Annotated in this window: 63 protein-coding genes and 1 other RNA gene (1 of these 64 only partly in view); 34 read left to right on the forward strand and 30 right to left on the reverse strand. The window is 61.4% G+C overall.

What is annotated here, in order from left to right:
* Positions 1-345 precede the first annotated feature (345 nt).
* Positions 346-981 carry a Vat family streptogramin A O-acetyltransferase gene (locus tag AB5Y50_RS14390; protein WP_049637278.1) on the reverse strand — a complete coding sequence of 212 codons (636 nt, stop codon included), beginning with the start codon at positions 979-981 and terminating at the stop codon, positions 346-348.
* 223 nt (positions 982-1,204) lie between these two features.
* Here AB5Y50_RS14390 and AB5Y50_RS14395 point away from each other — a divergent pair, with 223 nt between their 5' ends.
* Together AB5Y50_RS14395 and AB5Y50_RS14400 are read left to right on the forward strand one after the other, a co-directional pair.
* Positions 1,205-1,789 (forward strand): hypothetical protein, encoded by a 585-nt coding sequence (locus tag AB5Y50_RS14395; RefSeq protein WP_010672673.1) that lies wholly within the window; start codon positions 1,205-1,207, stop codon positions 1,787-1,789.
* Positions 1,790-2,117: 328 nt separating this feature from the next.
* Positions 2,118-3,008, forward strand: a complete 891-nt coding sequence (locus AB5Y50_RS14400) for a sensor domain-containing diguanylate cyclase (RefSeq protein ID WP_049637277.1) — start codon at positions 2,118-2,120, stop codon at positions 3,006-3,008.
* Between the two features lie 63 nt (positions 3,009-3,071).
* Here AB5Y50_RS14400 and AB5Y50_RS14405 read toward each other — a convergent pair whose 3' ends face one another.
* Positions 3,072-3,710 (reverse strand): exopolysaccharide biosynthesis protein, encoded by a 639-nt coding sequence (locus tag AB5Y50_RS14405; protein WP_010672675.1) that lies wholly within the window; start codon positions 3,708-3,710, stop codon positions 3,072-3,074.
* Between the two features lie 201 nt (positions 3,711-3,911).
* Between AB5Y50_RS14405 and AB5Y50_RS14410 the strand changes: the two genes are divergently transcribed.
* A complete protein-coding gene (locus tag AB5Y50_RS14410; protein ID WP_049637276.1) occupies positions 3,912-4,526 on the forward strand; it encodes an outer membrane beta-barrel protein in 615 nt (204 codons plus the stop codon).
* A gap of 45 nt (positions 4,527-4,571) precedes the next feature.
* The gene (locus AB5Y50_RS14415; protein WP_043154613.1) at positions 4,572-5,102 is read left to right on the forward strand and encodes a GNAT family N-acetyltransferase; all 531 of its coding nucleotides are present in this window, start codon (positions 4,572-4,574) and stop codon (positions 5,100-5,102) included.
* Here the strand turns inward: AB5Y50_RS14415 and AB5Y50_RS14420 are convergent.
* A complete protein-coding gene (locus AB5Y50_RS14420) occupies positions 5,083-5,388 on the reverse strand; it encodes a monooxygenase (RefSeq protein WP_049637326.1) in 306 nt (101 codons plus the stop codon). The genes AB5Y50_RS14415 and AB5Y50_RS14420 overlap by 20 nt on opposite strands.
* A gap of 121 nt (positions 5,389-5,509) precedes the next feature.
* Between AB5Y50_RS14420 and AB5Y50_RS14425 the strand changes: the two genes are divergently transcribed.
* The gene (locus AB5Y50_RS14425) at positions 5,510-5,866 is read left to right on the forward strand and encodes a helix-turn-helix domain-containing protein (protein ID WP_042015355.1); all 357 of its coding nucleotides are present in this window, start codon (positions 5,510-5,512) and stop codon (positions 5,864-5,866) included.
* On the opposite strand, the gene AB5Y50_RS14430 is transcribed toward AB5Y50_RS14425, so the two are convergent.
* From AB5Y50_RS14430 to AB5Y50_RS14440, 3 genes are all read right to left on the reverse strand, one after another.
* Entirely contained in the window at positions 5,838-6,875 is a 1,038-nt protein-coding gene (locus AB5Y50_RS14430; protein ID WP_049637275.1) for an acyltransferase, read from the reverse strand. The genes AB5Y50_RS14425 and AB5Y50_RS14430 overlap by 29 nt on opposite strands.
* A 176-nt stretch (positions 6,876-7,051) precedes the next feature.
* Positions 7,052-7,672, reverse strand: coding sequence for a PepSY-associated TM helix domain-containing protein (locus tag AB5Y50_RS14435; protein WP_042015357.1), 621 nt, complete (start codon positions 7,670-7,672; stop codon positions 7,052-7,054).
* A 65-nt stretch (positions 7,673-7,737) separates the two neighbouring features.
* Positions 7,738-9,780, reverse strand: coding sequence for a TonB-dependent siderophore receptor (locus AB5Y50_RS14440; RefSeq protein WP_049637274.1), 2,043 nt, complete (start codon positions 9,778-9,780; stop codon positions 7,738-7,740).
* A 272-nt stretch (positions 9,781-10,052) separates the two neighbouring features.
* Between AB5Y50_RS14440 and AB5Y50_RS14445 the strand changes: the two genes are divergently transcribed.
* The gene (locus tag AB5Y50_RS14445; protein WP_049637272.1) at positions 10,053-10,532 is read left to right on the forward strand and encodes a GNAT family N-acetyltransferase; all 480 of its coding nucleotides are present in this window, start codon (positions 10,053-10,055) and stop codon (positions 10,530-10,532) included.
* 82 nt (positions 10,533-10,614) lie between these two features.
* Here the strand turns inward: AB5Y50_RS14445 and AB5Y50_RS14450 are convergent, their stop codons facing one another.
* A complete protein-coding gene (locus AB5Y50_RS14450; RefSeq protein ID WP_029313567.1) occupies positions 10,615-11,673 on the reverse strand; it encodes a porin in 1,059 nt (352 codons plus the stop codon).
* A gap of 218 nt (positions 11,674-11,891) precedes the next feature.
* On the opposite strand from AB5Y50_RS14450, the gene glpX reads away from it, so the two are divergent.
* Entirely contained in the window at positions 11,892-12,902 is a 1,011-nt protein-coding gene (gene glpX, locus AB5Y50_RS14455) for a class II fructose-bisphosphatase (RefSeq protein WP_039040467.1), read from the forward strand.
* Positions 12,903-13,043: 141 nt separating this feature from the next.
* Entirely contained in the window at positions 13,044-13,295 is a 252-nt protein-coding gene (locus AB5Y50_RS14460; RefSeq protein WP_049637177.1) for a YkgJ family cysteine cluster protein, read from the forward strand.
* A 163-nt stretch (positions 13,296-13,458) separates the two neighbouring features.
* Here AB5Y50_RS14460 and murA read toward each other — a convergent pair whose 3' ends face one another.
* From murA to mlaF, 7 genes are read right to left on the reverse strand one after another with little or no spacing between them, the layout of a single operon-like run.
* Positions 13,459-14,715, reverse strand: coding sequence for a UDP-N-acetylglucosamine 1-carboxyvinyltransferase (gene murA, locus AB5Y50_RS14465; protein WP_041211853.1), 1,257 nt, complete (start codon positions 14,713-14,715; stop codon positions 13,459-13,461).
* A gap of 19 nt (positions 14,716-14,734) precedes the next feature.
* Entirely contained in the window at positions 14,735-14,992 is a 258-nt protein-coding gene (gene ibaG, locus AB5Y50_RS14470) for a BolA family iron metabolism protein IbaG (protein ID WP_010675882.1), read from the reverse strand.
* Positions 14,992-15,264, reverse strand: coding sequence for a lipid asymmetry maintenance protein MlaB (locus tag AB5Y50_RS14475; protein WP_010675881.1), 273 nt, complete (start codon positions 15,262-15,264; stop codon positions 14,992-14,994). The genes ibaG and AB5Y50_RS14475 overlap by 1 nt, the downstream gene beginning before the upstream one ends.
* A complete protein-coding gene (mlaC, locus tag AB5Y50_RS14480) occupies positions 15,261-15,893 on the reverse strand; it encodes a phospholipid-binding protein MlaC (RefSeq protein WP_039040470.1) in 633 nt (210 codons plus the stop codon). Before mlaC ends, AB5Y50_RS14475 begins: the two co-directional genes overlap by 4 nt.
* 2 nt (positions 15,894-15,895) lie before the next feature.
* Positions 15,896-16,393, reverse strand: a complete 498-nt coding sequence (mlaD, locus tag AB5Y50_RS14485) for an outer membrane lipid asymmetry maintenance protein MlaD (RefSeq protein ID WP_010675879.1) — start codon at positions 16,391-16,393, stop codon at positions 15,896-15,898.
* A 7-nt stretch (positions 16,394-16,400) separates the two neighbouring features.
* On the reverse strand, positions 16,401-17,180 hold the full coding sequence (gene mlaE / locus AB5Y50_RS14490) for a lipid asymmetry maintenance ABC transporter permease subunit MlaE (protein WP_010675878.1): 780 nt from the start codon (positions 17,178-17,180) through the stop codon (positions 16,401-16,403).
* Entirely contained in the window at positions 17,180-17,980 is an 801-nt protein-coding gene (gene mlaF / locus AB5Y50_RS14495; RefSeq protein ID WP_029314846.1) for a phospholipid ABC transporter ATP-binding protein MlaF, read from the reverse strand. Before mlaF ends, mlaE begins: the two co-directional genes overlap by 1 nt.
* Positions 17,981-18,186: 206 nt before the next feature.
* Between mlaF and AB5Y50_RS14500 the strand changes: the two genes are divergently transcribed.
* The 10 genes from AB5Y50_RS14500 (at position 18,187) to npr (ending at position 24,998) form a co-directional block, all read left to right on the forward strand.
* Positions 18,187-19,182, forward strand: coding sequence for a KpsF/GutQ family sugar-phosphate isomerase (locus AB5Y50_RS14500; RefSeq protein WP_029314845.1), 996 nt, complete (start codon positions 18,187-18,189; stop codon positions 19,180-19,182).
* Positions 19,182-19,736 carry a 3-deoxy-manno-octulosonate-8-phosphatase KdsC gene (kdsC, locus tag AB5Y50_RS14505; RefSeq protein WP_049637178.1) on the forward strand — a complete coding sequence of 185 codons (555 nt, stop codon included), beginning with the start codon at positions 19,182-19,184 and terminating at the stop codon, positions 19,734-19,736. Before AB5Y50_RS14500 ends, kdsC begins: the two co-directional genes overlap by 1 nt.
* The gene (gene lptC, locus AB5Y50_RS14510; protein WP_039040473.1) at positions 19,733-20,293 is read left to right on the forward strand and encodes an LPS export ABC transporter periplasmic protein LptC; all 561 of its coding nucleotides are present in this window, start codon (positions 19,733-19,735) and stop codon (positions 20,291-20,293) included. Before kdsC ends, lptC begins: the two co-directional genes overlap by 4 nt.
* Positions 20,280-20,798, forward strand: a complete 519-nt coding sequence (gene lptA, locus AB5Y50_RS14515; RefSeq protein WP_010675873.1) for a lipopolysaccharide transport periplasmic protein LptA — start codon at positions 20,280-20,282, stop codon at positions 20,796-20,798. The genes lptC and lptA overlap by 14 nt, the downstream gene beginning before the upstream one ends.
* Positions 20,799-20,810: 12 nt before the next feature.
* A complete protein-coding gene (gene lptB / locus AB5Y50_RS14520; protein WP_010675872.1) occupies positions 20,811-21,536 on the forward strand; it encodes an LPS export ABC transporter ATP-binding protein in 726 nt (241 codons plus the stop codon).
* A 65-nt stretch (positions 21,537-21,601) separates the two neighbouring features.
* Complete coding sequence (locus tag AB5Y50_RS14525) at positions 21,602-23,041, forward strand: RNA polymerase factor sigma-54 (protein WP_041211850.1); 1,440 nt, start codon at positions 21,602-21,604, stop codon at positions 23,039-23,041.
* Positions 23,042-23,061: 20 nt separating this feature from the next.
* Positions 23,062-23,349: a ribosome hibernation promoting factor gene (gene hpf, locus AB5Y50_RS14530; protein WP_005305957.1), complete on the forward strand. Its 288-nt coding sequence runs from the start codon at positions 23,062-23,064 to the stop codon at positions 23,347-23,349.
* Between the two features lie 2 nt (positions 23,350-23,351).
* Positions 23,352-23,798: a PTS IIA-like nitrogen regulatory protein PtsN gene (ptsN, locus tag AB5Y50_RS14535; protein ID WP_010675870.1), complete on the forward strand. Its 447-nt coding sequence runs from the start codon at positions 23,352-23,354 to the stop codon at positions 23,796-23,798.
* A 40-nt stretch (positions 23,799-23,838) separates the two neighbouring features.
* A complete protein-coding gene (gene rapZ / locus AB5Y50_RS14540; RefSeq protein WP_010675869.1) occupies positions 23,839-24,705 on the forward strand; it encodes an RNase adapter RapZ in 867 nt (288 codons plus the stop codon).
* 20 nt (positions 24,706-24,725) lie between these two features.
* A complete protein-coding gene (gene npr, locus AB5Y50_RS14545) occupies positions 24,726-24,998 on the forward strand; it encodes a PTS phosphocarrier protein NPr (RefSeq protein ID WP_010675868.1) in 273 nt (90 codons plus the stop codon).
* A gap of 15 nt (positions 24,999-25,013) precedes the next feature.
* Here npr and AB5Y50_RS14550 read toward each other — a convergent pair whose 3' ends face one another.
* The 12 genes from AB5Y50_RS14550 to AB5Y50_RS14605 all read right to left on the reverse strand — a co-directional run bounded on the left by AB5Y50_RS14550 (position 25,014) and on the right by AB5Y50_RS14605 (position 36,035).
* Positions 25,014-26,918 (reverse strand): transcription antiterminator, encoded by a 1,905-nt coding sequence (locus AB5Y50_RS14550; RefSeq protein WP_049637179.1) that lies wholly within the window; start codon positions 26,916-26,918, stop codon positions 25,014-25,016.
* A gap of 102 nt (positions 26,919-27,020) precedes the next feature.
* Positions 27,021-27,761 carry a KDGP aldolase family protein gene (locus tag AB5Y50_RS14555; protein WP_049637180.1) on the reverse strand — a complete coding sequence of 247 codons (741 nt, stop codon included), beginning with the start codon at positions 27,759-27,761 and terminating at the stop codon, positions 27,021-27,023.
* Positions 27,761-28,876: a DgaE family pyridoxal phosphate-dependent ammonia lyase gene (locus AB5Y50_RS14560; RefSeq protein ID WP_049637181.1), complete on the reverse strand. Its 1,116-nt coding sequence runs from the start codon at positions 28,874-28,876 to the stop codon at positions 27,761-27,763. The genes AB5Y50_RS14555 and AB5Y50_RS14560 overlap by 1 nt, the downstream gene beginning before the upstream one ends.
* Positions 28,860-29,999, reverse strand: coding sequence for an amidohydrolase/deacetylase family metallohydrolase (locus AB5Y50_RS14565; protein WP_049637182.1), 1,140 nt, complete (start codon positions 29,997-29,999; stop codon positions 28,860-28,862). The genes AB5Y50_RS14560 and AB5Y50_RS14565 overlap by 17 nt, the downstream gene beginning before the upstream one ends.
* Positions 30,000-30,200: 201 nt before the next feature.
* Positions 30,201-30,851, reverse strand: coding sequence for a DUF4310 family protein (locus AB5Y50_RS14570; RefSeq protein ID WP_041211843.1), 651 nt, complete (start codon positions 30,849-30,851; stop codon positions 30,201-30,203).
* 11 nt (positions 30,852-30,862) lie between these two features.
* Positions 30,863-31,639 carry a DUF4311 domain-containing protein gene (locus tag AB5Y50_RS14575; RefSeq protein WP_049637183.1) on the reverse strand — a complete coding sequence of 259 codons (777 nt, stop codon included), beginning with the start codon at positions 31,637-31,639 and terminating at the stop codon, positions 30,863-30,865.
* A gap of 25 nt (positions 31,640-31,664) precedes the next feature.
* Entirely contained in the window at positions 31,665-31,961 is a 297-nt protein-coding gene (locus AB5Y50_RS14580; RefSeq protein ID WP_049637184.1) for a DUF4312 family protein, read from the reverse strand.
* Positions 31,961-32,326, reverse strand: coding sequence for an SFCGS family glycine-rich protein (locus AB5Y50_RS14585; protein WP_049637185.1), 366 nt, complete (start codon positions 32,324-32,326; stop codon positions 31,961-31,963). The genes AB5Y50_RS14580 and AB5Y50_RS14585 overlap by 1 nt, the downstream gene beginning before the upstream one ends.
* The gene (locus tag AB5Y50_RS14590) at positions 32,327-32,689 is read right to left on the reverse strand and encodes a transcriptional regulator (RefSeq protein ID WP_010675859.1); all 363 of its coding nucleotides are present in this window, start codon (positions 32,687-32,689) and stop codon (positions 32,327-32,329) included.
* A 308-nt stretch (positions 32,690-32,997) separates the two neighbouring features.
* The gene (gene degS, locus AB5Y50_RS14595) at positions 32,998-34,125 is read right to left on the reverse strand and encodes an outer membrane-stress sensor serine endopeptidase DegS (protein WP_010675858.1); all 1,128 of its coding nucleotides are present in this window, start codon (positions 34,123-34,125) and stop codon (positions 32,998-33,000) included.
* 89 nt (positions 34,126-34,214) lie between these two features.
* Complete coding sequence (locus tag AB5Y50_RS14600; RefSeq protein WP_042015057.1) at positions 34,215-35,573, reverse strand: Do family serine endopeptidase; 1,359 nt, start codon at positions 35,571-35,573, stop codon at positions 34,215-34,217.
* A gap of 81 nt (positions 35,574-35,654) precedes the next feature.
* On the reverse strand, positions 35,655-36,035 hold the full coding sequence (locus tag AB5Y50_RS14605; protein WP_010675856.1) for a YhcB family protein: 381 nt from the start codon (positions 36,033-36,035) through the stop codon (positions 35,655-35,657).
* A gap of 139 nt (positions 36,036-36,174) precedes the next feature.
* Here AB5Y50_RS14605 and zapE point away from each other — a divergent pair, with 139 nt between their 5' ends.
* The 8 genes from zapE to AB5Y50_RS14645 all read left to right on the forward strand — a co-directional run bounded on the left by zapE (position 36,175) and on the right by AB5Y50_RS14645 (position 42,357).
* On the forward strand, positions 36,175-37,269 hold the full coding sequence (gene zapE, locus AB5Y50_RS14610) for a cell division protein ZapE (protein WP_049637186.1): 1,095 nt from the start codon (positions 36,175-36,177) through the stop codon (positions 37,267-37,269).
* Positions 37,270-37,535: 266 nt separating this feature from the next.
* Entirely contained in the window at positions 37,536-37,964 is a 429-nt protein-coding gene (rplM, locus tag AB5Y50_RS14615; protein ID WP_005336289.1) for a 50S ribosomal protein L13, read from the forward strand.
* A gap of 14 nt (positions 37,965-37,978) precedes the next feature.
* Positions 37,979-38,371 carry a 30S ribosomal protein S9 gene (gene rpsI / locus AB5Y50_RS14620; protein WP_005336286.1) on the forward strand — a complete coding sequence of 131 codons (393 nt, stop codon included), beginning with the start codon at positions 37,979-37,981 and terminating at the stop codon, positions 38,369-38,371.
* 299 nt (positions 38,372-38,670) lie between these two features.
* Positions 38,671-39,261 carry a ubiquinol-cytochrome c reductase iron-sulfur subunit gene (petA, locus tag AB5Y50_RS14625; protein WP_010675854.1) on the forward strand — a complete coding sequence of 197 codons (591 nt, stop codon included), beginning with the start codon at positions 38,671-38,673 and terminating at the stop codon, positions 39,259-39,261.
* 2 nt (positions 39,262-39,263) lie between these two features.
* Positions 39,264-40,481, forward strand: coding sequence for a cytochrome bc complex cytochrome b subunit (locus AB5Y50_RS14630; protein ID WP_010675853.1), 1,218 nt, complete (start codon positions 39,264-39,266; stop codon positions 40,479-40,481).
* A complete protein-coding gene (locus AB5Y50_RS14635) occupies positions 40,478-41,212 on the forward strand; it encodes a cytochrome c1 (protein ID WP_039040484.1) in 735 nt (244 codons plus the stop codon). Before AB5Y50_RS14630 ends, AB5Y50_RS14635 begins: the two co-directional genes overlap by 4 nt.
* Before the next feature lie 87 nt (positions 41,213-41,299).
* The gene (sspA, locus tag AB5Y50_RS14640; RefSeq protein WP_039040485.1) at positions 41,300-41,929 is read left to right on the forward strand and encodes a stringent starvation protein SspA; all 630 of its coding nucleotides are present in this window, start codon (positions 41,300-41,302) and stop codon (positions 41,927-41,929) included.
* Entirely contained in the window at positions 41,926-42,357 is a 432-nt protein-coding gene (locus AB5Y50_RS14645; protein ID WP_029314842.1) for a ClpXP protease specificity-enhancing factor, read from the forward strand. The genes sspA and AB5Y50_RS14645 overlap by 4 nt, the downstream gene beginning before the upstream one ends.
* Before the next feature lie 43 nt (positions 42,358-42,400).
* Here the strand turns inward: AB5Y50_RS14645 and dolP are convergent, their stop codons facing one another.
* From dolP to AB5Y50_RS14665, 4 genes are read right to left on the reverse strand one after another with little or no spacing between them, the layout of a single operon-like run.
* Positions 42,401-42,979: a division/outer membrane stress-associated lipid-binding lipoprotein gene (dolP, locus tag AB5Y50_RS14650; protein ID WP_109421763.1), complete on the reverse strand. Its 579-nt coding sequence runs from the start codon at positions 42,977-42,979 to the stop codon at positions 42,401-42,403.
* A gap of 4 nt (positions 42,980-42,983) precedes the next feature.
* Positions 42,984-43,574 carry an SIS domain-containing protein gene (locus AB5Y50_RS14655; protein WP_010675848.1) on the reverse strand — a complete coding sequence of 197 codons (591 nt, stop codon included), beginning with the start codon at positions 43,572-43,574 and terminating at the stop codon, positions 42,984-42,986.
* A gap of 9 nt (positions 43,575-43,583) precedes the next feature.
* Positions 43,584-43,979 carry a YraN family protein gene (locus AB5Y50_RS14660; RefSeq protein WP_080770042.1) on the reverse strand — a complete coding sequence of 132 codons (396 nt, stop codon included), beginning with the start codon at positions 43,977-43,979 and terminating at the stop codon, positions 43,584-43,586.
* A complete protein-coding gene (locus AB5Y50_RS14665; protein ID WP_368163073.1) occupies positions 43,897-45,687 on the reverse strand; it encodes a penicillin-binding protein activator in 1,791 nt (596 codons plus the stop codon). The genes AB5Y50_RS14660 and AB5Y50_RS14665 overlap by 83 nt, the downstream gene beginning before the upstream one ends.
* A 199-nt stretch (positions 45,688-45,886) precedes the next feature.
* Between AB5Y50_RS14665 and rsmI the strand changes: the two genes are divergently transcribed.
* From rsmI to murF, 8 genes are all read left to right on the forward strand, one after another.
* A complete protein-coding gene (gene rsmI, locus AB5Y50_RS14670; protein WP_368163074.1) occupies positions 45,887-46,720 on the forward strand; it encodes a 16S rRNA (cytidine(1402)-2'-O)-methyltransferase in 834 nt (277 codons plus the stop codon).
* Between the two features lie 62 nt (positions 46,721-46,782).
* Positions 46,783-47,169, forward strand: an RNA gene (rnpB, locus tag AB5Y50_RS14675) — RNase P RNA component class A.
* A 446-nt stretch (positions 47,170-47,615) separates the two neighbouring features.
* Complete coding sequence (mraZ, locus tag AB5Y50_RS14680; RefSeq protein WP_039040489.1) at positions 47,616-48,074, forward strand: division/cell wall cluster transcriptional repressor MraZ; 459 nt, start codon at positions 47,616-47,618, stop codon at positions 48,072-48,074.
* Complete coding sequence (rsmH, locus tag AB5Y50_RS14685) at positions 48,075-49,013, forward strand: 16S rRNA (cytosine(1402)-N(4))-methyltransferase RsmH (protein ID WP_109421765.1); 939 nt, start codon at positions 48,075-48,077, stop codon at positions 49,011-49,013.
* Positions 49,014-49,016: 3 nt separating this feature from the next.
* A complete protein-coding gene (ftsL, locus tag AB5Y50_RS14690; RefSeq protein WP_010675842.1) occupies positions 49,017-49,331 on the forward strand; it encodes a cell division protein FtsL in 315 nt (104 codons plus the stop codon).
* Positions 49,328-51,094, forward strand: coding sequence for a peptidoglycan glycosyltransferase FtsI (locus AB5Y50_RS14695; protein WP_010675841.1), 1,767 nt, complete (start codon positions 49,328-49,330; stop codon positions 51,092-51,094). The genes ftsL and AB5Y50_RS14695 overlap by 4 nt, the downstream gene beginning before the upstream one ends.
* Before the next feature lie 95 nt (positions 51,095-51,189).
* On the forward strand, positions 51,190-52,674 hold the full coding sequence (gene murE, locus AB5Y50_RS14700; RefSeq protein ID WP_069785543.1) for a UDP-N-acetylmuramoyl-L-alanyl-D-glutamate--2,6-diaminopimelate ligase: 1,485 nt from the start codon (positions 51,190-51,192) through the stop codon (positions 52,672-52,674).
* On the forward strand, positions 52,671-53,523 hold the 5' portion of the coding sequence (gene murF, locus AB5Y50_RS14705) for a UDP-N-acetylmuramoyl-tripeptide--D-alanyl-D-alanine ligase (RefSeq protein ID WP_257710025.1). Its footprint extends 503 nt past the window's final position; 853 of the gene's 1,356 nt are visible here — the first part of the coding sequence; the start codon lies at positions 52,671-52,673; its stop codon lies beyond the right edge, outside the window. Before murE ends, murF begins: the two co-directional genes overlap by 4 nt.

Consider the following 53,523-nt stretch of genomic DNA (forward strand, 5'->3'; position numbering starts at 1 on the left):
GGGCATGATGAGCGACCTGCAAAAAGCAGTAATAGATCAAAACAGCCGATCGCTGTCAAGCCGCGAAAAAGGGAAAATCAGGTGCGGAATGACGGCTTTATGAAATAGTCAGAAAACGCTGTCAGTTTATCAATCATTGTTTCGCTTTCTCCTGAAAACTATCAAAATTACTATCATGACATGTAGACCAGTGTACTTCCGATGGAATTATGAATGAAGCATTGGAGTCTTTTGATGTGATATACCCAGTGTTGTTATGAGCTGCACCCACTTGGTGACGACGTTTTACCACTACAGCCGCACATTTTTTGATGCGAGTCTTACCCTATTCGCCCTGATTACTCCCTATAACCCCACCGTCTCCAACTCACTAATCTCCCCGCCGCCGATCAAGTTCAAATTCCGGCTGATCCGCTCCACCGGCCAGTCCCACCAGGCGAGGGCGCCCAAACGGGCGATGGTGTCGTCGTCAAAGCGATAGCGGATCACCTTGGCGGGGTTGCCGCCGACCACGGCGTAGTCGGGCACATCGCCGGTGACCACGGAGCGGGCGGCGATGATGGCGCCGTTGCCGACTTTGACCCCTGGCATGATGAGGGCGTCATAGCCAATCCAGACATCGTTGCCGATCACGGTATCCCCCTTGTAGGGGAGGCTGCCAGGGGCCGGGGCGGCACTCTCCCAGCCGTTGCCGAAGATAAAGAAGGGGTAGGTGGAGAAGCCGGAGGTCTGGTGGTTGGCGCCGTTCATGATGAACTTCACCCCGCGGGCGATGGCGCAGAACTTGCCGATGATGAGCTTGTCGCCGATGAAGGGGAAGTGGTAGAGGACGTTGCGCTCGAAGCCCGCCGCATCCTCCGGGTCGTCGTAATAGGTGTAGTCACCCACCTCGATATTGGGCCCCTTGATGGTGTTCTTGATAAAGCACACCTGGGGGAAGCCGTTCATGGGGTGGGGATTGGCGGGATCGGGTCCGTGCATGGGGGGCTCCTCTGGGGTCTGGGCTCTGGCTACCCTAACGGAATCGGGTGGAGCCTTGCCACCCTTTTGTGCCCTCCGCTTCGCCAGTCTCTGTCGCCCCCTGCCCATGTGCGCATCGACCCGGGGCGGGTTTGTCTCTAGCATGAAGGGGCGGCGGAGTCTGGCTCCGTCAAAATGGATGATGGACGAAGTGCGCCTTGCACACTTCTGGCGGAGAGAAAAGATGAAGCTGCGTTCCTTGTTGATGGTGGGTGCCCTGCTGCTGGGCGGATGTGCGGTCAATCCCTATGGGGGGACGCCTGCGCCGGTCGGCGAGCCGGACAAGCCGGTGACCAAACCAGAGAAACCCGTGGCCGAGCCTGACAAGGCCGAGCCGGTGCCTGCTCCCAAACCCGTGGCACCGACGGGGCTGGCGGTTGCCCTGGCCGATGACTTCCTGAAGGCCGCCGATGTGCAGGCACTGGCGGGCAGCAGCCCGGTACTGCTGCTGATGGCGCCCCAGAATGGTACAGGTGAGCCCTTCAGCACCCAGCCCCTGGCGGTGGCCATGATCCAGCGCATTCAGGCCAATAGCGGTTTTCGTTTCGCAGATCCGGGCCAGGTGGCGGCCATCACGGGTCAGCTTGAATACCAGCAGGGGGGCATGAACCCCGCCTCCCTGGTGCGTCTGGGTCGCCAGACCGGGGCGGGTTACATGCTCTACGGGGATCTCCTCTCTGAAGGGGGCCGCTACCGGCTCGCCATGAGCCTGATGGATCTCAAGAGCGGCGAACTGCTCTGGAATGCCAGCCGATCCGCTGCCCGCTGATGCCGGTTTGCCGGATCCCGCTTGACCGGGATCCGGCCCTGCCCCCCTTGTCCGGGGGCGGGAATACCCCTGTGGCGCCCCTGACGTCACAGGGGTTGGCATGTCGCACTGCCTGAGGGCAAAAAAACCTTCCTGACTGTCTGACAATTCTGGTTCTGACAGCATCCCCGATTGCTACCATTCACTTTGCCGGAGGCTTGTCCGGTGAGCACGTCACCGACCGCATCCTTCCCGCCCGGCAGGCAGCTTTCTGCCCCTATGCGATACTCCATGAGTCTTGTATAACAGGAGTACAGGGACCCACTCCCACGGATAGCAAGGAGCTCGGATGGCGCTCTCAGTGGCACAACTCTACGAAGTGATGGCCCAGTTGCCGGATCCCGTTTTCATCCTCAGCGAAGATGGCTACTACATCGAGTACATCGGCGGGATGGAGCAGCAGTCCTACCAGAACGGCAACCCGCTGATCGGCAGACAACTGCTGGACGCGCTGCCCGAGGACAAGGCGCAGTGGGTGATGGCGCAGGTGGCTCAGGCCCTCGCCAGCGGCCAGGTGCAGGTGGTGGAGTATGACCTCTCCCCCGCCGAGGTGGACGGCATCGACGCCGACGCCGGGCCCCAGGGAATGCAGCGTTTCGAGGGCAAGATAGCGCCCTTGCCCTCTTTATATGAGGGGAAGCGGGCGGTGGCCTGGATGACACGCAGCATCACCCGCCAGCACGAGCTGCAACAGCGGCTCAAGCGGCTCGGGGAGACGGATCAGCTCACCGGCCTCTACAACCGCCACTTCTTCTTCGACCAGTATCACCACAGGGTGCAGGGGCAGCATCTCACCGGCCTCATCATGCTGGATCTCGATCACTTCAAGCAGATCAACGATCGCTTCGGCCACCAGACCGGTGACAAGGTCTTGTGCCGGGTCTGCGAGTGCGTCTCTGCCCAGTTGCGGGGGGAGGATCTCTTCGTGCGCAGCGGTGGCGAGGAGTTTCTGATCCTGCTGCCGCAGATAGACGAGGGGATATTGCTGAAGGTGGCGGAGCGGATCCGCGCCGCAGTGGCGGCCATGGCGCCGGATCCCGCCCCCGTGACCGTGAGTCTGGGCACCACCCTGATCCGGCCGGGAGAGGATCTTGGCACAGTGCTGGCCCGGGCGGACGAGTGGCTCTATCGGGCCAAGCGGGGCGGGCGCAACCGGGTGGCCCATGATGGGGCGCCCTGAGGGGCGCAGTGAACAGGAAAGAGGGCGACCCGGGGTCGCCCTCTTTCATTTGGCCGGGCCAGATCAGCCGAACAGGGTCGAGATATTCTGCCCCGCCATCAGCAGGCCGATGGCCAGGGCGCTGAACCAGACCAGGGTAGCGGCGACCAGGGCATAGCCGAGGGCGACGAAGAGACCGTCCCGCTGCAACATGCCGATGGCCAGCAGCAGGATGGCCCAGGCGGGCATGGCGTTGGTGAAGGGAATGGCGCCCAGCGGCAGCATCAGCAGCAGGGCGGCCAGCATGATGAGCAGGCCGTTGCAGCGGTTGATGGTCACGCTGCCGGTCAGGATGAGCAGGCGCGGGCGGATGAAGCGGTCGATGCGGGCCAGCAGATCCGCCCCCTTGTGCAGGGTCGGCTTGAGGTGCTCGGCGGCGAAGCGGCGCTCCATCAGGAAGGCGGGTAGCCAGGGCACCCGGTTGAGGGTGATGCCGATGCCGATGAAGAGGATCAGCAGGCCAAAGGGGGTGCTGACGCCGGGAATGGAGACCGGCAGCAGGAAGGGAACCGTGAGCAGCACGCAAAACAGCAGCATGCCCTGTTCGCCCACTAGGGCCAGCATCTGGCGCAGGCTGATGTGGCTCTCCTCGATGGCGTGGGCGGTGGCCCTCAGGGTATCGGAGAGCGTGCTTTGGGGGTCGTTGAGTTGCGCGGCAACCATTCCTGAGATCCTCGTCTGTTGATGCCACCGCTGTGGCGCCGCCAGCTTACGGGGGCGAGGTTAATCCCGGATGAATAACCCCGGGGAGCACAGATTTTTCCATCGGGAGCGGGGCAATGAGGCTGGTACAGCGCCTGTCCAGTGTGGGAGACGGGCGCTCTGATATGCTTTGCGCAGGTCTTTTCACCAAAGGATGAGCACATGAGAGGAGCGATGGGGATGGTGCCTGGGCTGCTGCTGCCCCTGGCGGGCTGGGCAGCCGAGCCCCCGGCGACGGGCTGGCAGCTGACTCCCTTTGCGGGATACAGCTCGGCCATCGACTTTCGGGCCATGGACGAGCCGGCCCCCACGCCGCACGGGAACGACATCGACACCCTGCAAGGGGAGCGCTCCGGCAGCTGGGGGCTCTTCATCAGCAGGGAGGTGGATGACCCCGGCATGGTGGAGCTGCTCTACAGCCACCAGTCGACCCGGGTGTCCCCCGAACTGCCCGACAGGCTGACGGTGGACACCCTGCAGTTTGCCGGGGCCCTGACCCTTTCTGACCACCTGATGGCCCCCTATATCGGTGCCGGGATAGGGGTCACCCGCTTCGATGCCTACGACAGCGAGACGGCCCCTTCCATGTCCCTGGCCCTCGGGGTGCAGCCGCGCCTGACCGAACATCTGGCTGTGCGGGCCGAGGTGCGCGGTTATGGTGCCCTGGTCAACGACGACAGCCAGTTTCTCTGCAACCCCGAGATCTGCGCCTTTCGGGTGAGGGGGGAGCTGATCACCCAGTGGCAGGCCAATATCGGCTTGACCCTGAGGTTCTGAGCCTCATGATGGGACTCCTTTGACCAGACAAGGCGATACGACTCCGTGCCATCCCTGCCCCGTGAACTGCCCGTACTGCTGACGCCAAGGGGGCGACTGCGCCCCTTCGATGGGCGGGATGCTGCCGATCTCTTCGCCATCTACGGGGATCCCCTGGTGATGCGCTTCGTCGGGGAGCCGCCGTTTCCCTCCCTTGCCACCGTGTCGCAGATGCTGGCTAGCGTCGAGCGGTTGCTGGCTGGCGGCGAGTCGCTGGAGTGGGGGCTGGTGTTACGCGGCAGCGGCCGCCTGGTGGGCACCTGCGGCTTGCACAGCTTTGCGGCCGGCGCCAGCCTGCGCCAGGCGGAGGTGGGCTGCATGCTGGCCCGCAGCCACTGGGGACAAGGTCTGATGGGGGAGGCGCTGAGCGCCCTGATCGCCTATGCCCGCCAGCTTGGCATCATCACCCTGCTTGCGGATATCGAACCGAACAATCTGCCCAGCCAGCGGCTATTTGAGCGGCTGGGCTTCATCTGGCAGCAGGATACCAGCTACCGGTTACTGCTGGGCGAGGGGATCACACCAGACCGCGCGTGACGCGGCTGAGGGGCTCGTTGACGTCGAACACCTTGTACTGCACCGCGCTGGCGCCTATGGCGAGCACCCGCTGCTCGTGCATGGTGGCGTAGGCGAGGGCGCTCCCCTCATCCTCGAACAGATAGATACCGCCCGCCTCGCCGGTGCGCGGGTTCTCGGTCCAGATCTTGGAGATGAAGCCCGGCTCCCGGGTGATGGAGTCGGCCAGCGGCATGGCCGCAGCAGTGAGGGTCGGTCCCATCATCTCGGCGGGGAAGTTGAAATGGATCTGCAGCAGGCTGGGCATGATAAACCTCTCGTGGGCGTTGATTGACGGAATCCGCATCATAGGAAGCCGGCATCTTGGCTGCAAGAAGGCACATTTTCGTGGCATAGTTACCGCAAAGTAACCACTCGCGAGCCATACCGTGCCCTCACTGCCCTGTCCCGCCTATCAGGTATTGCGCCTGCTGACCGGCAAATGGAAGCCGGCCATTCTGTTTCATCTGCGCGAACAGACCCTGCGCTTTGGCGACTTGCGCCGCTGCCTGCCCGAGGTGAGCCAGAAGGTGCTCACCGCCCAGCTCAAAGAGCTGGAGAGCGACGGTGTCATCATTCGCACCCTCTACCCCGACGTACCGCCCAGGGTGGAGTACAGCCTGAGCCCGCTTGGCGTCGCCCTGATCCCCCTGCTCCAGCAGATGCACGATTTTGCGCTGAACCACGTTGATCTGCTGGCTGGTCAGGGTCCTGTTTCTAGCGAGCCCGCAGCAACCAGCGGCTGAGGGCGGTGGCCGCCAGCAGTCGGTAGCCGAGCAGAGTGAGCGCCAGCAGCGCGGGTACCTTGAGGAGTTCCCACCACACCTGTTTGCCCTGGGGGCCGAAGATCATCAGCCACACCACCAGCATCATGTGCAGACAGTAGAGGCCGAGCACCTTGGGGGCCTGGCGCTCCAGCCAGCTGCCTTTGCCCCATGCGGGGTTGGCCAGCAGCAGGCCGAACAGCCCCAGCGCCCAGGGGAGCGAACCCAGCAGGAAATCATGACGAGCGAGGGGGACGGCGGCAACGCGCAGCAGACCTGCGGCCTCCAGGGCGTAGAGCCCCATCCCCGCCATCATCATCAGGGCGCAGCGCCTGGCGTCCGGCTGCCAGGCACGCAGGCGCAGCTCGGCGCCGAGAGCTACGAACAGCAAGGAGAAGAAGGGGCCGTTGCGGGTCAGCAGGGCCCACTCGCCCCCCGGCAGCAGCGGGCCATAGGAGCCACCGATCAGGGCCAGGGCGTAGAGCAGGGCCCCCAGCAGCAGGGCCAGCCTCGGCAGGCGGGCCTGCTGGCAGAGCCCCAGGATCAGCACCGCCACCATCAGGGCGGGCAGGAACCAGAGGTGGATCATGCCGCCCACCCACCAGACGTTGAGATGATCCCCGAGCTGCATCTGCCACTGGCCTGCCATGGCGGGCAGGTAGCCCTCGCTCACCGCCGCGAGCGGGTTGAAGGGTATCAGCACGTAGAGCAGGCTCCACGCCAGCCAGAGTCCCAGCAGGGGTCGGCAGTAGCGCAGTGCGACGGTCAGCGGGTGGCCCGCGGCGAGGGCGGGTTGCAAGAAGTAACCGGCGCACAGGAAGAACAGCGGTACCGCGAAGCGGCAGAGCTGGTTGATGACGGCCCCGACCAGAGGGTAGGGCGTGCCGTCCCACAGGGCGGGGTCGAAGGGGTTGCTGAAAGGGGAGAGATGGATGGTCATCACGGCCAGGATGGCCACCACTCGCCCGCATTCGATGCTGGAGATGCGCATGATTCCTCGTGGCGTTCGGGAGCTGGGCGCACCCTATCAGCCGCAGGTGCTCCCTATCCAGCCGCCTGGTCGCCAACTGTGACCCCCATCGGAGGCCGGTTACCCTTTGTTACCCGAGGTGCGGGCAAGGTTACCGCCGCCGGGAGCAGGATCCCGTTTTGGTGTCGGTAAAAGGGCTAGAGCAGGGCCACCAGCACGGTGACCAGGGCGCCCAGCAGCAGCAGGGCGATGCCGCGACCGGCGGGGCCGTGCAGCTTGTTCCACATCAGCAGGCTGGTGAGGGCCAGCAGCAGCATGGCCAGGGCCGCCAGATCGCCCACCAGTTGCCAGGGCAGGCCGGTGCCCATGCCACGGTGCAGCCGGTTGAGGCTGGCAGCGAAGTTGGCCTGCTGCAGCTCGGTGCGCACCAGCAGAGTGCCTTCCACATAGCTGGCGGCCACGCTCTGGCTGAGGGTGACGCCGCGCAGCTCCCAGCGGGCCGGCAGGGTGAGGGAGCCGGATGGTGTGGGCAGGGTCTGGGGCGGGGTGATCTGGGGTCGCCCCTCCTCGAACATGTCTGCATAACGCTGTTGCAGCAGGGCTTTCAATTCATCCGGGCTGGCCAGCGGCGTGCTCAGTACTATCTCTTCGCTCGATTTGGCGGTGTGGGGACCGGGCAGGGGCAGCACGGCCCTGTGTTGCAGCCAGAGGCCGGTGAGGCCGTAGAGCAGCATCAGGGTGAGGGTGGCAAAGCCTGCCCAGGCGTGGATGCGGCGCACCCACTTGTTGTTGTGCAGGGGGAGTTTTCTGCGTGTCATCGTTCGGTGCTTCATAACAATCTGGCCAGCGAACGCTGGCCAGAGGGGTCGGTAAACAGGGAGGATCAGAAGCGGTAGGCGGCGGTCAGGTGCAGCTGACGGGGCGTGCCCGGCATGATCTGGGCCGCGCTGGTGGCGCTGACGAAGTAGTCGTGATCGGTCAGGTTCTCCACGCTCAGCTGGGCTTCCCACTGGGGCCAGCGGTAGCCGGCACGGGCGTCGAAGCGGGCGTAACCGGGCAAGGTGGTGGTGTTGGCGTTGTCGGCGAAGCGATCCCCCACCGCCGTCATCCCGGTCTCGCCGAACCAGCCCTGCTTGCCGTTCTGGTAGCCGGCGAACAGCTGACCGTTCTGGCGGGAGACGTTCATCGGTCGCTTGCCTTGCAGGTCCGCGTCTGCCTTGACTTGCTCGGCATCCTGGATGGCGACGCCGCCGCGCAGATAGATCTCGTCGGTCAGCTGGGCACGGGCGCTCAGCTCGATGCCGTCGGTGCGCTGCAGACCGGTGAGGATCACCCGGGTGGGATCCAGCGGATCCTTGCTGCGCTTGTTGTACATTTCCAGCCGGTAGAGGGAGAGGGTGGTCGCCAGGCGGCCATCCAGCCAGTCGCTCTTCACGCCCCCTTCATAGAGCCGGGTGTGCTGGGGATCCAGGTTGTTGTTCTTGTCCCCCGGGGTGATGCCGATAAGCTCACCGCCCACCGGGGTGAAGGTCTTGCTGTAGGAGGTGTAGAAGGCATGCTCCTCGATGGGGTTCCACACCAGGCCCAGGCGCGGACTCAGGCTGGTGACCGAGAGGGTCTCTTCCTTGTCGAGGTCGTTGCGGCGGCTGGTGACGGTGAAGTCGTCGCGGCGCAGACCTGCCAGCAGGTGCCAGTCGCCCAGGCTGAGCTGATCCTGCACATAGAGGCCGACACCGCGCACCCTGTGATGGGCGTCGCTGGAGAGTTTCATGGCGCCGTCGTAGGTGGGTAGGGAGCCCGGATCATAGAGGTTGCCTGCCGGGATCGGGCTGGCGTTCTGGTAGAGCTTGGGGGTGCGATCCTGCCAGCCCTGCTCCAGGCCCACCAGCAGACGATGGGCGATGGGACCGGTTTGCAGCTGGCCTTCCGCCTCGGTGTTGCTGGTGAGGCTGCTGGCCTTGAGATCCTGCTGCCAGCGGGCGCGGGTCACCTTGTCACCCTTGACGCTGGTGACATAGGTATTGTCGAACTGGCTGTCGAGGGTGGTGTAGCCGAGCTGCTGGCGCAGTTGCCACTGATCGTTGATGTCCCAGGTGAAGCGGGAGCGGGTGGACTGGGCCACATCGTCGATGAAGTCGCGGCGGGTGTCGCTGTAGACGCTCTCGATGGGGACATCCGCCGGGCGACCATCGACGCCGGGAATGCCGCGATCCGGGGTGCGATCGTGCTCGTTGCGCTCGTATTGCACCAGCCAGTTCAGGGTGTCGGTGATCTCCCAGTTGACGGAGGGGGCCAGCAGGGTGCGCTTGCTGGTCACGTCGTCGCGAAAGCTGTCTTTGTCTTCCTGGGCCAGGTTCAGGCGCACCTGTACCCGCTCTCCTGCCTCGCCGTTGAGATCGGCGGCGAAGCGTCGGCTGTCGAAGCTGCCGACCTGGGCGCTGACGCTGGAGGCCTGCCCCTTCTGGGGAACCTTGCTGACCCGGTTGACGATGCCGCCCGTGCTGCCACGGCCGTAGAGCACGGCGGCGGGGCCCTTGAGCACTTCGACCCGTTCGATGTTGCCAAGGTCGCGGGTGTATTGCATGTCGTCGCGCAGGCCGTCGAGGTAGAAGTCGTTGCTGGCGCTGAAACCGCGGATGGTGACGCCGTCAAAGCGGGTGTCGCCGCTGGCGTTGACGCCAGGGATGCCGGTCAGGGCTTCACTCAGGGTGGGCTGGCCGAAGGCGGTCAGCTCGCTTGCCTTGACGCTCTCGATGCTCTGGGGCACCAGCTTGGCCGGTGTGGCGGTGCGGGTCGCGGTGGCGACCTCTTCATGTTGGCTGCGTTTGCCGACCACGGTGAGGGTTTCGTCTTCGGCACGGGGGCTGGTGCAAACCGCCAGCAAGGCGACGCCCAGCAAGGCGCGCGGGGGGGTGGAATGGTTCATCTGGGTGTGACTCTTTGTCGACCAATCGGCCTGAACTTGTTGATTTATTTGTAATTATTGATTTCTCTCATCGCGAGAGGTTGCTAATGATATTGATTTTCATTTGCATTGCAAGGAGAAGATGCAAGAAAAAGAGATCATTGGCGGGCAGGCACTGAGGGGGCTGGAACCTCGGGGAAAAGGCCGGGGGAACCTTGGTTCGGTTCGGAGGGGGCGCTACCATGGTGGCCTCGCGCCTTGGCGCACCATCCGGCACACACAGGGAGAGAAACATGGTTGAGATCATCAGGGCGGATCTGCACAACCCTCGCCACGGCGAGGCGCTGATCGCGATGCTGGACGAATACGCCAGGGATGAGATGGGGGGCGGCAATGCACTGGCGGACGAGGTGAAGGCGAATCTGGCCGACGCCCTGGCCGCGCGACCCGGTGCCCATGTGCTGCTGGCCTGGGTCGATGGGGAGCCCGCTGGCGTTGCCACCTGCTTCGAGGGCTTCTCGACCTTCGCCTGTCAGCCGCTGCTCAATATCCACGACGTGGCGGTGCACCCTGCCCATCGCGGCCACGGCATCGGCAAGCAGCTGTTGGCGGAGGCGGAGCGGCTCGCCCGGGAGCTCGGTTGCTGCAAGCTGACCCTGGAGGTGCTGGAGGGGAACAAGGTGGCCCAGGCTGCCTATCGCGCCAGCGGCTTTGCGGGTTATGAGCTGGATCCCGAGGTGGGCCGGGCCATGTTCTGGCAGAAGAAGCTCTGAGCCTCAGTGACAACGCGATCATCCCAAATGAAAAACGGCGCGCAGAGTGCTCTGCGCGCCGTGTCGTCAGGTGGTTGCCGACTTAGAAGTCGTAGCGGGCCGCCAGCTGGAAGTCATCCTTGGTGTTGAGCTTGCCGCTGTCATGGCTGTCGAGGTTGTTGATGCGGTACTCGCCGATGACGCGCAGGTTCTTGTTGAACTTGTACTGGGCACCCAGGGTGTAGTAGTCGATGGAGTCGTAGTCAGACTTGCCAGCCTGCTCCACCTTCTGCTTGTTCCACAGGGCCATCAGGCCGAAGCCGCTCTCGAAGTTGTAACCCAGCGCCCCTTCCCAGCCGGTGTGATCTTTGCCAGTGGCCAGGAAGTCGCTGCCGTCGGCATAGCTCAGGGCGGCGTAGAGGGCCTTGTTGTCGTACTTGGCGGAGAGCAGCCACAGCTTGGCATCCTCTTCACCGCTCTTGTCGCGGATGCCCACGTTGTAGGCGGTCCCCAGGGAGAGGTTGAACGGGAAGGTGTAGGCCACGGCGGCACCGTAGGCGGCATCGCTGTCCTTGCTGGAGGTCTCTTCGGTGTCACCGCCATCGAACTTGTAGCTGGTATCGACCTGGAAACCGTTGAACAGGCCGGAGTACTTCAGCACGGAGCCGGCGCGGTTGGTGGCGAAAGTGTCGGTCTTGGCGCCCAGTGCCTCGTTGCCGTAACCATCTGAGAGAGAGACATCAGTCCAGTCCGCCAGGAAGCCAGGAGCCCCCTTCTGGCGACCGAAGGTGACGGTCCCCCAGTTGGCGCCGACACCGGCGAATGCCAGACGGGTACGCAGGTTGTCGGAGTTCTCGCTGACGGTCTTCTCGCTGTCGTTGATGTACATCTGCAGTTCGTACTGGGCCAGCGCCTTGAGACCCGGGTTGATCTCGCTCTCTACCTTGGCGCCCAGACGGACAAACTGGTTGGCCCCCTGCTTGTCGCTGTATTCGTTCTTGATGTCACCGTTGGCGTCCAGCTCTTTCTTCTCGCCGAAGAACTGACCGGCGTAGATGCGGCCGTAGAGGTCGAGCAGGGTGCTCTCGTTTTTGTACACTTCGACGGCTTGAGCCTGGAAGGCGGCGGTAAGAGCCAATGCTACTACTGTCAGCTTTTTCATCATGATCCCTTGTGTTGCAAGCTTTTGTTTTAAAAGACGGGGCCATGCTAGAAGTGACAGATGACAGTCGGGTGACCGTGCAATGAACAAACCGTGTCGGTTCCATGTCAGCGGGATGAAAACCGGGATTTATGTGGCTGGTTGCCACTTTTACGCGCAAAGGTTTGCCCTTGTGGTAGAATGCCGCCCGTTTTCGAGCTCCTAAGGTTGGATATGCGATGAGACGTGAACTGGCAATCGAATTTTCCCGAGTGACGGAAGCGGCTGCACTGGCTGGCTACAAGTGGCTCGGACGTGGTGACAAGAATATCGCCGATGGCGCGGCCGTGGCGGCCATGCGTCACATCCTCAATCAGATCCAGATCGATGGCGAGATTGTGATCGGCGAAGGGGAGATCGACGAAGCCCCCATGCTCTACATCGGCGAGAAGGTGGGTACGGGTCAGGGCGACGCCGTGGACATCGCGGTCGACCCCATCGAGGGGACCCGCATGACCGCCATGGGTCAGGCCAATGCCCTGGCCGTGCTGGCGGTGGGCGACAAGGGATCCTTCCTCAAGGCCCCCGACATGTATATGGAAAAGCTGATCGTGGGCCCCAAGGCGAGAGGCGCCATCGATCTCGATCAGGCCCTGGAGCTGAACCTCAAGGCCGTGGCCAAGGCGCTCGGCAAGCCCCTCTCCCGTCTGACCGTCATCACCCTGGCCAAGCCGCGTCATGACAAGGCGATCAAGGAGATGCAGGGCCTGGGGGTGCGGGTGTTCGCCATTCCCGATGGTGACGTGGCCGCCTCCATCCTCACCTGTCTGCCGGACAGCGAAGTGGACATGCTCTACGGCATCGGTGGCGCACCGGAAGGGGTGATCTCGGCGGCGGTGATCCGCGCCCTGGACGGGGACATGCAGGCTCGCCTGATCCCCCGCCACCAGGTCAAGGGTGACAGCCCCGAGGTTCGCGCCCTGGGTGAACAGGAGATCGCGCGCTGCGAGGAGCTGGGCATCGACGTGAGCAAGGTGCTCAAGCTCGAAGATCTGGCCAAGAATGACAACGTCATCTTCTCGGCCACCGGCATCACCAAGGGTGATCTGCTGGAAGGGATCACCAGCGACGGCGTCATGGCGACCACCGAGACCCTGCTGATCCGTGGCAAATCGCGCACCATCCGTCGTATCAAGTCGATCCACTTCCTGGATCGCAAAGACAGCGTGGTACGCGACATCATCCTGTGATGTGCTGACTCCCGCAGCAAAAAGCCCGGCACTGCCGGGCTTTTTGCGCTCTGCAGGGCGCCAGGGTGCCCGGGCAGGGATAAGGCTTAGGAGAAACCGGACTCCTTGCTACACTGCGGTGCCCCACAGAGGAAAAATCACATGGAATGTCGTCAGGGATGCGGTGCCTGCTGCATCGCCCCCAGCATCAGCAGTGCCATTCCCGGCATGCCGGACGGCAAGCCCGCCGGTGTGCCCTGTGTGCAGCTCGATGCGCACCTGGGGTGCAAGATCTTCGGCCAGCCGGAGCGCCCGGCGGTGTGCGGCGGCTTTCGCCCCATGGTGGACGTGTGCGGCTCCCATCGCCAGGAGGCCATCTGGCTTATCGGCGAGCTGGAGCGGCTGACCGCCTGAGCCCTTGATCCTCTCCCTCGGGGAAAGGGTGCCTGCTTGTCCTCCTCGTCCCCACCCCCTTCTCCCGCAAGGGGAGAAGAGGGTGCCGCCATTCGGAGTCATGAAAAAGGCCCCCTCGCCTGGCGAGGGGGCCTTTTTATCGTCGGCTCATGGTGAAGCCAGCTTATTCCTTGATGCGCTCGATGCGACCACCCAGGCCTTGCAGCTTGTGCTCGATGTCTTCGTAGCCACGGTCGATGTGATAGATGCGATCGACGATGGTGGCCCCTTCGGCCACGAAGCCGGCCAGCACCAGGCTGGCGGAGGCGCGCAGATCGGTCGCCATCACCTGGGCACCCTTGAGCTGCTGGGTGTCGCGGCAGATGGCCACATTGCCCTGCAGTTCGATGTCGGCACCCATCCGAACCAGCTCGGGCACGTGCATGAAGCGGTTCTCGAAGATGGTCTCGGTGACCATGCCGGTGCCCTGGGCGACCGCGTTCAGCACGGTGAACTGTGCCTGCATGTCGGTCGGGAACGCCGGATAGGGGGCGGTCTTGATGGTGACAGGTTTCAGGGTGCGACCTGTCATGTCGAGGGTGATCCAGTCGTCACCCTTTTCAATCAGGGCGCCAGCCTCTTCCAGTTTGACCAGTACGGCTTCCAGCAGGCTGGGGTCGGTGTTGCGGCAGGTGATCTTGCCACCGGTCACGGCGGCGCCTACCAGGAAGGTGCCGGTCTCGATGCGATCGGGCTGCACGCTGTAGCTGCCACCGTGCAGACGTTCTACGCCGTCGATGGTCAGGGTATCGGTGCCGGCGCCCTGAATGTTAGCTCCGAGCGCGTTGAGGAAGTTGGCCAGATCGACCACCTCCGGCTCACGGGCGGCGTTTTCGATCACGGTGCGACCGTCAGCCAGGGTGGCGGCCATCATCAGGTTCTCGGTACCGGTCACGGAAACCATGTCCATCAGGATGTGGGCACCTTTCAGGCGGCCGTCGACGCGGGCTTTGATGTAGCCCTCTTCGATGACGATCTTCGCGCCCATCAGCTCCAGGCCGTGGACATGCAGGTTGACCGGGCGGGCACCGATGGCACAGCCGCCGGGCAGGGAGACGTCTGCTGCACCGAAGCGGGCTGCCAGCGGGCCCAGGGCCAGGATGGAGGCTCGCATGGTCTTCACCAGCTCGTAGGGGGCGACATGATTGTTTACCGCGCCGGTCAGCACGGTCACGTTGCCGTTGACCTTGGTGGTGGCGCCCAGCATCTCCAGCAGCTTGAGGGTGGTACCCACGTCTTTCAGGCGCGGTACGTTGGAGAGTTGAACCTCTTCGTCACACAGCAGGGTGGCAAACAGGATGGGCAGGGCGGCATTTTTGGCGCCGGAGATGGTCACTTCACCGGAGAGGGTGCAGGGGCCTGTGATCTTGAATTTGTCCATGGTTTACTTCTTTACCAAATCAGGAGGGCAGCTGGAATTTACGCTCGCGTTTCCACTCGGCGTCGGTATAGGCCTTGATGGAGAGAGCGTGGATCTCGTTGGTGGCGATCTTGTCCATCAGCGGGGCATAGATGGCCTGTTGTTTCTTGACCCGGCTCATGCCGTCAAACATGTCGCCGACGGCGATCACCTGGTAGTGACTGCCGTCCCCTTTGACATGGACTTCGGACAATGGCAAAGCCTCGAGGAGTATCGCTTCAATTTCAGAGACTTGCATTATGAGTCCTCAGTTGTGAGCGGGGTTGAATGAAAGAGGCTGGCCACCCCGTAAAGGTTGGCCAGCGTATGGAAATCGTTGGAGGCACCCACCAGTGTCGGAGTGGCACCCCGTGCCAGTGCCGCCTTGGCCCACTTGACCAGCAGGGCAAGGCCGGCGGAATCCAGGGTAGTGACGGCACCGAGTTCGAGCCGGTCGTCCTGCCACCAGTCGGCGCGGCGTTGCCACAGATCGTTGACCTGCGGGGCCTGCAAGTCACCGCTCAGGATCATGACTTGATCACCAGCGGCTTGGCGTTGTGTTCACGCAGCTGGGCGATCACCGCATCGATGCCGTTCTGGCGAATGAGGCCGCCCAGCTCGTTCTGCTTGGCAGAGAGCAGGCTGATCCCTTCGGCAACCATGTCGAAGGCTTTCCACTCGCCGGTCTTGTTGTTCTTGCGCAGCTTGAACTCGAGGAAGATGTCCGGCTTGCCAGCCTCTTTCACGCTGACGTTGACGGCGGTGATGTTGCTCTCGGCGGCTTTGCCGGGCTGGACCTTGACGGTCTGCTTGTCGAAGTGTGCCAGTGCGTCCGCGTAGGAGCTCACCATGTACTCGGTGAAGACGTCCACAAAAGCGTCACGCTGGGCAGGGGTCGTCTGTTTGATCTGGTTGCCGAGCACCTTGTAGGCGGCGAAGCGGTTGTCCACGTAGGGCAGCAGCTCCTCGCGGATGATGACGCGCAGGTGATCGGGGTTGCTCTTCACCTGGGCCTGATCGGCTTTCAGGCGGGCAAAGGTCTGCTGGGCGGCCTGATCCACGAGGGCATAGGGGTCCGAAGTATTGACATCCGCACGGGCGACGAGGGAGAACAGCATGCTGGTCATCAGACCCAGCATCAGGGCGATCTTCTTGAACATGGTTACTCCTTGGTTGCGGGTGTGTTGGCCGGAGAGGACTGGCTGTAGAGGAACTTGCCAATCAGATCTTCCAGCACGATGGCGGACTTGGTGTCTTCGATCATGTCGCCATCCTTGAGCATGCTGGTGCCCATCTCCTCATCGCTGAACCCCGGTGCCAGACCGATGTACTGCTCACCGAGCAGGCCAGAAGTCAGGATGGAGAGGGTGCTGGTCTCGGAGAACTCGCCGGCACTCTTCTGCATCTGCAGGGAAACGATGGGGACCTGGCTCTTGGGATCCAGGGTGATGTCGCTGACACGACCGACGACGACGCCGCCGACCTTGACCGGCGAGCGTACTTTCAGGCCGCCGATATTATCGAAATGGGCGCGCAGGGTATAGGTTTCTCCTTCCGGTTTGAAACTCAATCCCGCCACTTGCAGTGCCAATGCCAGAATGGCCGCGATGCCAGCCAGCATGAAGGCGCCAACCAGAAATTCTACTTTGCTGAACTTCATCTTTCCCTTATCCAAACATGACTGCGGTGAGTATAAAATCCAGACCGAGCACGGCCAGGGATGAGTGAACCACGGTACGGGTCGTCGCCTGACTGATCCCGGCCGAGGTCGGTTTGGCATCATAGCCGTTGAAGAGCGCTATCCAGGTCACCACCAGGGCGAAGATCAGGCTCTTGATGGCGCCCTGCATGATGTCGTCCTGCCAGTCGACGGAGGCCTGCATGGCGGACCAGAAACTGCCTTCGTCCACCCCCAGCCAGTCGACACCAACCAGCTTGCCGCCAAAGATGCCGATCAGGCTGAACATGAAGGCCAGCAGCGGCATGCTGATTACCCCGGCCCAGAAGCGGGGCGCCACGACCCGACGCAGCGGATCGACCGCCATCATCTCCAGGCTGGAGAGCTGCTCGGTGGCCTTCATCAGGCCGATCTCGGCGGTGAGGGCGGAGCCCGCACGACCGGCGAACAGCAGGGCTGTGACCACAGGGCCCAGCTCACGGAGCAGGGAGAGGGAAACCAGAGGCCCCAGGCTCTGCTCTGCGCCGAAATCCTTCAATACGTTGTAACCCTGCAGGGAGAGCACCATGCCGATGAAGAGGCCGGACACCAGTATGATGGCGACGGATTGCACTCCCACCACATACAGTTGCTGCACCAGCAGCGGGAAGTGCTTGCGTGGCTGGGGCCGTCCTGCCAGTGCATGAAACAGCATGATGGTTGCCCGGCCGACGGCGTTGATGAAACGCACACCGCTGCGGCCCAGCTTGCTTATCTGACTTGTCAACATCACAGATCCTGTAGCAGGTCACCTGCCGGAAAATGAAACGGAACAGGACCGTCGGGCAATCCCTTGAGGAACTGCTCGACTTCGGGATTGTGCTCCTCGCGCAGCTGCTCCGGTGTGCCGTGTGCCACTACCTTGCGGTTGGCGATGATGTAGGCGTAGTCGGCGATGCTCAGCACCTCTTTCACGTCGTGGGTGACGATGACGGAGGTGATGCCGAGGGCATCGTTGAGCTCCTTGATGAGCTTCACCAGCACCGCCATGGTGATGGGGTCCTGCCCCACGAAGGGCTCGTCATACATGATGAGATCCGGATCCAGCGCGATGGATCTCGCCAGGGCCGCGCGACGCGCCATGCCACCGGAGAGCTCGGACGGCATCAGCTTGGCCGCCCCGCGCAGACCGACAGCCTGCAGTTTCATCATGACGATGGTGCGGATCAGCTCTTCCGGCAGGCCGGAGTGCTCCCGCAGCGGGAAAGCCACGTTGTCGAAGACGGTCATGCCGGTGAACAATGCGCCACTCTGGAACAGCATGCTCATCCGTTTACGCACTTCATACAAGCGTGAACGGGAGAGCGTGGGAACGTCTTCCCCGTCAAACAGAATGTGACCGGACTCAGGCTTGAGCTGGCCCCCGATCAGGCGCAGCAAGGTGGTCTTGCCGATCCCGCTCGGACCCATGACGGCGGTGACCTTGCCACGGGGAATGGTCAGGTTGATCCTGTCGTACAGCAGCCGATCCCCGTGACTGAAGGTCAGGTCGGAGATGGTGATCAGGTCATCGTTCAAACAATTGTCCATCCGGTATAAATGAAGAGCGAATTTTATGGGCTAGTCTAGGTCTAAGCAACAGCGAGGAACAACTATTGAGCGGGTTTCCCCCCCAAGTACGCGACAGTTTTATGTAACAACCTGCGTCAATGACCGCCCATTCCGCATCCGATTCGCTTATCTCGGCAGACTTTTTTATAATCCCGCAGCAAATTTCGGCCCGGAGCTGTGCCTTTATGTCTGTAAAGCCTGAAAAAGTGTCTGAATTGTTCGATTTCCGTCGCAGCGCCCGAGCGGTGCTGGACATAGAAAAACAAGCCATTGATGGACTCTACCAGTACCTTGACGAGGCGTTCGAGCGCGCCTGCGAGATGGTGCTGCGCTGTGGCGGCAAGATAGTGGTGACCGGCATGGGCAAGTCGGGTCATATCGGTAACAAGATTGCCGCGACCCTGGCCAGCACGGGAACGCCCGCCTTCTTCCTGCACCCGGGCGAGGCGAGCCACGGGGATCTCGGCATGATCTCAGCCGGGGATCTCATCATCGCCATATCCAACTCCGGCGAGAGCGACGAGATCCTGGCCCTGCTGCCGGTGCTCAAGCGCCGCGGCATTCCACTCATCTGCATGACAGGCAATCCTGCTTCCACCATGGCGAAAGAGGCCAACGTGCACCTGTGCATCAAGGTGGAGAAAGAGGCCTGCCCCCTCGGTCTGGCCCCGACATCCAGCACTACCGCCACCCTGGTGATGGGGGACGCGCTGGCCGTGGCCCTGCTGGAGGCCCGTGGCTTCACCGCCGATGACTTTGCGCTGTCGCACCCGGGCGGGTCCCTCGGCAAGCGGTTGCTGTTGCGAGTGGGCGATCTGATGCACAGCGGCGAGCTGTTGCCCAAGGTGGGGATAGATGCCACCATCAGCCAGGCGCTGCTGGAAGTGAGCCGCAAGGGGCTCGGCATGACGGCGGTGGTGGACGATCAAGGGCTGCTTGCCGGTCTGTTCACCGATGGTGACCTGCGCCGCATTCTGGACCTGCAGGTGGATATTCATCACACCCCCATCAGCCGCGTCATGACGGTGAACTGTGTTACCGTAGGGCCTGAGATGATGGCGGCCGAGGCCGTCAAGCTGATGGAAACCAGGAAAATCAACGGGTTGTTGGTCGTGGATGGGGAGAGACACCCGCTGGGTGCCTTCAACATGCATGACCTGCTGAAAGCCGGAGTAATTTGATGCAAGACGTACCGACCCTCTATGGTCTGGTGACGCGCAGCCAGTACGAGAAGGCGGCGCAGATCCGCCTGCTGGTGTGCGATGTGGATGGGGTGCTCTCCAACGGCTTCATCTATATGGGCAATAACGGCGAAGAGCTGAAGACTTTCTGCACCCGTGATGGTGCCGGCATGCGTGCCCTGCTCAATGCGGGCATCGAGATTGCCATCATCACGGGGCGAAACTCCCGCATCGTCAGCGATCGCATGAGGAGTCTGGGAGTCCAGCACCTGGTGCAGGGTGCAGACAAAAAGCTGCCCCACTTCGAGGCCTTGCTGACCAAGCTCGGGCTGGATGGATCGCAAGCCGCCTATATGGGAGATGACACCATCGATCTGCCGGTGATGCAGGCTTGCGGCCTGGGTATCGCTGTTGCCGACGCCCATCCGCTTGTGCTGGCGAAGGCGGATCTGGTGACGCGGCTTGGCGGTGGCGTCGGGGCCGTGCGCGAGGTGTGCGACCTGATCTTGCAGGCCCAGGGATTGGCTGACTATCAACCCGAGGCGTCGCGATGAACAAACAGACTGTGCTGTTCGGCCTGCTGTTTCTGGCTGCGCTGGCGGCCTGGCAGCTGGGGGAGATCGAGCTGGTCCCCGAGCCGACCACCAAGACGGAAAATTTTCAACCGGACTTCACCGCCAGAGAGTTGGTGACGACCCGCTTCAACGAGCAGGGCAAGCGCACCGAGCGGCTGGAATCCGAATATGCGGAGTACTACCAGGTGCTCGAGCAGGCCACTTTCACCAAGCCGGTGGTCTACATGTTCGATGACAAGGGCGCGGCCGAATGGAAGCTGACGGCCGAAACCGGGGTGCTCAACACCGATGACAATGTGATCCTCCGTGACAAGGTGCATCTGGACGGTCTGCTGCCCGCTTCCTTCATCTCCACGCTGGATACCTCCTATCTGGAGCTGGATCTGGTGACGCAGGGGATGAGAAGCAACCAGCACATCAGCATTGTGGGCCAGGAGTTCCAGACCGAGGGCGTTGGCCTCAAGGGCCACCTGGAACGTAAATATTTCGAGTTACTGGATAAAGGCCATGCCACTTATTTCAATGAAAAACGTTAATCTGGCCCTCACGGCCCTGTTGCTGTGCGGTTCCCTGAATGCCAAAGAGTCCGACTTTGCCGAGAAGGTCTATGTGGATGCGGTCAAGCAGGTGGCCGAGATGCAGGACAACCGCATCACCTTCAGCGAGGATGTCATCATCACCCAGGGCACCATCAAGATTAAGGCCGACAAGGTGGTGGTGATCCGCTCCGGCGACAAGGGCGCCGAGGTGATGACCGCGTATGGCAACCCAGCCACCTTCTTCCAGGTGCTGGACAACGGCAAACCGGTCAATGCCCATGGCAACAGCATCCGCTACGAGCTTAAGAACCGGCTGGTGACCATCACCGGCAATGGCCAGCTCAAGCAGGAAGACAGCCAGGTGACCGGCGATCTCATTCGCTACGACATCGTCAAGCAGAAGATGATTGCCGAGAGCAAGGGGCCCACCCAGCGCGTCAAGACGGTGTTCCTGCCGGATCAGGTGGAGAACTTCGACAAACCCGCCGATCAGAAGAAGTAGGAAACAACAGCCATGGCAGTGTTAAAAGCAACGGGTCTGCAAAAGAGCTACAAGCGCCGCATGGTGGTCAGCGATGTGAGCCTGGAGGTGGGAACGGGCCAGATCGTGGGCCTGCTCGGCCCGAACGGCGCGGGCAAGACGACCTCCTTCTACATGATCGTGGGCCTGGTGCAGCGAGATGCCGGCCTCATCACCATCGACGAGCAGGACATCAGCCTGCAGCCCATGCATATCCGTGCCCGCAATGGCATCGGCTATCTGCCCCAGGAGGCCTCCATCTTCCGGCGCCTGTCGGTGTTCGACAACTTGATGGGGGTCATGCAGACCCGCAAGGGGTTGAGCCGCGAAGAGCGGGAGGATAAGGTCGAACAGTTGCTGGAAGAGTTCAATATCACCCATATCCGCGACAGCCTGGGTCAGAGCCTCTCGGGTGGGGAGCGGCGCCGGGTGGAAATCGCCCGGGCGCTGGCGGCAGAGCCGAGATTCATTCTGCTCGATGAGCCTTTCGCAGGTGTTGATCCTATTTCAGTCATCGATATCAAAAAGATCATCCAGCATCTGAAAGAACGCGGGTTGGGTGTGCTGATAACGGACCACAACGTCAGAGAGACGCTGGATGTGTGCGAGAAGGCCTACATCGTCAGCCACGGCAAGATGATTGCCGAGGGCGCGCCGGCCGATATCCTCGCCGATGAGCAGGTCAAGCGCGTCTATTTGGGCGATCAATTCAGTCTATAGTAAGGGGGCACCCCTCATTTTTGTTAGGTGACTGCCTCGCTGAACATAAGGATATCCCGACGTAGATGAAGCCGACATTACAGTTGCGTCTCGGTCAGTCCCTGACCATGACGCCACAATTACAACAAGCGATTCGTCTGCTCCAGCTCTCCACCCTGGAACTCCAGCAGGAAATTCAGCAAGCGCTCGACAACAACCCCTTGCTGGAGCAAGAGGAGAACGAGGCGCAGGAAACCAGTCAGGCAGAGACACAGGACGCCAGTCAACTCGACTCCAGCGATGCCATGGCCCAGGAGAGCATGCCGGATGAACTGCCGGTGGACACCACCTGGGACGAGGTCTACTCGGCCGGTACGGCCCAGAGTGCAGGCCCCATCCATGACGGGGAAGACAGCGTCTATCAGGGGGAGACCACCGAGAACCTGCAAGACTACCTGCTGTGGCAGATGCGGCTCACCCCGTTCAGTGATGTGGATGCGGCCATCGCCCTTGCCATCATCGATGCCATCGACGAATCCGGGTATCTGACTGCCACCCTCGAGGATATTCAGGCTGCAGTCAGCAGCGAGGAGGTAGAAGTCGAACTGGATGAGATCGAAGCCGTGCTCAAGCGGGTGCAGCATTTCGATCCGGTCGGCATCGCCGCCCGTTCGGTGCAAGAGTGTCTGCTGATCCAGCTCGGCCAGTATTCGCCGGACCTGCCCTGGCTCGACGAAGCCAGAGAGGTGATCCGCGAACACATGGACCTGCTCGGCAATCGCGACTACCGCACCCTGGCTCGCAAGACCCGCCTCAAGGAGAGCGATCTCAAGGAGGTGCTGGATCTCATCCAGCAACTGGAGCCCAGACCCGGCAACGGCATCATCCAGAGTGAATCCCAGTACGTGATCCCGGATGTGTCCGTGGTCAAGAAGGGCAGCAAGTGGGTGGTTGAACTCAATCCGGATTCTGCTCCGCGCATCCGTGTCAACGAGGCCTATGCGGCCATGGCGCGCAATGCCCGCAGCAGCACGGATACCCAGTTCATCCGTTCTCATTTGCAGGAGGCCAAGTGGTTCATCAAGAGCCTGGAGAGTCGTAACGACACCCTGCTCAAGGTGGCCAGCTGCATCGTCGAGCAGCAGCAGGGCTTTTTCGAGTACGGCGAAGAGGCCATGAAACCCATGGTACTCAACGACATCGCGGAAGCGGTGGAGATGCATGAGTCGACCATTTCACGGGTCACGACCCAGAAGTACATGCATACGCCCCGCGGCATTTTTGAACTGAAGTTTTTTTTCTCCAGTCACGTCAATACGGAGGGAGGAGGAGAGTGCTCATCGACCGCTATTCGCGCCCTGATCAAGAAGCTGGTGACGGCGGAAAACCCCGCCAAGCCGCTTAGTGATAGCAAGATCGCGGATTTGCTGGCCGAACAGGGTATTATGGTGGCGAGACGCACGATCGCAAAGTACCGTGAATCCTTGTTGATCCCGCCATCCAATCAGCGCAAACGCCTGGTTTAGGCAAACAAAAGGAAGACGTTATGCAAATTAACCTGACCGGACACCATGTCGAGATTACCGAAGCTCTGCGTGATTATGTGAACAACAAATTTGCCAAACTCGAGCGTCACTTTGACCATATCAACAACGTACACGTGGTGTTGAGCGTCGAAAAACTGAACCAGATCGCCGAAGCCAAGCTGCATGTCAGCGGGGGAGAGGTGTTCGCCAATTCGCAGCATGCCGACATGTATGCGGCGATTGATACCCTGCTGGATAAACTGGATCGGCAGATCATCAAGCACAAAGATAAGTTAAATCAAAAATAACTATGCAACTTGAACACATACTGAGTCGGGACTGCACCAAGAGTGCGGTCCCTTGTACCAGCAAGAAACGCGCGCTCGAGATCATCAGTGAACTGGCCGCAGAGCGCCTCGGCGCTTCCCGCCAGGTCCTGTTTGAAAGCCTGCTGGCGCGAGAAAAGATGGGCAGTACCGGGATCGGAGCCGGTATCGCCATCCCCCACGGCCGGATTGACGACGCCTTCGCGCCGACCGCCGTGTTGATGACCTTCTCCGAGCCCATCCCTTTCGATTCTATCGACAATCAACCGGTTGACCTGCTCTTTGCATTGCTGGTGCCGGAAAGCGAGTGCAAGCAGCACCTCAAGACTCTTTCCCTGATGGCATCCAAACTGGGTGACAAGGCCGTCTGCCGCCAGTTGCGCCAGGCGACCAGCGACGAAGAACTCTATCAGATCATGACGTCGGCCTGAGGCCGGGTCTGACACAGCCACGTTGGCGTGAGGGGACAAGATGCAGTTAATAGTAGTAAGCGGTCGTTCGGGCTCCGGCAAGACGGTGGCCCTGAGGGTGCTCGAGGATCTCGGGTACTACTGCGTGGACAACCTGCCGGTCAACCTGCTGCCCCAGTTGATCGTGTCGGTGGAGAGCCAGTATGACAAGCTGGCTGTCAGCATCGACGTGCGCAACCTGCCTGCCCAGGCAGACAGGCTGGAGAACCTGCTGAGCCAGGTGCGCAACGAGGGGCGAGTCAAGTTTTCGAGCTTCTTCTTCGATGCGGACAACGCGACCCTGCTCAAACGCTACGGTGAGAGCCGCCGTCTGCATCCTCTGTCCCGCAACAAGCTTTCGCTGGACGAGGCGATCCGGGAAGAGACCCACCTGCTGGCACCGCTCTCCTCGACCGCCGACCTGCGCATCGACACCACCAACCTCAGCATTCACGATCTCAGCGAGCTCATCAAAACCCGGGTGCTCGGCAAGAAAGAGAACGAGCTGGTGCTGGTGTTCGAGTCGTTCGGCTTCAAGTACGGCATTCCCAAGGATGCGGACTTCGTGTTCGACGCCCGTTTCCTGCCCAACCCGCACTGGATCCCGGAGCTCAAGCCCTTCACCGGCAAGGATGAGCCCGTGGCCAACTACCTCTCCAGCCAGCCGGATGTCATGCTGTTCATCCAGCAGATCGAGAATATGCTGGGGACCTGGTTGCCCCACCTGGAGCGCAACAATCGCAGCTATGTGACCGTCGGGATTGGCTGTACCGGCGGACAACACCGCTCGGTGTTCATCGCCGAACGGCTGGCCAGCGCATTCCGCTTGCTTGGCAAGAACGTGCAGATCCGCCATCGCACGTTGGACAAGCGTTCAAACCCCGCCTGACAGATCCACAGGATGCTCAGATGACCGTTTCCGCCTCGGTAGAAGTCAAAAACAAGTTAGGCATTCACGCGCGACCGGCCATGATGCTGTTCGAGCTGGTGCAGGGGTTCGATGCCCACGTGTTGCTGCGCAACGAAGAGGGGGTCGAGGCCGACGCGGACAGCGTGATCGGCCTGCTGATGCTGGACTCCGCCCAGGGCAAACAGGTGGAGGTGCAGGTGGAGGGCCCCGAAGAGGTGGAGGCCCTGGCCGCCGTGGTGGCGCTGTTCACCTCGGGCTTCAATGAGGAGTAATACGCCTCGGCGTGCTCAAGGTGCGCTGCGAGCCAGCGCCTTGAAAGCGGCAAAATCCCGACAAGCCAGCAGACTTCTGCTGGCTTTTTCGTTCATCAGTGCCAGAAACAGATCATAAAGTCCCATGGCTTCCTCATAATCCGCCTTGGCGATGGCCAGCACGAAGATGAGGGTAGCGCTCTCGCCGTTGCCCCAATCGATCCCCTGGGGGGCCAGCACGGTATAGACCAGGGTGCGGCGCGCCAGCAGGCCGAGGGAGTGGGGCAGAGCGATGCCGTCCCCCAGCATGGTTGAGACAATTCGCTCCCGCTCCTGCAAGGATCCCCGGAATCCGCTCTCCACCAGATCCTCCGCCTCAAGCTGGCTGCAGATGCGATCAAACAGCACCCCCTGGCTGATGGGTTCATCAAGCACCATGAAGTGGTCGGCATCGAAATACTTGTCGAGCAGATAGGGACGGGTGCGATCGACGAGCACCAGCTTGCCGAGCTGCTCCAGCTGGTACTGAGTCGGGAAGGGGGAGACCTGTACCACGGGAGCATTCTTCTCGCTCACCTTGAGGGTGCTGATGACGAAATCCTGCTCGATCCGCGCAAGCCCTTCGTAATCCCGTACCGACTCCAGCGTGGTCAGCTGCAGTTGGGGGTATTCCCGCCGGATGCGTGCTTCCAGCACCCGGAAGGTGGCGTTGCCCGCATCGCACAGCAGCAGCGCCTGGGGGCGCCGGGTGTAACCGATGTCGTAGTGGCGCTCCAGGCCGACCCCGATGTGGATCACCAGGTAGCCGATCTCGTGATGGGTCAACCGGTAGGGGGTCTGCCTGATCCACTCAGAGATGGCCGCCAGGGTGATGTCGTAGGCGAGGGGGTAATACTGCTTGATGTGGTCCGCCAGGGGATTGTGGCTGCCAATCTGGTATTTGACTCGCAGCAGCATGGCGCCGATATGGGTCTGCAGGTCGGCTCGCAATTGCGGGTCGCCGCGCAGGTCATAGGGGTAGTGGTGGTGGATGTAACCCAGCAGGTGCGTAGTCAGCTGCTCGCTCTCGGCCGCCATGGCCGGGCTGAGCAGGGGCGTCTCTGCAGTGAGGCGAGCCTGGATCTGGATGGCGAGACAGGCGATCTCTTCCTGCCCCGGTGACGTCAGGGTTGGCAGCTCGGCATAGATGTCGCGGGCCACCACTGCCAGGGGTGGGGTGATGTCGTTGCTGGCAAACTGGCGCAACTCGTGGCCAGACGCCTGGCGAAGCAGTGCGACGGCACAGTAGACGGTGACTTGCTGCAGGCTCTCGTCGGCCAGGCGCAGCTGATGGCGACCGAGTTGCTCGTGAATGTGGTTGCCCACTACCTCCAGCGTCTTGCTGGGACAGAGGGTGGGCAACAGGCTCTGGAGCGGATGCTGGTGCAGCAGCTCCTGGCAGAGCAGTTGGGTGAGGCAGGCGCGGATCGCCATCTCGCTTCCCGCAATGCGCATCCCCACTCTGGGTTTGCTGTCGATGGTGAGCCCGAAGTGGGCGAGCCGCTCCCGCACCTCCGTCATGTCCCCTTGCAAAGCCGCCCGGCTCAGATACCAGGTGTCCGCCAGCTCGTCGAGTTTGATCCCCTGTTCCGCCGTCAGCAGCAAGACCTGGAGGTGCAGCACCCGCTCGCGGCTGGTGCGAGGCAGGGGGCTCTCCTGCCCCTGGGCGGCCAGCAGCGCATCGAACAGTCCCTGATTGTAGATCTTGAGCTGGTAGCCGCTGCCCCGCTGATGGATCAGGTGGGCGCCCCGGGTGGCGATGAGCTCGTTCAGGGTCGCCACGTCGGTACGCACCGTGCGGGTGGAAACATTGAGACGGCGGGCCAGCTCCTCCTGTGGCAGAGGCTCGGCGTGAAGCAGGGCGAGCAGTTGCTGGAGTCTGGGGTGGGGCAGCTTGGTCATGAGGGGTGGGGACTCCTGTCGCGGATGGTGGGGCGATGTTAACAAGGGGGTCATTAACAAGCCAGGCACCGCCCAGTGATCGGACCGGTGCCTGTGGGGTTGCTATGCCAGCAGTGCCTTCACCATGGCGAGGAGGGTACGCACATCCTCCGGCCGGGTCTGGCCACTGACACTGTCGATGATGGAGCTGTAGACGTGGGGGATCACCTTCTCGACTCCTGCCTCCAGCGCGATCCGCACTATCTCCTCGAAGTTCTCAAGATCGATGCCGCCGGTGGGCTCCAGCCAGAAGCCGTGGCGGGCACAGGCCTCGGCCACAGCCTGATACTCGGCGCGGTAGGCGAGTCCCCCCATGGGGAAGAACTTGACCGAGCTGCCCCCCATGTCCTTGAGCAGGGCAATGGCGGTATCGATGGGGACGATGCCATCGGGCTGCTGACTACTGAGGGGGCCAGTGGAGATCTTCACCATGCCGGGGGTGCCGGTGGGGGAGACAAGGCCATTGACCAGGGTATCAGCTTGACCGAGCAGCGCCCGGCTGGCCCCGACCCCGGTGAACACCTGATTGACGTGCTGGGGCTGCAACTGGCGGGCCAGCTCGGCCACCATGGCGGACTGGCGCGGATCACCGGCTCCCAGCCCGATGGAGAGGGCGTTGTCGATGAGCTTGGCGTAGGCCTGCATGTCGGCGACGGCAGAGGGAATGTCCGGGTAGTTCTTGGAGAGCACACCGACCAGCACATGACCCTCGGCGGCCTCATAAATGTCGACGGCATTCTCTTTGGAACCTGCCAGCACGTTGAGGCAGACCCGATCGCGGTAGTAATTGGGGGTAAGAGACATCAGTTGTTCTCCTGAACGAGGTGGGCAATGGCGGAGTGGATCTGGTCGAGCTGGGGCACGGTGACGCTGCGCACGTCTATCTCGATGTGCCCCTCGTTGGCCTTGTAGCTGCGGCAGTAGATGGCGGGGGTACCCTGTTGCAGACGGGAGACCACTTCCGCCGTGGTCATGCCGATCTGCTGGTGGTCGAAGGTGATGTCGGTGCGGGCGATGTCGCGCCCCGCGCTGTCCCACACCACCTTGGCGGTGACGCCGGGCAGCTGGTTGAGGCGCTCGATGAGGGGGGTCATCTTGGCGACCATGGCGGCGCCGCTCTCCTTCTCTTTGGCCAGATAGCGTTCGATGGCGTGAGTGAGGCCGAGGATCCCCTCCTTGCCCACCTTCATGGCACGGCCGATGCCGTTGGCCTGCTGCTTGACCCACTCCACATACTGACGCCTGCCGAGCACCAGGCCGCTGGTGGGCCCTTCGATGGCCTTGGCGCCGCTGTAGATGACCAGATCCGCACCCTGGTTGTAGTAGAGACGCAGATCCTCTTCGGCCGCTGCATCGACGATGAGCGGGATCCCGTGGGCCTTGGCCACCTCGGCTGCCTCGGCCACCGACAGAATGCTCTTCTGCACGCAGTGGTGGGACTTGATGTAGAGGATGGCGGCGGTATTGGCATGGATGGCGGCGGCCAGCTGGGCGGGTGAGCACTCGTTGGCGTAGCCTGCCTCCACCACCCTGCCGCCCCCCAGGTTGACCATGGTGCCGACGGGGGCACCAAAGTTCACGTTGTGGCCCTTGGGCAGCACGATGTCGCTCGGCACGTCGTGGGCATGAGCATGCAACTGCTCGAGGCGATAGGGGTCGCCGCGCACGATCACGGCGGCCACCGACTGGGCGATGCCGGCGCTGGCGCAGGAGACCACCACCGCATCTTCAACGCCCAGCAGTTCGGCCAGGTAGGCGCCGGTCTTGTTGACCAGATCCTTCACCTCAAAGTAGTGGCCGAGGCCGAAGTTGACCGCATCGACCACCTCCTGCTCGGGGGTGGATACGCCGAGGATGGTCATGCGCCCGGAGGCGTTGATCACCGGTTTGAGCCGGTATTTCTCATACACAGAAGGCATGGTGTGATTTCCCGTAGTGAGTCAGAACCAGTTCGCCGCCCACCAAGGCAGCGAGAGGGAGCAGTTGCCGGTCACCGCTGCGGGCGCCGGCCTCGGTATCGGTAAAGAGAGTGGGGCCGCAGCTCACCTCGAACAGGGTGATGTCTGCATCGGCGCCCACCTCGAGTCGCCCCTTGCCGAGCAGGCGCAGGGCATCGGCGGCCTGGTGAGTGACGCAGGCGAGCACCTGCTCCAGGGTCATGCCGATGGCGAAGAACTTCGACATCACGTGGGCCAGACTGTAGACGGGCCCCTTGATGCGGTTCTTGCAGTAGATGTCTGAACTGATGGTGTGGGGCAGGATCCCCTGAGCAATGGCCAGCTCCGCCACTTCGAAGCTGAAGCTGGCGCCGCCGTGGCCGATGTCGAGCAAGAGCCCCCGCCGCATCGCCTCACGCACCGCCTGGCGCAGTTCGCCGGCCGGGGTCAGGATGCGGTTGGGCTTGCCGTTGAAGCAGTGGGTCAGCAGATCGCCCTCCCCCAGCAGGGCGACGATCTCGTCCAGATCCGGCGGCGTGTTGCCCACGTGCACCATCAGCGGCAAGTTGCCATTGGCCTGCTGGATCTGCTTGGCCATGCGCAGGGGTTGCAGACCGCTTTCACCCACCACGCTGCCGCTCATGCGCGCCTTGATGCCGACGATGAAGCCGGGATGGCGCCGGATGGCCGCTTGGGCGAGGACGGGATCGATGTCTGCCGGATCCGCCAGCTCGTTCTGACGCAGCAGACCGATGCGGGAGATGTTGAGCAGGGCATGCACCCGGGTCTTGCAGGTGGCGGCGAGACGCTGGAAGTCGTCCACATCGTCGGCTCCGGTGCTGCCGGCGTCGATGACGGTGGTGACGCCGGATTCCACGCCCACCTTGTCCGGCTCATCGTGATAGATGGGAGAGGCGGGGTAGCAGTGGGTGTGGCCGTCGATCCAGCCGGCGCTCACATGGACCTGCCCGCCCAGAGTGAGGGTTTGCTTCGCCTCCGTGCTCCCTGGCAGCGAACCCAGCGCCGCTATCTTGCCATGCTTGATGGCGACGTCGACAAGCTGCCCGTTTCCCAGGCGTCCCGCCCTGATGATCATGTCGTACATGCTGATATCCCTCTTGGAACCTGCTTGTGCTCTTACTGCGAGGCCGCTTCCAAGGCTCATATGCTGCTCGCGTATTTGTAACCAGGAGTTCTCACGTCTATCCATACGCTCCGGCCCCTGTGCTGCTCTTCACCTTGCTGACGACCTTTCGCGGCAGAGCGCAAACAGGTTCTTGAATGCCGCCGAAGAGACGGCCTTGGATTAAGCCAGGGCGATGGGGAAGAAGGTCCCGAACAGCATGGCCCCCAGAATGGCGCCGCCCGTGATGGGCTTCTCCCAGATGTAGAACAGCAGGGCACCCAGCAGGGAGCCTATCCCGATGGGAATGGAGGCGCCCATGGCGGAGAGGATGATGAGGGGACCGAGGAAGCGGCCGGAGCTGTTGCCAGCCCCCATCATGACGTCCGCCCCGTAGGTGGAGTTGCTCTGGTTGATGGTGAACTTGCGCGCCAGGATGATCACGTAGCCGATGGCCATCCCAATCCCCATGCCGGTGATCAGGGAAGCGGTGAAATTTTCCACCGGATAGACAATGCCGGCCCCCAGCAGCAGGGCGGGCACCCCTAGGCCGACTCCGGTCTGGATGGCGCCGCCGATGTCGAGGATCCCCACCAGGGAGCCCTCGATGATGCGGGCGAACAGGAAGCTGGCACCGAAGGCGGCGACTGCACCATAGGCCCCCGTGTCCATACCGGCCTTGAGCATGGCAACGAAGGCCACCTCGTTGAAGGCGCCGACCCCGTAGAGGTAGAACATGTGGGTACCGGCGAAGACGCCGGAAGAGAGCAGACCGACAAAGATGGGGAAGGACCAGTCGGCATACCAGAAGTTGTTTCTCAGTTTCTCATCCATGGTGTGCTTCCTTATTTGCCGCTCATGAGGTTGTGGACGTTTTCCAGCCACAGGGGAACGCCCAGGTGGAAGGATTCAATGAGTTTCATGTCAAAGCCGCGGAAGAAGCCGCTCAGCACGAACAGCAGGACGATGGCACTCATCATCACCTTGGTGACGTGGTTCCAGCCGCTCTCCTCCACCCCCTTGCCGATCAGGATGCCAAGCACCAGGCCCGGTACCGCGTTGCCCATGATGAGCTGGGCCAGACCGCCGAAGATGGTGGCCCAGAAGCCGGACTTCTTGCCTGCCTCGATGGCGGCCAGCCAGAAGATCACCGGCATGACGGTGTTGACCAGCAGGTTGGCGGCGGGCACCAGCACCTTGACCGCGGTCACCTGCAGGGCGGCAGGTACGGCGGCGGCCGTGCTGTTGAGGAAGGCGACCACGATGGCACCAATGATGCCGCAGGCGATGGCCATCTTTTTGGGATCATGGAGGGTGGTGGCGAGATCCCGGTTCTTGATCATCAGGGTCGCTGCACCCCAGTTCGGCAGGATGCGGTGATCCACGTCCTGGGTGAAGGCGCCGGCCGCGACCGTGGAGGCCCAGGCGTTAAAGAAGAAGCCCAGACCGAACGAGAAGTGGGAGGCGGGGTCCCCTTCGCAGGAGTTGAGCTCGCCCAGGGTACGGAACGCGCCCATCCCCTGTACGGTCGGGGCGTGGAACATCCGCGCCGCGCCAGCCCCCACCCCGACGCCTACCAGGCCGCCGATGATGAGTGACTTCATCAAAATGATTAGAAACATCCAACTTGTCCTTTTGGTTGTGGGGTCAGGCCCGGGTGAAATCCACCTTGTCGACATCCAGGCTGATGACCTTGACGGTGATCGCCAGCCGGACCCGGAACTCGTGGCGCTGGCGTGGCAGGAAGAAGAACAGGAACTTCTCCACCCGTACCGACTCCTCGGCCTCGAGCACCTCGACCTCGAGGGGTTCGATGCGCAGCATCACCTTGGGGCTCTCCTTGAGCAGGCTGGGTTGCACCTGGCTGAGGGCTGCAGCGAACGCCTGCTGGCGAGTCGCCCCCTTGCCGTTGACCGTGATCCGGGTGGTGAAGTGTTCTTTCATCAGGTGCGCCCGTGTTTCTTGGCGAAGGCTTCGATCAGCTTCTGGCCCAGCTCTTCCTTGTCCATGAAGCCGAAGCCCAGTACCACGCACCCCTCGTTGATGGCGGTGACACCCTCCTCGATGGATCGCATGCCGTAGCGGCACTTGTAGCCGTACTTGGTCTGGGCCGTGATGGCGCCCGCGCCACCGCTGCCGCAGAAGGAGATGCCAAGGTCGGCCTGCTCCTTGTTCATCACATCACCGAGCTTCATGTCGGCGGCCATGCCGGGGATGACGGTCACGGTGGCGCCGGCGGCTTCTGCGCCCGCCCCCACTTTCTGACCCTTGCCGAGACGATCTCCAATCACGAGTTTGATGGCAGTCATTTAGCTTTCTCCTTTTACTGAGCTGAGTTCGTTTTCTTTGGCCACTTCAAAATGGACGGACAAGAGGTGCGCCTCCTCGTAGGCGAGGCGGTCGAGCCAGGCGACGACCTGCTCTGCCAGGCGCAGGGAGAGGGGGGAGATCTCCTCGAACAGGCTGAGGTCGACCTCCGGCAGGGATTCCCCGCTGTAAGAGCGCCACACCATGGCCTTGACGTGGGAGGCCAGCATCTGTTGCTGCACGTCGTTGGGGCGTATGCCCTGATCCGCCAGCAGGTTGTGAATGCGGGCCAGGGTCAGGTCGGTCTTGCGCAGCAGTGCCGGGCTGTCCGGGGTCAGGGGGGCGTCATGGGTGTCGGTATTCAAGGTCTGCTCTCCAGGCTGGCAGAAAGGATGGGCTCACCATAAAGCGGAGGAGAGTGCGGGAGGAGGCAGGCTTTTTCCGATTCGAAGTGGAAATCCGGAGGGAAAGGCATCAAAAGAAGCCCTTTTGGCGATCAGGAAGAGAAAAGGAGCGGACTGGCGGCAAGGGAGTGTGATCGGTGGCGGGTTTTGACGGCGCCTTCGCCCGATCGTTTATTGGCGCAATGTGTGAGCTGTCTCACGCACAGGTGGGAGCCGGAGGAAAGCGGGCACAAAAAAGGGCCCTGTCGGGCCCTGCGAGGATCCGCCTCTCAGGTGGCGGGTGCCGCACTGCTGGTCGGCAGGGTCTGATTCTGGTAGCGCAGGTCCTCTTCGATGATGACATCGACGTCCAGCGGCTTGCCGTTGCGGATCACCGAGATGGTGAGCTTGGTGCCGGGGCGGCTCTCTACGATCTTGTCCATGACGGGACGCACGCCGGTGATGGCCTCTCCGTTGATCTTGAGCAGCACATCCCCACGTTTGAGACCGGCCTTGGTGGCTGGGCCATTGGGATCCAGGCTCTCCACCACCAACCCCTGCAAGTCCCCCAGGTTCAGCATGCGCGCGACGATGGGATTGATCTCGACGCTGGAGATGCCGAGGTAGCCGCGGATGACCCGACCGTTGGCGATCAGCTCGTCCATGATGCGCTTGGCCAGCTTGTAGGGGATGGCAAAACTGATGCCATAGCTCTCCTGATTGCCGTTGAGGTGGTAGGCGGCGGTATTGATACCCACCAGATCGCCACGGCCATTGACCAGGGCGCCTCCGGAGTTGCCCTCGTTGATGGCGGCATCGGTTTGCAGCAGATCCTGTCTGCCATTGCTGTCCGGCCCCATGCTGGAGAGGCCGATACGCCCGGTGGCGCTGATGATGCCTTGGGTGATGGTCTGGCCGACGTTGTAGGGGTTGCCGATGGCGAGCACCACGTCTCCCACGTCCGGCAGACGATCCGGGTCCTGAGGGATCACCGGCAGGTTGTCCGATTCGATGTAGAGCACCGCCAGATCGGTCAGTTTGTCGGTGCCGACCAGCTCTGCACTGAATACCCGACCATCTTGCAGGGCGACGATGATCTGGTCCGCATCGGCGATGACGTGATAGTTGGTGAGCACGTGACCGCGCTGGTTCATGATGACGCCGGACCCCAGCCCCTGGGGTCTGAGTTCGGCTTTTTCACCGCGATTGCCGGCGAAGCTGCGGGTGTAGATGTTGACGACGGCAGGGCCGGCACGATGGGCCGCGTAGGAGAAGCTCAGCTCGCGGGCATTGGTGATGAGGCCCGGCAGGGGGGCGCCGCCGCGAAAATTGGGAAACACCAGCAACAAAAGCGCAGCCATGGCGAGGCCAAAGCCGACGGACTTGCCCAAGTAGCTGATCAGAGGTGGGATTTTCATGTCTTTCTCGTCCGTACAGGCTGCGGGCAGAGAATAACATTATCGATGGATAAAAATCACCCGCGGCGGTTGCCGCGGGTGTGAGGGGCTTAACGGATCACCAAATAGAGCGAGGAGTCGCCGCGCTGGATGTTCAGCGCCAGGACTTCCGGCTTGTTTTTCAACACCTTGGTCAGTTCACCCATGGAGTTGATGCGCTGGCGGTTGACCCCGATGATGATGTCGCCCTTTTGCAGGCCGGAGGCGGCTGCCGGTGAGCGGGGATCGATGTCGGAGACGGCCACGCCGGTCACGGGGTCCGTGGTGGTGCTCAGCTTGGCCCCTTCCAGGGCCGGATGCAGGGCGCTGGCCAGGATCTCGCTGTCATCCGCTTTCTTCAGGGTGACCTTGACGGTCTGCTCCTTGCCGTCACGGATGAGGCCGAGCGAGACCTGCTTGTCGGCCCCCATGGTGGCGATTTTGGCACGCAGCTCGCCGAAGGAGCGGATGGGCTTGCCATCGATGCTGATGATGATGTCGCCTGCCTTGATGCCTGCCTTGGCGGCAGCGGAGTCAGGCATGACCTGGTTGACGAAGGCACCGTCCTTCTTGTTGTAGCCGAAGGTCTTGGCGATTTCGCTGGTGAGCTCGGTGCCGGTAATCCCCAGCTGGCCACGGCGCACTTCGCCGTATTTCACGATCTGCTCGGAGAGATCGCGCACCATGTTGGACGGGATGGCAAAGCCGATGCCGATGTTGCCGCCGTTGGGGCCCAGGATGGCGGTGTTGATGCCGATCAGCTCCCCGCGCAGGTTGAGCAGGGCGCCGCCCGAGTTGCCGGAGTTGATGGCCGCATCGGTCTGGATGAAGTTCTCCAGATTTTCGATGTTGAGGCCGCTGCGACCCAGGGCGCTGACAATGCCGGAGGTGACGGTCTGGCCCAGGCCGAACGGGTTGCCGATGGCCAGCGCGTAGTCACCGACTCTCAGCTCGTCGGAGTCGGCGAACTTGATCTGCACCAGATCCTCGGCCTTGATTTGCAGCAGGGCGATATCCGACTGTTTGTCTTCCCCTATTTTCTTGGCTGCATACTCACGGCCATCCTTCAGGTTGACCTTGATTTCGTCCGCCTCGTGGACCACGTGGGCGTTGGTGATCACGTAGCCTTTCTTGGCATCGATGATGACGCCGGAACCAAGCGCCTGGAAGGGCTGCTCGCTCACCTGCTCGTCAGGCATGTTGGGGCCGAAGAAGAAGCGGAATTGTTCCGGCAGGCGCTGGCGGGTGATCTTCTTGCCAGAGACGGAGATGTTGACCACGGCAGGGGTCACCTGCTCGAGGACGGGGGCCAGGCTCGGCATCTCCTGGTTGTTCGCCATCAGGGGCAGTGCGGCCTGCGCCGGTGCTGAGGACATGGCGATACCGACACTGAGGGCTAAGACACTGAATACAGAAAGAGATTTACGCATATGAGAAACAGCTCCCAGAAAAAGTTGCAGTGCAATCGTCAAGGTCTGACCACGATAAAGCGTAATTAGTTCAACCGACGATCAGCCCGGCTGCTTGAGCAGGCCGGACGCACCGGCGTAATCGCGGGGAGGAAGGCCCGGCTCCTCGCTGTTGGCGGCATCGCCTGTTTCTTCCACTTCGGGTTCGCGGAACAGTGGTTCCTGTACCTTGGCCAGGAACTTGCTCTGTTCCGCCATGTGGCGATAAAGGGTCTGGTACTGTTCGGCCAGTTGCTCCATCAGGGCGGCGCTGTCGGCGAAGTGGGTGGTGATCTGCCCCTGGTAGCTTTCCAGCTCCTTGTGGGCTTTTTTCAGCTCCTGTTCCAGGCGTCCGGCATCCCGGCTACGGACAGAGAAGCGGCCGATCAGCACGCCGATGATCAGGGCGGCGATCGCCAGCAGGATCCCGTTAAACAGAGTCATAGAAGCTCCTTGTTACAGCTAACACGATGAATTTGAAGCGGTCGGATGGACCGCAACGCCTCGTTGGCACTATACCGTGCCCCCTGAGAGCGTGATACCATTTTGTCCCTCATTCAGGGACTTGGAGGCGGTTTACAGGATGACCCCGCAGCAAAAATATCAGCAGGATTTGCAGCGCCCCGGCTTTGTGGCCGATCCGGCCCAGGCCATGGCAGTCGCCCGCCTGGAGCGACTCTATCAGGATCTGTGCGCAAGCCCGACTCCGACCAGATCCCGTGGCCTGCTGGGTTGGCTGCAAAAGCCGAAAACCCGTGACCCCGTCCAGGGGTTATATATGTGGGGCGGTGTGGGCAGAGGCAAGACCTGGCTGATGGATACTTTTTTTGAGAGCCTGCCGGGGGAGCGCAAACTGCGCATCCACTTCCACCGTTTCATGCACCGTGTGCACGACGAGCTCAGAGGGCTGACCGGTCAGTCCGATCCGCTCAAGCTGATCGCCCGCAAGCTGACCGACGAGACCGACGTCATCTGTTTCGACGAGTTTTTCGTCTCGGATATCACGGATGCCATGCTGCTCGGCACTCTGTTCCAGGAACTCTTTGGCCATGGCGTAGTGCTGGTGGCCACATCCAACATCCCCCCTCAGGATCTCTACCGCAACGGGTTGCAGCGTGCTCGCTTCCTGCCTGCTATCGCGCTTATCGAGCGTCACTGCGAGGTGATCAATGTCGATGGCGGTGTCGATTACCGGCTGCGAACCCTGGAACAGGCAGAGATCTATCACTTCCCGCTGGATGAGCAGGCCAGGAGCAACCTGGATCGTTATTTCAGCCAGTTGACCGGGATTGGGCCGGTGACTGCCGCCGCACTGGAAGTCAACCATCGCCAACTGAGTGCACTGGGCGTGGGGGAAGGGGTGCTTTATATGGAGTTTGAACAGCTGTGCTGTACTCCACGCTCCCAGGGCGACTACATCGAACTGGCCCGTGAGTTCCACACCGTCCTGCTGGCCAATGTGCAACCCATGGGCAGCAGCACGGATGACGCGGCCCGCCGCTTCATCGCCATGGTGGACGAGTTTTATGAGCGGCACGTCAAGCTCATCATATCGGCGGCGGTCCCCATGACCGGGCTCTATGGCGAAGGCCTGCTGAATTTCGAATTCAAGCGTTGCCTTTCACGGCTTCAGGAGATGCAATCGCACGAATACCTTGCCAGAGTGCACCTTCCTTAGTCACAATACCGCGCCTGCCAGTCGGATGGGCATCTGCGGCAGGTAGGGCCGGGCGACATTTGCTAGCTTCATGGCAGTGAAATTAGCAGGTGATATTTAAGGCAACTTCACTTATAATCGCCCGGCCCACGTTACAGCTGTCGATAAGACAGCAACACTTTAAGCTTTACTTGTATTCGAAGGGGTACAGGTAGGCCATCGTTTGTTGTTTGTGGGAGAGCCCCCATAAGCAATTGGGTCTGTAACAGGTAATTGGGTTTAACTTAATGAAAACTTTCGTTGCCAAGCCAGAAACCGTAAAACGTGACTGGTACATTGTGGACGCAGAAGGTAAAACTCTGGGTCGTATCGCAACCGAGATCGCTGCTCGTCTGCGTGGTAAGCACAAAGCCGAGTACACTCCGCACGTTGACACCGGTGACTACATCATCGTTGTAAACGCTGAGAAGGTACACGTAACCGGTAAGAAATTTACCGACAAAATGTACCACGCTCACTCCGGTTTCCCGGGTGGTATCAAGTCCATCAGCTTCGACAAGCTGATTCAGCGTAAGCCGGAAATGGTAATCGAAGCTGCCGTCAAGGGCATGCTGCCGAAGGGCCCGCTGGGCCGTGCCATGTTCCGTAAGCTGAAAGTTTACGCAGGCGCAGAGCACGCTCATGCTGCTCAGCAACCTCAAGTACTGGATATCTAACGGGAACTGGCAACATGGCAGAAAATCAATACTACGGTACCGGCCGTCGCAAAAGCTCCACTGCTCGCGTATTCATCAAAGCGGGTAGCGGTAAAATCGTAATCAACCAGCGCTCCCTGGAGCAATACTTCGGCCGTCCGACTGCCCGCATGGTAGTTCGTCAGCCGCTGGAACTGGTCGAGATGACCGAGAAACTGGATCTGTACATTACCGTTAACGGTGGTGGCATCTCCGGTCAAGCTGGTGCGATCCGCCACGGTATCACTCGTGCTCTGATGCAGTACGACGAGACCCTGCGTTCCGAACTGCGTAAAGCTGGCTTTGTTACTCGTGATGCCCGTAAGGTTGAGCGTAAGAAAGTCGGTCTGCACAAAGCGCGTAAGCGTCCGCAGTACTCCAAGCGTTAATTCGCTTTTGGTACGCACTCTCAGGAGTGTCAAAAAAGCCTGGCAATTTGCCAGGCTTTTTTTATTGGTAATGTTACATGTGACAATGCTAAGCATACGTCACAAAAGACAAAAAATTGTGTATTTATTGTTTTTGCCCATCGACTCCCTTTCTTGTCAAATTGTTATCTTTTCTTTAAAATTTCCATGGTCTTTCTGTGTCAATTGCCACTCCGCTTCCATTGCAGTTGTCAGAGGGAGAGGAGAAGTAAACAGGGACACTATAAGAATGAGCGGAGTCCACATGGGAGAGTTTTTGGATGAGCAATGCGCCAGTTGATACCGGTCGCCGCAGATTTCTTACCTGGTCAACGGTTGCCGTTGGCGGTGTAGGAGCTGCTTTTACCGCAGTGCCGTTTATTAAGTCATGGAATCCGAGTGCCAAAGCCAAGGCGGCAGGCGCCCCGGTTGAAGTGGATATCAGCAAGCTGGAGCCGGGTCAGCTGATCCGCGTCGAGTGGCGTGGTAAACCGGTCTGGGTGGTGAAGCGTACCAAGCAGACGCTGGATGCTCTGGCTGCACACGATGACAAGCTGCGGGATCCTGCGTCAGACGAGCCACAGCAACCGGACTATGCCCACAATGGCTACAGATCCATCAAACCGGAAATCTTCGTGGCCGTTGGCATCTGCACTCATCTGGGATGCTCCCCGTCCTATCTGCCCGACAGCTTCGGCGAGCAGGTTCAAGGGGTAACTTCCGGCTTCTTCTGCCCCTGCCATGGCTCCAAATTCGACATGGCTGGTCGAGTGTTCCAGGGCGTCCCCGCACCGCTGAACCTGGTCATTCCGCCATACCAATTTCTTAGCGACACCACCATTCTGGTCGGTGCCGATGGCAAGGAGGCCTGACCATGTTTGCCAAACTCATGGGCTGGATCGATGATCGTTTCCCGCTCACGGCCATGTACAACGACCATATGGCCAAGTATCCGGCGCCCAAGAACCTGAACTTCTGGTACTTCTTCGGCTCGCTTGCCATGTTGGTGCTGGTCAACCAGATCATCACCGGCATCTGGCTGACCATGAACTACAACCCCTCGGCGGAAGGTGCCTTCGCTTCCGTGGAATACATCATGCGGGATGTGGATTACGGCTGGCTGCTGCGTTACATGCACTCAACCGGGGCATCCGCCTTCTTCATCGTGGTCTACCTGCACATGTTCCGCGGCATGATCTACGGCTCTTACCAGAAGCCACGGGAACTGCTGTGGATCTTCGGCATGCTGATCTTCCTGGTGCTGATGGCCGAGGCCTTCATGGGTTACCTGCTGCCCTGGGGGCAGATGTCGTTCTGGGGGGCCCAAGTCATCATCTCGCTGTTCGGTGCCATCCCCGTTATCGGTGACGATCTGACCCTGTGGATCCGGGGGGACTATGTCATCTCGGGTGCGACCCTGAACCGCTTCTTTGCGCTGCACGTCATCGCTCTGCCGCTGGTGCTGGTGATGCTGGTAGCCATGCATATCCTGGCGCTGCACGAGGTGGGCTCCAACAACCCCGATGGCATCGACATCAAGAAGCACAAGGACGAGAACGGCTGGCCACTGGATGCGGTCGCATTCCACCCCTACTTCACCGTGAAGGACATGATCGGGGTAGCCGGTTTCCTGTTCTTCTTCTGTGCCATCATCTTCTTCAAGCCGGACATGTGGGGCTATTTCCTCGAGAAACCGAACTTTGAGGTGGCCAATGGCCTGAAGACACCGGCGCATATTGCCCCGGTCTGGTACTTCACTCCCTTCTACGCCATCCTGCGTGCGGTGCCTGACAAGCTGCTGGGGGTCATCATGATGGGCCTCTCCATCGTGGTGCTGTTCCTGTTGCCCTGGCTGGATCGCTGCAAGGTGCGCTCGGTGCGTTACCGCAGCACCCTGCACAAGCTGAACATCGCCCAGTTCGTGGTCTGCTTCATTATCCTGGGGGTGCTGGGCGTGCTGCCATCAACCCCGACCCTGACGCTGATTGCACAACTCTGTACTCTGGGTTATTTCGGATTCTTCGTCCTGTTGTTCTTCTACAGCAAGAATGAGAACACCAAGCCGCTGCCGGAGAGGGTGACATTCAAATGAAAAGAATAATTTTTGCAGTGCTGGCCCTGCTGCCTGGTCTGGTGTTGGCCTCTGGCGGTGGCTTCCCCCTCGACAAGGCGGAGTACGATCTGAGTGACAAGGCATCCCTGCAACGGGGGGCCGCCACCTTCATGAATTACTGTGCCGGCTGTCACTCCACCCAGTACCAGCGTTATAACCGGGTGGCGGCCGACATCGGCATTCCGGACGATCTGATGAAGGAGAACCTGGTCTTCACCGGCGCCAAGATCGGCGATCTGATGAAGAGCGCCATGTCCGAGAAGGATGCTGCGCGCTGGTTCGGTGCGCCGCCCCCCGACCTGACCCTGGTTGCCCGGGTGCGTGGTGCAGACTGGATCTACACCTATCTGCGTTCCTTCTACGTGGACGAAACCCGTCCATTCGGGGTGAACAACGCCGTCTTCCCGTCCGTGGGTATGCCCCATGTGCTGGAGCCGTTGCAGGGGACGCCCCGCGCCGAGTTCGAGACGCACACCCTGGATGGCGTGGAGATGCAGCAAGTCGTCAGCATCAAATCTGACGGCAACGGTGAAATGAACAACGAAGAATATGATCAGACGGTACTGGATCTGGTAAACTTCTTGGTCTACTCGGCTGAGCCGGTGCAGCAGGAGCGCGAACGCATGGGCTTCTGGGTACTCGGATTCATCGCTATCTTCTTCATCTTCACTGTGCTGTTGAAGAAGGAATTCTGGCGCGACGTTCACTAAGCGACCAGATCGGAGTAATATGACGCACGGCAATGAAGACAGACATGCTTCATTGCCGTTTCTGCTTTTTAATGACGGGAGGGTTCAATGGCTGTAGCTGCCAATAAGCGTTCGGTAATGACGCTGTTTTCCGGTGCCAACGATATGTTCAGCCATCAGGTGCGTATTGTCCTGGCGGAGAAGGGTGTTAGCGTGGATATCTGCCAGGTTGATCCTGCCAACCTGCCGGATGAGCTGGCCGAGCTGAACCCGTACAACACTGTACCGACTCTGGTGGATCGCGAGCTGGCGTTGTACACCTCGCGCATCATCATGGAGTATCTGGACGAGCGTTTCCCGCATCCGCCCCTGATGCCGGTTTATCCGGTCGCGCGCGGCAACAGCCGTCTGATGATGCACCGCATCGAGCTGGACTGGTACTCTCTGGCCGACAAGATCATGGCGGGCACCGATACCGAAGCCGCCCGTGCCGAGCTGCGCGACAACCTGCTGGCCATCGCCCCCATCTTCGGTGAGATGCCCTACTTCATGAGCGAAGAGTTCGGTCTGGTCGACTGCTACATGGCGCCGTTGCTGTGGCGTCTGCCGAGCCTGGGCATCGACTTTACCGGTCGTGGCGCCAAAGAGCTGAAGGCTTACATGGTTCGCCTGTTCGAGCGTGAATCTTTCCAGGCTTCCCTGACCGAGGCCGAGCGCGAGATCCGTGCCGGCGTATGAGCATGGAACCGACAATGACACCCAGTCGCCCGTATCTGCTGCGGGCGTTTTTTGACTGGTTGCTGGATAACGATCTGACTCCCCATCTGGTGGTCAATGCCAACATTCCCCATGTGATGGTACCGATGCAGTTCGTGCAGGATGGCCAGATTGTTCTGAACATAGCCCCCCGGGCCGTGGGCCAGTTCCACATGGACAATGACGCTGTCAGCTTCAGCGCCCGTTTCGGTGGCGTATCGCAGCAGGTCTATATCCCCATGGCGGCCGTACTGGCCATCCATGCCAGGGAGAATGGAGTGGGGACCCTGTTCCCGCCGGAGCCCGGGTATGACCTCTGGCTGGAACAGGCACAGACACCAACGTCGGTTGACCCCGAGCCGGAACCACCGCGCCCGAGCGGTCGCCCGACCCTGAAAGTCATCAAATAAAAAACGCAGCCTGAAGGCTGCGTTTTTTCATCCTGCCAGAGGGTCAATTCTGGGCAAACTCGAAGGCTTTGATCACCTGTTTAACGCCGCTGACGTGGCGGGCGATTTCCACGGCCTGATCCCCTTCCTGGCGGGTGACCAGCCCAATGAGGAATACCTCGCCATTCTCGGTGACAACCTTCACCTTGGCGCTGTCGAAGTTCTTGGTGCCCAGCATGTCGGCCCGCACCTTGGAGGTGATCCAGGTGTCATTGCTGCGCACGCCGATACTGACTGGTTTGCCAAGGCGCAGTTCGTTGTAGACATGGCGAACCCCTTCAACCCGGCTCACGATTCTACCCGCTTCCTGTTTGTAAGCGTCAGAAGGTGTCTGACCCACCAGCAGCACACGGCCGTTGTTGCTGTAGACACTGATCTTGCTGGCGGCGCTCAGGGGCTTGTTGTCGGCTAACAGGTTGGCGGCTTTCAGCTCTATGGTCTGATCGTCCCACTGGGCACCCAGGGTGCGGCGATCGCCGCTCGCTTTGGCGGTGCCAGCCGCGCCACCGACCACCACGGCAGCACAGCCTTGCAGCAGCAGGACGCCAGTCAGCAGGGCAAGAGCGAGAATAGGCTTCTTCATGGTTTCAGTCTTCCTGTTGCGGGAAAAGTGTCTGGTCGATGAGATCACAGAGACAGTGCAGGGTCAACAGGTTCACTTCCAGAATACGAGGACGGCGAGCGGAAGGAACGCGGATCTCCACGTCATTGGGGCCCAGCAGACCGGCGATCTCTCCCCCGTCTCCGCCACCGAGAACAATGATGGTCATGTCGCGGGAGAGGGCGGCCTCCGCAGCCTTGATGAGGCTGCGGCTGTTGCCTGTCGTGGTGATGACCACCAGGATGTCGCCTGGTTGTCCCAGAGCACGTATCTGTTTGGCATAGACCTCTTCGAAACCGTGATCCGTGGCGATGGCGCTGATGGTCGCCATGTCGGGCGTCAGGGCGAGACCGGGCAGGGAGGGGCGAGGAGTTTCATAGCAGTTCACCAGTTCGGAAATGAACAGCTGTGCCAATGCCGAGGAAGGACCATTGCCACATGCCATCACCTTGTGGCCATTGAGCAGGCAGATGGTCAGCATCTGGGCTGCCGTATGGATGGCATCCGGCAGTGCTTCGGCGGCAGCTATCTTGGTCTGGATACTCTCGGTGTAATTCTCTTTGATGGGATCAGTCATGGGGTCCTCTTAAAACGCGTTCTGGATCCAGTCCGGCTGGTCGCCCTCGAACGCGATCACATCGAATCGACAGGCCTGGTTGGCCTCATTGATGGCATGTTGCTTGAAATAGTGGCGCGCGGCCAGCACGATCTTGTGCTGCTTGCGCCGGGTGACCGAGCTGGCTGCACCGCCATGGGTGGCGTTGGCGCGATATCTCACTTCAACGAACACCAGGGTCTCCCCCTGGCGCATGATGAGATCGATCTCGCCGCCACGGCAGCGGTAGTTGCGGGTCACGGGTTGCAGGCCGCGGGCCTGCAACCAGCGTTCCGCTATTTGCTCAAAGTGTTGTCCCTTGCTCGTCGCTGCCGACGGCAACAGGTTCAACCACTGCTGGTGAAGTTGTGTCAGTAGCCTCTTCATTAGTCGCATCCTCCAGCTGGGGGGCGGCGCTGTCGCTGACCAGCTTGCCATTCTGGTAGGTGGCCCAGTCCAGCATGCGCACTATGTTGCCCTGGGGATCCACGCTCAGCTGGCCGCTCATGCCGGGTTGCTGCATGGCATTGACCTTGCGCATTTGCGGCAGGTTGCCTGCCAGGCTGACGGCATCGTAACCGAGGGCGAACAGGCGCAGCAGGTCGCCCTGGGTCTGGGGCCAGAGCAGGGCAATCTGTTCACGCTGCGTCTCGAAGCCACCCAGCAGCAGTGGCATGTCGGAGATATGCATGCCGTTAAGCTCGGATGCCACCTCGGTCGTCCCGCCGTCGTATCCCCGCGAGCTGCTGTAGATGGGCAGGCTGCCCATGGGATTGACCGAGATGTCCACATAGGGCTTGATCATCCGGGTCTCCAGGCTGTTGGCCACCACATAGACGGCGTCGATGCTGCGCGGCGCGGCATCGGACAGCTGGACAATCTCCCCGGCTCGTGCCGTGGAACGGCCGCTCAGAGCGTTCTTGACCATGCCCTGCACTTCGTTGCGCGCCCCGAAGGTGGCAACCACGGGCTTCTCCTGGCTGGCGCCGGCCCAGGCCTGCTCAAACGCCTTGATACTGCTGTAGCCAATCCGGCCTTGTGCCGCGATCAGCAGCGGCTTGCGATAGCCCTGACCATAGAGGTACTGGGCCGCCTGGCTCGCATCGGCAGCGGCGGAGAGCGAGAAATAGAAGGTGTTGTGGTTGACGATCGGCTTGTCCAGCTCGTTGAGCGCCAGCACCGGCACGGTCGGATTCGACTTGAGCAGCTCCTCCACCTGATCCTTGAGCAGGGGGCCGATGATCATGTTGGCCCCTTCCTGAATCGCCTGCTTGTAGAGATCCCCCATCGCCTTGCCCTGGGTATCGTAGAAGTTCAGGGTGAACTGGCTCTGATTTTCCTTGTAGGACATCAGCATGCCGTTGCGGATGGCGGCGCCCTGGGCTTCCAGGTTGCCGGAGAGCGGCAGGAAGACGGCGATCTGCTGCAGCGAACCGTTGTCCGTGATAGCGAGATCCCCAAGGCCGGCCGGCATGTCGCTCTGGGCCGGGTGGTTAGGGAAGCTCTGCTTCCAGCCGGCAAGCTGGCGGGCCAGCTGGCTCGGCTGTGCCCCGAATTCGTTCACCAGCGCAGCAAGACGCAGCCAGCCGGTGGTCACATCGGGAGCTGGCTCCTCTTCGAGCGCCTGCAGGGTGGAGGGGGTCATGCTTTTCAGCAGTGACCAGATCTGCTGGTGATTGGTGGCCAGCTCATTCTTGGCCAGATAAGGTTCCAGCAGGATCAGCGACTTGGCCGCACCAAACTTGTTGTTGATGTCGAGCTGCAGCACCACGCGCTGGCGGTACCAGTCCTTCTGGGTATCGGCATCCAGCACCACATCCGGCTTGCCTTCCAGCAGGATCAGCGCCTGGTTGGCGTTGCCCTGGGCGAGCAGCAGGTGTGCCTGCAGCAGTTGCAACTGCGCCTGCTGCACCGGGCTCTTCGCCTGCTTCTGCAACTGCTGATACAGAGCGGCAGCCGGTTTGGCCTGGCCGAGCGCCAGATAGCTGCGCGCCGCCATCATCTGCCACACGAAGGCCTCTGCCGGTTTGGCGGGATCCACTTGCTCCAGATACCACTGGGCATTCTTGGTCAGATCCGAGAAGGCTGACGGCATGCCGGGTTGTCCGGAAGATTGATTGGGCTCCGACGCACAGGCGGCGAGCAGGACTGCCGCGAGTAGGATGCCGAAGAGTCGTGATACACTTAGCTGCTTTATAACCCGGTTCAAGTTCATTCCCCGACCAGTGTTGAAATTCTCCATAGTGTAAACGGGCCAATATGGCGACACAATTGTCGGGACACTCGGAGCTCCCATGAGTGACATCCCAACCCTGTATATAGTCCCCACTCCGATCGGCAATCTGGCCGACATCACCCAGCGAGCACTGGACGTGCTGCGCAGCGTCGATCTGGTGGCCGCCGAGGATACCCGGCATACCGGGATCCTGCTCAGCCACTACCAGATCGCGGTATCGACCTTTGCCCTGCACGATCACAACGAGCAGCAAAAGGCGGATGTGCTGATCGCCCGCATCAAGGAGGGCAAGAGCGTGGCCCTGGTCTCCGATGCGGGGACGCCGCTCATCAGCGACCCCGGTTATCACCTGGTCACCCGTTGTCGCGAAGCCGGGGTCAAGGTGGTGCCGCTGCCCGGTCCCTGCGCCGCCATCACGGCGCTGTCCGCCGCCGGGCTGCCCACCGACCGCTTCGCCTTCGAGGGTTTCCTGCCGGCCAAGGCCAAGGGGCGGGATGATCGCCTGCAAGCCGTCATCGAAGACACCCGCTCTCTGGTGTTCTACGAATCGCCGCGCCGGGTGCAGGATACCGTGGAAGCGATTGCTCGCATCCTTGGTGAGCGCCAGGTGGTGGTGTGCCGCGAGCTGACCAAGACCTTCGAGTCCATCCACGGTCTGCCCGCCTCCGAGATGCTGGCCTGGCTCGGAGAGGACGATAACCGTTGCCGCGGGGAGATCGTGCTGGTGGTCGCCGGTGCCAGCAAGGTGGATGACGAGTTGCCTGCGGAGGCGATCCGCACCCTGGGCCTGCTGGTCAGCGAGCTGCCCCTCAAGAAGGCTGCAGCCCTCACCGCCGAGATCCACGGGGTGAAGAAGAACGCCCTCTACAAATACGGTCTTGAGCACTATTAATTGCCGTAAACCGGAATTGACGGTTTACCCCGTCCGTCTCGCGAGGCTATAATCCGCGCCTCGGAGTTGGCTGGGCAATCGCTGCTTCGTCGTTGTGTCCCTCGGGACAGACGGGCGGAGGGGAGGAAAGTCCGGGCTTCACAGGGCAGGGTGCCAGGTAACGCCTGGGGGGCGCGAGCCTACGACCAGTGCAACAGAGAGCAGACCGCCGATGGCCCGCAAGGGATCAGGTAAGGGTGAAAGGGTGCGGTAAGAGCGCACCGCGCGACTGGCAACAGTTCGTGGCACGGTAAACTCCACCCGAAGCAAGACCAAATAGGCCCCTATTGGCGCGGCCCGCGTTGGGGGCGGGTAGGTTGCTTGAGCCAGCGAGCGATTGCTGGCCTAGAGGAATGATTGCTACCCGGGGCAACCCGGTACAGAACCCGGCTTACAGGCCGACTCCGACCTCTTTCCTGAAGAGCCTTGCGATTTATCGCAAGGCTCTTTTTATTAACCATAAAGTACTGCCTCGGTTGACTCGTGATATTTACTGTTGGGCTAGCTATGTTTAACAAATGTATTTTATATCAATCTGTTATGTGGAATTTTTCCATGTTCTGAATATCGTGATGGCGCTGGAGAAGCGCGGCCTGCATGGCTGATGTTTATTCGTGCAATTTGTCAGTTTTTTAATTGCTGAAAATTAATCGAGTTGCGGGTAACACAAATAACTTGTGGAAAATCAATTCATTTAATCGGTAGTCCCATCACGCTGCGTCAATATGTTCCCCATGCCCGAGATCCTTGCTTGAAAAGCCCCCTGCTCGTCCTTAAACTTCATGGTGGAGAAAAGTGGATCAAAGTGGTTTTATTGGGCATCTAGCCCCCATAACTCACCTTCGGGGACTGCAATTTGTTGCGTGGCGCTCACGCCATCAGCCTGGACAGCAAGGGGCGGTTGGCGATTCCGACCAAATTTCGTGATTGGCTGCGCGACGAATGCGACGGCCAGCTGGTCTGCACCATCGACATCGCCCATCCCTGTCTGCTGCTTTATCCCCTGAATGAATGGGAAGAGGTGGAGCGCAAGCTGAAGACCCTTTCCAGCACCAACCCGGCGGAACGCCGCCTGCAGCGTCTGCTGCTCGGCCACGCGGCCGAATGCGAACTGGATGGCAATGGCCGTCTGCTGCTCAGCCAGCCGCTGCGCAGCCATGCCGGGCTGGACAAGAAAGTCATGCTGGTGGGCCAGCTCAACAAATTCGAGCTGTGGGATGAAGCCCGCTGGCAACAACAGATCAACGACGACATCCTGGGCCTGCCCGAGGACGACTGGGCAAGTTCACCACGACTACAGGATTTTTCTTTATAAATGACCCAAGCCGCTGAACACATCACAGTGCTGTTACACGAAGCCGTCGAAGGGCTGGCCATCAAGCCGGACGGTATCTACGTCGACGGTACCTTTGGCCGGGGTGGTCACTCTCGTCTCATTCTCCAGCATCTGGGCCCGAACGGCCGTCTGATCGCCATCGACCGGGATCCCCAGGCCATTGCCGAGGCGGCCAAGATCCAGGATCCCCGTTTCGAGATCGTGCACGGTCCCTTCTCCGGCATCACCCGCTATCTGACCGAGCGCGGCCTGCTGGGCAAGGTCGATGGCTTCCTGCTGGATCTCGGTGTCTCCTCCCCCCAGCTTGACGATGCCGAACGTGGCTTCAGCTTCATGAAGGACGGCCCGCTCGACATGAGGATGGATCCCACCTCCGGTCAGAGCGCCGCCGAGTGGCTGGCCCGTGCCGATGTGGACGACATCGCCTGGGTGCTGAAAACCTTCGGTGAGGAGCGCTTCGCCAAGAAGATTGCTCGCGCCATCGTACACGATCGGGTGACCGAGCCCTATGTGCGCACCCGCCAACTGGCGGAGATGATTTCCCGGGTCAACCCGAGCAAGGAGAAGGGCAAGCACGCGGCGACCCGCAGCTTCCAGGCCATCCGCATCTATATCAACAGCGAGCTGGACGAGATCGAAACCGCCCTCAACGGCGCGCTGGACGTGCTGGCTCCTCACGGCCGTCTCTCCGTCATCAGCTTCCACTCTCTGGAAGATCGGCTGGTGAAACATTTCATTCGCAAGCACGAGAAAGGTCCTGAAGTACCCCACGGCATCCCCCTGACTGAAGCCCAGCTTGCCGGTGGTCGCAAGCTGAAGTCGATCGGCAAGGCGCTCAAGCCTTCCGACCACGAGGTCAATGAAAACACCCGGTCCCGCAGTTCGGTGCTGCGGGTCGCAGAGCGTCTTGCGGAGTAAACGATGAGCGACGTGCGCGTTCACCTCGCCAGGGAGATCGTTGCGGATCTCTGGCGCCACAAGTTGCAGGTCCTGTTGACCGTCGCCGTGCTGGTCACCGCCTTTGCGGTGATCCTGGTGACCAACATGACCCGGGGTCTGACGGCCAAGCAGAACGATCTGATGGCGGAGGAGGACAGGCTCAACATCGAGTGGCGCCACCTCTTGCTGGAACAGGGCACATTGGCTGAGCACTCCCGGGTGGCGAGTCTGGCCATGGACAAGTTGCAGATGGCTCGTCCCCTGGTGACCACTGAAAAGGTAATTACACAACCATGACACGCAAGGCCGCCACCAAGGCTCCGGCAAAGGACAAAGCCAAGGCGAAAGCACCCTCACTCTACCCGTGGCGCTTTCGTACCCTGGTTTTCTTCATCGGCATCGCGTTTGCCGGGCTGATCCTGCGGCTGGCCTGGATCCAGGTGATCGATCCGGACAGACTGCGCCAGGAGGGGGATATGCGCTCCCTGCGCACCACCTCCACCCAGGCGGTGCGCGGCATGATCACGGACCGCAATGGCGAACAGTTGGCGGTATCCGTGCCGGTCGAAGCGGTCTGGGCCGATCCCAAGACGGTGCACGAGTCCGGTGCCATCCACAACGAGCGTGCCTGGCTGGCACTCTCCGCCGTGCTCAAGCTCGACATCAACACCCTCAAGCATCGCATCGCCAACCCGAGCAAGCGCTTCGTCTATCTGCAGCGACAGGTGACGCCTGCGGTGGCCGAGTACATCAAGGGGTTGAAGCTGGGGGGCATCTATCTGCGCCCCGAGGCGCGCCGTTTCTACCCGACCGGCGAGATAAGCTCCCACCTGGTGGGGGTGACCAACATCGATGGCAGCGGCATCGAGGGGATTGAGCGCAGCTACAACGAGTGGCTGACCGCAACCCCTGGCGAGATGCGAGTGCGCAAGGACAGGCAGGGCCGCGTCATCGAGCGCCTGGGCCTGGTGAAAGAGGGCAAGCACGCCAACGATCTGCAACTGAGCATCGATCAGCGGGTGCAGGCGCTGGCCTATCGCGCCCTCAAACGGGCCACCGACGAGAACAAGGCGACCTCCGGCTCCATGGTGATGCTGGATGTGAAGACCGGCGAGGTGCTCGCCATGGTCAACACCCCCTCCTACAACCCGAACAACCGCGGCCAGTACCAGAGTTTCCGAGTGCGAAACCGGGTGGTGACCGATACCTATGAGCCGGGTTCCACGGTCAAGCCATTGATTTTGCTTAGTGCCTTGCAAGCCGGTGTCACCAGCTGGAAGGACTTCATCCCGGGCGGTCCCCTCTTCATCGGGGCCAAGCAGATCCGTGACGTGAGTATCCATAAGGCGACCAACCTGTACGACATCCTGCGCTACTCCTCCAACATCGGCATGTCGCGCATCGCGCTGCGGATGCCGGCCCAGGAGATGATCAACACCCTGAGCATGGTGGGCTTCGGCATGGACACCGGCAGCGGCCTGATGGGGGAGAGCAGCGGCATGCTGCCCCAGCGTCGCCGCTGGTCCGACATCGAGCGAGCTACCCTGTCGTTCGGTTATGGTCTGCGAGTGACCCCGCTGCAGCTGGCCTCCGCCTACGCCACCCTGGCCAACAAGGGCAAGCGGGTACCGCTCTCCATCATCAAGGTGACCAAGCCGCCCAAGGGTGAGCAGGTCATCGATCACAACAACGCCGCTGCCATGTTGCAGGCGCTGGAGTACGTGGTCAGCAATGCCATTCCCAAGGCCCAGATCCCCGGTTATCGGGTCGGTGGCAAGAGTGGTACCGCCAAGGTGGCCGTGGCTGGGGGCTATGGCAAGGACTACATGGCCTGGTTTGCCGGTTTCGCACCGGCCAGCAATCCCCGTTTCGTCATGGTGGTGGTGATCAACGAACCCAAGGGGGATGCCTACTACGGCGGTGCCGTGGCGACCCCGCCCTTTGCGGAGGCCATGGGAGGCGTGTTGCAGCTCTTCAACATCCGTCCCGATGCGATCCCGCCCGAGGTACCCGCCAAACTTGCCCGCACGGAGGCCAACAATGGCGCACCGCGTACTTGACGGGCATCCGGCTTTTTCCATCGACCCCGCTGCTGTCGGGGCGTTTTCCATGGCGTGTACGAGCGCCCGCATTCCCGCATTTTCGGAGGCTTCCCATGCCGCCCCGCACACTTGATCAACTGATGAGCCGCTTCGGCATCGATGCCCCAGCGCTTTCCCTCACCGATCTCCAGCTCGACAGCCGGCGGGTCGGTCCCGGCTCGCTCTTCGTGGCGATTCGTGGCCATCAGGTGGATGGCAGGCGCTTCATCGAACAGGCGGTGGCTCAGGGAGCGACCGCCGTGCTGTTTGAGGAGGACGGAGAATTCGTCCCTCCGGCGACCCAGATCCCCTGCATCGGCATGAGGGATCTTCCCGCTCGCCTCTCCGAGCTGGCCGGTCATTTCTACGGTCACCCTGCGCAAAAGCTGCAACTGGTGGGCATCACGGGCACCAACGGCAAAAGCACCACGGCCCTGCTGGTGGCCAACTGGCGCACCCTGCTGGGGGGCAAGGCCGGGGTCATGGGCACCATAGGCAACGGTCTGTTTGGCGAGCTCATCGAAGCAGAGAACACCACGGGCAGCGCGGTCCAGGTGCAGGCCAATCTGGCCGCCTTGCAGCAGCAGGGGGCTGATCTGGTGGCGATGGAGGTCTCCAGCCACGGTCTGGTGCAGCATCGCGTGGCGGCCCTGCCGTTTGCCTCGGCAGTCTTCACCAACCTGAGTCGGGATCATCTGGACTATCACGGCACCATGGAGGCCTATGCCGCCGCCAAGGAGGAGCTGCTGAAGCTGGTGGATGAGCCTTGCGCCGTCATCAACGCCGATGACCATCTGGGACGGCAATGGCTGGCGACCTATCCCGGTGCGGTGGCCTTCGGGGTTCATGGTCCGATTGAAAACCATGCCGGACGACAACTGACGGCGCAGGATCCCCATTTCCACCAACAAGGTTTTGATACGCGCATTAACTCCAGCTGGGGGAATGGTGTATTATCCGCCCCCTTGCTCGGCCGCTTCAACGTCAGCAACGTGCTGGGCGCCATGGGCGCCATGCTGGTGCTCGGCTACGACTTCGATGACCTGCTGGCGACGGCTCCCAGACTGCAACCGGTGACCGGTCGCATGGAGTGCTTCGGCGGTGGTGATGCGCCGCTCGCCGTGGTCGATTACGCCCACACCCCGGATGCGCTGGAGAAGGCATTGCAGGCCCTGCGGGTGCACTGTCACGGTCGGCTCTGGTGCCTAGTGGGATGCGGCGGCGACAGGGATCGCGGCAAGCGTCCCATGATGGCTGCCATGGCGGAGCTGCATGCGGACTGCGTGATCCTGACCGACGACAATCCCCGTACCGAGGAGCCGGCCCGGATCATGGCCGACATGGTGGCGGGTCTTCGCGATCCCGGCGCCGTGCAGATTGAGCACGACAGGACCAAGGCAATCCAGCTGGCACTGAGTCAAGCGAGCAAAGAGGACATCATCCTGGTGGCCGGCAAAGGCCACGAGGATTATCAGATCATTGGAACCGACAAGCGGCACTACAGCGATCGGGAAACCGTCGCAGCCGCCTTGCACACATTAATGGAGTCATTCAAATGATGACCCTCAGGCTTGCCGACCTGGCGCAGGTGCTCGATGCCCGTCTGATCGGGGGCGACCATGAGATCACGGCGGTCAGCACCGACACCCGTACCCTGGGCGCGGGGGCGCTGTTCGTGGCCCTGCGCGGCGAGCGTTTCGACGCCCACGATTTCTGCGACCAGGCGGTTGCCGCCGGCGCCAGTGCCCTGCTGGTGGAGCGCGAATTGCCGCTGGCCATTCCACAACTGGTGGTGGGCGACACCCTCAAGGGGCTTGGACGTCTGGGCAGGCTGGTGCGCGAGCGCATCAATCCGAAAGTCCTCGCCATCACCGGCAGCTGTGGCAAAACCACGGTGAAGGAGATGGCGACGGCCATCCTGCGTTGTGAAGGGGAGGTGCTGGCCACCGCCGGCAACTTCAACAACGAGGTGGGGGTGCCGCTGACCCTGCTGCGCCTCGAGCCGCAACACCAGTTCGCGGTGATGGAGCTGGGAGCCAACCACCCGGGCGAGATCGCCTGGACCACGTCGCTCGCCAGACCCGACGCCGCCATCATCAACAACGTCGCTGCCGCGCACCTGGAAGGCTTTGGCTCCCTGGAAGGGGTGTTCCATGCCAAGAGCGAAATCTTCGAAGGGTTAGGCGAGGGCGGCACCGCCATCGTCAATGCCGACAACGAGTTCTGGCCGAAGTGGCGTGAAAAGGGCATCCACTGCGCCTTCTCCCTTGAGGATCAGCGTCAGCCGTTCCACGCCCGCGACATCGTGCTCAACGAGCAGGGTTGTGCCGGGTTCGTGATGGTGACGCCCCTGGGAGAGGTGAATCTGACCCTGGCCATTCCGGGTCGCCACAACGTGGCCAACGCCC

Origin of the sequence: Aeromonas sp. s6 (genome assembly GCF_040907815.1) — a bacterium.
In the GTDB taxonomy this organism is placed as follows: Bacteria; Pseudomonadota; Gammaproteobacteria; order Enterobacterales; family Aeromonadaceae; genus Aeromonas; species Aeromonas caviae.

Bases quoted from the DNA above. Each gene is read 5' to 3' on its own strand.
- AB5Y50_RS14390 (WP_049637278.1), bottom strand. From the start codon at position 981: ATGCACGGACCCGATCCCGCCAATCCCCACCCCATGAACGGCTTCCCC.
- AB5Y50_RS14395 (WP_010672673.1), top strand. From the start codon at position 1,205: ATGAAGCTGCGTTCCTTGTTGATGGTGGGTGCCCTGCTGCTGGGCGGA.
- AB5Y50_RS14400 (WP_049637277.1), top strand. From the start codon at position 2,118: ATGGCGCTCTCAGTGGCACAACTCTACGAAGTGATGGCCCAGTTGCCG.
- AB5Y50_RS14405 (WP_010672675.1), bottom strand. From the start codon at position 3,710: ATGGTTGCCGCGCAACTCAACGACCCCCAAAGCACGCTCTCCGATACC.
- AB5Y50_RS14410 (WP_049637276.1), top strand. From the start codon at position 3,912: ATGAGAGGAGCGATGGGGATGGTGCCTGGGCTGCTGCTGCCCCTGGCG.
- AB5Y50_RS14420 (WP_049637326.1), bottom strand. From the start codon at position 5,388: ATGCCCAGCCTGCTGCAGATCCATTTCAACTTCCCCGCCGAGATGATG.
- AB5Y50_RS14430 (WP_049637275.1), bottom strand. From the start codon at position 6,875: ATGCGCATCTCCAGCATCGAATGCGGGCGAGTGGTGGCCATCCTGGCC.
- AB5Y50_RS14435 (WP_042015357.1), bottom strand. From the start codon at position 7,672: ATGACACGCAGAAAACTCCCCCTGCACAACAACAAGTGGGTGCGCCGC.
- AB5Y50_RS14440 (WP_049637274.1), bottom strand. From the start codon at position 9,780: ATGAACCATTCCACCCCCCCGCGCGCCTTGCTGGGCGTCGCCTTGCTG.
- AB5Y50_RS14445 (WP_049637272.1), top strand. From the start codon at position 10,053: ATGGTTGAGATCATCAGGGCGGATCTGCACAACCCTCGCCACGGCGAG.
- AB5Y50_RS14450 (WP_029313567.1), bottom strand. From the start codon at position 11,673: ATGAAAAAGCTGACAGTAGTAGCATTGGCTCTTACCGCCGCCTTCCAG.
- glpX (WP_039040467.1), top strand. From the start codon at position 11,892: ATGAGACGTGAACTGGCAATCGAATTTTCCCGAGTGACGGAAGCGGCT.
- AB5Y50_RS14460 (WP_049637177.1), top strand. From the start codon at position 13,044: ATGGAATGTCGTCAGGGATGCGGTGCCTGCTGCATCGCCCCCAGCATC.
- murA (WP_041211853.1), bottom strand. From the start codon at position 14,715: ATGGACAAATTCAAGATCACAGGCCCCTGCACCCTCTCCGGTGAAGTG.
- ibaG (WP_010675882.1), bottom strand. From the start codon at position 14,992: ATGCAAGTCTCTGAAATTGAAGCGATACTCCTCGAGGCTTTGCCATTG.
- AB5Y50_RS14475 (WP_010675881.1), bottom strand. From the start codon at position 15,264: ATGATCCTGAGCGGTGACTTGCAGGCCCCGCAGGTCAACGATCTGTGG.
- mlaC (WP_039040470.1), bottom strand. From the start codon at position 15,893: ATGTTCAAGAAGATCGCCCTGATGCTGGGTCTGATGACCAGCATGCTG.
- mlaD (WP_010675879.1), bottom strand. From the start codon at position 16,393: ATGAAGTTCAGCAAAGTAGAATTTCTGGTTGGCGCCTTCATGCTGGCT.
- mlaE (WP_010675878.1), bottom strand. From the start codon at position 17,180: ATGTTGACAAGTCAGATAAGCAAGCTGGGCCGCAGCGGTGTGCGTTTC.
- mlaF (WP_029314846.1), bottom strand. From the start codon at position 17,980: ATGGACAATTGTTTGAACGATGACCTGATCACCATCTCCGACCTGACC.
- AB5Y50_RS14500 (WP_029314845.1), top strand. From the start codon at position 18,187: ATGTCTGTAAAGCCTGAAAAAGTGTCTGAATTGTTCGATTTCCGTCGC.
- kdsC (WP_049637178.1), top strand. From the start codon at position 19,182: ATGCAAGACGTACCGACCCTCTATGGTCTGGTGACGCGCAGCCAGTAC.
- lptC (WP_039040473.1), top strand. From the start codon at position 19,733: ATGAACAAACAGACTGTGCTGTTCGGCCTGCTGTTTCTGGCTGCGCTG.
- lptA (WP_010675873.1), top strand. From the start codon at position 20,280: ATGAAAAACGTTAATCTGGCCCTCACGGCCCTGTTGCTGTGCGGTTCC.
- lptB (WP_010675872.1), top strand. From the start codon at position 20,811: ATGGCAGTGTTAAAAGCAACGGGTCTGCAAAAGAGCTACAAGCGCCGC.
- AB5Y50_RS14525 (WP_041211850.1), top strand. From the start codon at position 21,602: ATGAAGCCGACATTACAGTTGCGTCTCGGTCAGTCCCTGACCATGACG.
- hpf (WP_005305957.1), top strand. From the start codon at position 23,062: ATGCAAATTAACCTGACCGGACACCATGTCGAGATTACCGAAGCTCTG.
- ptsN (WP_010675870.1), top strand. From the start codon at position 23,352: ATGCAACTTGAACACATACTGAGTCGGGACTGCACCAAGAGTGCGGTC.
- rapZ (WP_010675869.1), top strand. From the start codon at position 23,839: ATGCAGTTAATAGTAGTAAGCGGTCGTTCGGGCTCCGGCAAGACGGTG.
- npr (WP_010675868.1), top strand. From the start codon at position 24,726: ATGACCGTTTCCGCCTCGGTAGAAGTCAAAAACAAGTTAGGCATTCAC.
- AB5Y50_RS14550 (WP_049637179.1), bottom strand. From the start codon at position 26,918: ATGACCAAGCTGCCCCACCCCAGACTCCAGCAACTGCTCGCCCTGCTT.
- AB5Y50_RS14555 (WP_049637180.1), bottom strand. From the start codon at position 27,761: ATGTCTCTTACCCCCAATTACTACCGCGATCGGGTCTGCCTCAACGTG.
- AB5Y50_RS14560 (WP_049637181.1), bottom strand. From the start codon at position 28,876: ATGCCTTCTGTGTATGAGAAATACCGGCTCAAACCGGTGATCAACGCC.
- AB5Y50_RS14565 (WP_049637182.1), bottom strand. From the start codon at position 29,999: ATGTACGACATGATCATCAGGGCGGGACGCCTGGGAAACGGGCAGCTT.
- AB5Y50_RS14570 (WP_041211843.1), bottom strand. From the start codon at position 30,851: ATGGATGAGAAACTGAGAAACAACTTCTGGTATGCCGACTGGTCCTTC.
- AB5Y50_RS14575 (WP_049637183.1), bottom strand. From the start codon at position 31,639: ATGTTTCTAATCATTTTGATGAAGTCACTCATCATCGGCGGCCTGGTA.
- AB5Y50_RS14580 (WP_049637184.1), bottom strand. From the start codon at position 31,961: ATGAAAGAACACTTCACCACCCGGATCACGGTCAACGGCAAGGGGGCG.
- AB5Y50_RS14585 (WP_049637185.1), bottom strand. From the start codon at position 32,326: ATGACTGCCATCAAACTCGTGATTGGAGATCGTCTCGGCAAGGGTCAG.
- degS (WP_010675858.1), bottom strand. From the start codon at position 34,125: ATGAAAATCCCACCTCTGATCAGCTACTTGGGCAAGTCCGTCGGCTTT.
- AB5Y50_RS14600 (WP_042015057.1), bottom strand. From the start codon at position 35,573: ATGCGTAAATCTCTTTCTGTATTCAGTGTCTTAGCCCTCAGTGTCGGT.
- AB5Y50_RS14605 (WP_010675856.1), bottom strand. From the start codon at position 36,035: ATGACTCTGTTTAACGGGATCCTGCTGGCGATCGCCGCCCTGATCATC.
- zapE (WP_049637186.1), top strand. From the start codon at position 36,175: ATGACCCCGCAGCAAAAATATCAGCAGGATTTGCAGCGCCCCGGCTTT.
- rplM (WP_005336289.1), top strand. From the start codon at position 37,536: ATGAAAACTTTCGTTGCCAAGCCAGAAACCGTAAAACGTGACTGGTAC.
- rpsI (WP_005336286.1), top strand. From the start codon at position 37,979: ATGGCAGAAAATCAATACTACGGTACCGGCCGTCGCAAAAGCTCCACT.
- petA (WP_010675854.1), top strand. From the start codon at position 38,671: ATGAGCAATGCGCCAGTTGATACCGGTCGCCGCAGATTTCTTACCTGG.
- AB5Y50_RS14630 (WP_010675853.1), top strand. From the start codon at position 39,264: ATGTTTGCCAAACTCATGGGCTGGATCGATGATCGTTTCCCGCTCACG.
- AB5Y50_RS14635 (WP_039040484.1), top strand. From the start codon at position 40,478: ATGAAAAGAATAATTTTTGCAGTGCTGGCCCTGCTGCCTGGTCTGGTG.
- sspA (WP_039040485.1), top strand. From the start codon at position 41,300: ATGGCTGTAGCTGCCAATAAGCGTTCGGTAATGACGCTGTTTTCCGGT.
- AB5Y50_RS14645 (WP_029314842.1), top strand. From the start codon at position 41,926: ATGAGCATGGAACCGACAATGACACCCAGTCGCCCGTATCTGCTGCGG.
- dolP (WP_109421763.1), bottom strand. From the start codon at position 42,979: ATGAAGAAGCCTATTCTCGCTCTTGCCCTGCTGACTGGCGTCCTGCTG.
- AB5Y50_RS14655 (WP_010675848.1), bottom strand. From the start codon at position 43,574: ATGACTGATCCCATCAAAGAGAATTACACCGAGAGTATCCAGACCAAG.
- AB5Y50_RS14660 (WP_080770042.1), bottom strand. From the start codon at position 43,979: ATGAAGAGGCTACTGACACAACTTCACCAGCAGTGGTTGAACCTGTTG.
- AB5Y50_RS14665 (WP_368163073.1), bottom strand. From the start codon at position 45,687: ATGCCGTCAGCCTTCTCGGATCTGACCAAGAATGCCCAGTGGTATCTG.
- rsmI (WP_368163074.1), top strand. From the start codon at position 45,887: ATGAGTGACATCCCAACCCTGTATATAGTCCCCACTCCGATCGGCAAT.
- rsmH (WP_109421765.1), top strand. From the start codon at position 48,075: ATGACCCAAGCCGCTGAACACATCACAGTGCTGTTACACGAAGCCGTC.
- ftsL (WP_010675842.1), top strand. From the start codon at position 49,017: ATGAGCGACGTGCGCGTTCACCTCGCCAGGGAGATCGTTGCGGATCTC.
- AB5Y50_RS14695 (WP_010675841.1), top strand. From the start codon at position 49,328: ATGACACGCAAGGCCGCCACCAAGGCTCCGGCAAAGGACAAAGCCAAG.
- murE (WP_069785543.1), top strand. From the start codon at position 51,190: ATGCCGCCCCGCACACTTGATCAACTGATGAGCCGCTTCGGCATCGAT.